Origin of the sequence: Flavobacterium sp. GP15, assembly GCF_014281985.1 — a bacterium.
GTDB lineage: Bacteria > Bacteroidota > Bacteroidia > Flavobacteriales > Flavobacteriaceae > Flavobacterium > Flavobacterium pygoscelis.
The window spans coordinates 346029-403699 of the sequence record NZ_JACFTC010000002.1 but is presented as its reverse complement, the minus strand read 5'-3'; the positions used below and the strand labels follow the sequence as shown (position 1 = coordinate 403699).

General features: G+C 31.4%; 55 protein-coding genes (2 of these 55 cut by a window edge). 35 read left to right on the top strand and 20 right to left on the bottom strand.

Features of this window, described 5'->3' with window-relative positions:
* Together H2650_RS05970 and H2650_RS05965 are read right to left on the bottom strand one after the other, a co-directional pair.
* Positions 1-1002 carry the 5' portion of an RluA family pseudouridine synthase gene (locus H2650_RS05970; protein WP_188049845.1) on the bottom strand. 42 nt of this gene lie to the left of the window's left edge, so 1002 of the gene's 1044 nt are visible here — the first part of the coding sequence; its start codon is at positions 1000-1002; its stop codon lies off the left edge, out of view.
* A 10-nt stretch (positions 1003-1012) separates the two neighbouring features.
* Positions 1013-1615: a PASTA domain-containing protein gene (locus tag H2650_RS05965; protein ID WP_188049844.1), complete on the bottom strand. Its 603-nt coding sequence runs from the start codon at positions 1613-1615 to the stop codon at positions 1013-1015.
* A gap of 194 nt (positions 1616-1809) precedes the next feature.
* Here H2650_RS05965 and H2650_RS05960 point away from each other — a divergent pair, with 194 nt between their 5' ends.
* From H2650_RS05960 to H2650_RS05945, 4 genes are all read left to right on the top strand, one after another.
* Positions 1810-2784 (top strand): D-alanine--D-alanine ligase, encoded by a 975-nt coding sequence (locus H2650_RS05960; protein WP_188049843.1) that lies wholly within the window; start codon positions 1810-1812, stop codon positions 2782-2784.
* Positions 2785-2793: 9 nt separating this feature from the next.
* A complete protein-coding gene (locus tag H2650_RS05955; protein WP_188049842.1) occupies positions 2794-3486 on the top strand; it encodes a DUF421 domain-containing protein in 693 nt (230 codons plus the stop codon).
* A 39-nt stretch (positions 3487-3525) separates the two neighbouring features.
* On the top strand, positions 3526-3981 hold the full coding sequence (coaD, locus tag H2650_RS05950; RefSeq protein WP_188049841.1) for a pantetheine-phosphate adenylyltransferase: 456 nt from the start codon (positions 3526-3528) through the stop codon (positions 3979-3981).
* A 194-nt stretch (positions 3982-4175) separates the two neighbouring features.
* A complete protein-coding gene (locus tag H2650_RS05945; RefSeq protein ID WP_188049840.1) occupies positions 4176-4754 on the top strand; it encodes an alkylphosphonate utilization protein in 579 nt (192 codons plus the stop codon).
* Positions 4755-4987: 233 nt separating this feature from the next.
* On the opposite strand, the gene H2650_RS05940 is transcribed toward H2650_RS05945, so the two are convergent.
* Positions 4988-6334 carry a DEAD/DEAH box helicase gene (locus H2650_RS05940; RefSeq protein ID WP_188049839.1) on the bottom strand — a complete coding sequence of 449 codons (1347 nt, stop codon included), beginning with the start codon at positions 6332-6334 and terminating at the stop codon, positions 4988-4990.
* A gap of 135 nt (positions 6335-6469) precedes the next feature.
* Here H2650_RS05940 and H2650_RS05935 point away from each other — a divergent pair, with 135 nt between their 5' ends.
* A complete protein-coding gene (locus tag H2650_RS05935) occupies positions 6470-8200 on the top strand; it encodes a M14 family metallopeptidase (protein ID WP_188049838.1) in 1731 nt (576 codons plus the stop codon).
* A 116-nt stretch (positions 8201-8316) separates the two neighbouring features.
* Here the strand turns inward: H2650_RS05935 and H2650_RS05930 are convergent, their stop codons facing one another.
* The gene (locus tag H2650_RS05930; RefSeq protein ID WP_188049837.1) at positions 8317-8913 is read right to left on the bottom strand and encodes an NUDIX hydrolase; all 597 of its coding nucleotides are present in this window, start codon (positions 8911-8913) and stop codon (positions 8317-8319) included.
* Positions 8914-8920: 7 nt separating this feature from the next.
* Between H2650_RS05930 and pyrE the strand changes: the two genes are divergently transcribed.
* Together pyrE and H2650_RS05920 are read left to right on the top strand one after the other, a co-directional pair.
* On the top strand, positions 8921-9568 hold the full coding sequence (gene pyrE / locus H2650_RS05925; protein WP_188049836.1) for an orotate phosphoribosyltransferase: 648 nt from the start codon (positions 8921-8923) through the stop codon (positions 9566-9568).
* A gap of 18 nt (positions 9569-9586) precedes the next feature.
* Positions 9587-9979 carry an SRPBCC family protein gene (locus H2650_RS05920; RefSeq protein WP_188049835.1) on the top strand — a complete coding sequence of 131 codons (393 nt, stop codon included), beginning with the start codon at positions 9587-9589 and terminating at the stop codon, positions 9977-9979.
* Positions 9980-10053: 74 nt separating this feature from the next.
* On the opposite strand, the gene H2650_RS05915 is transcribed toward H2650_RS05920, so the two are convergent.
* Positions 10054-10782: a biotin--[acetyl-CoA-carboxylase] ligase gene (locus H2650_RS05915; RefSeq protein ID WP_188049834.1), complete on the bottom strand. Its 729-nt coding sequence runs from the start codon at positions 10780-10782 to the stop codon at positions 10054-10056.
* Between the two features lie 95 nt (positions 10783-10877).
* Between H2650_RS05915 and rsfS the strand changes: the two genes are divergently transcribed.
* From rsfS to hemN, 15 genes are all read left to right on the top strand, one after another.
* On the top strand, positions 10878-11249 hold the full coding sequence (gene rsfS, locus H2650_RS05910) for a ribosome silencing factor (RefSeq protein ID WP_188049833.1): 372 nt from the start codon (positions 10878-10880) through the stop codon (positions 11247-11249).
* Positions 11250-11268: 19 nt separating this feature from the next.
* On the top strand, positions 11269-13194 hold the full coding sequence (gene ftsH, locus H2650_RS05905) for an ATP-dependent zinc metalloprotease FtsH (protein WP_188049832.1): 1926 nt from the start codon (positions 11269-11271) through the stop codon (positions 13192-13194).
* A gap of 115 nt (positions 13195-13309) precedes the next feature.
* Positions 13310-13912, top strand: a complete 603-nt coding sequence (locus H2650_RS05900; protein WP_188049831.1) for an LUD domain-containing protein — start codon at positions 13310-13312, stop codon at positions 13910-13912.
* A 1-nt stretch (position 13913) separates the two neighbouring features.
* Complete coding sequence (locus tag H2650_RS05895) at positions 13914-14804, top strand: phosphatidate cytidylyltransferase (protein ID WP_188049830.1); 891 nt, start codon at positions 13914-13916, stop codon at positions 14802-14804.
* The gene (locus H2650_RS05890) at positions 14794-15447 is read left to right on the top strand and encodes a phosphatidylserine decarboxylase family protein (RefSeq protein ID WP_188049829.1); all 654 of its coding nucleotides are present in this window, start codon (positions 14794-14796) and stop codon (positions 15445-15447) included. The genes H2650_RS05895 and H2650_RS05890 overlap by 11 nt, the downstream gene beginning before the upstream one ends.
* A complete protein-coding gene (locus H2650_RS05885) occupies positions 15447-15716 on the top strand; it encodes an acyl-CoA-binding protein (protein WP_188049828.1) in 270 nt (89 codons plus the stop codon). The genes H2650_RS05890 and H2650_RS05885 overlap by 1 nt, the downstream gene beginning before the upstream one ends.
* Before the next feature lie 7 nt (positions 15717-15723).
* Complete coding sequence (locus H2650_RS05880; protein ID WP_188049827.1) at positions 15724-16497, top strand: superoxide dismutase; 774 nt, start codon at positions 15724-15726, stop codon at positions 16495-16497.
* Positions 16498-16940: 443 nt separating this feature from the next.
* Positions 16941-18596: an OstA-like protein gene (locus H2650_RS05875; protein ID WP_188049826.1), complete on the top strand. Its 1656-nt coding sequence runs from the start codon at positions 16941-16943 to the stop codon at positions 18594-18596.
* Between the two features lie 16 nt (positions 18597-18612).
* On the top strand, positions 18613-19800 hold the full coding sequence (locus tag H2650_RS05870) for an aspartate aminotransferase family protein (protein ID WP_188049825.1): 1188 nt from the start codon (positions 18613-18615) through the stop codon (positions 19798-19800).
* 228 nt (positions 19801-20028) lie between these two features.
* Positions 20029-21426, top strand: coding sequence for a tetratricopeptide repeat protein (locus tag H2650_RS05865; protein ID WP_188049824.1), 1398 nt, complete (start codon positions 20029-20031; stop codon positions 21424-21426).
* On the top strand, positions 21426-22175 hold the full coding sequence (locus H2650_RS05860; protein WP_188049823.1) for a shikimate dehydrogenase: 750 nt from the start codon (positions 21426-21428) through the stop codon (positions 22173-22175). The genes H2650_RS05865 and H2650_RS05860 overlap by 1 nt, the downstream gene beginning before the upstream one ends.
* A gap of 259 nt (positions 22176-22434) precedes the next feature.
* Positions 22435-24441 carry a DUF349 domain-containing protein gene (locus H2650_RS05855; RefSeq protein ID WP_188049822.1) on the top strand — a complete coding sequence of 669 codons (2007 nt, stop codon included), beginning with the start codon at positions 22435-22437 and terminating at the stop codon, positions 24439-24441.
* A gap of 128 nt (positions 24442-24569) precedes the next feature.
* A complete protein-coding gene (locus H2650_RS05850) occupies positions 24570-24917 on the top strand; it encodes a hypothetical protein (RefSeq protein WP_188049821.1) in 348 nt (115 codons plus the stop codon).
* 137 nt (positions 24918-25054) lie between these two features.
* Positions 25055-25531, top strand: coding sequence for a hypothetical protein (locus H2650_RS05845; RefSeq protein ID WP_188049820.1), 477 nt, complete (start codon positions 25055-25057; stop codon positions 25529-25531).
* Between the two features lie 129 nt (positions 25532-25660).
* Positions 25661-27025 carry an oxygen-independent coproporphyrinogen III oxidase gene (gene hemN / locus H2650_RS05840; protein WP_188049819.1) on the top strand — a complete coding sequence of 455 codons (1365 nt, stop codon included), beginning with the start codon at positions 25661-25663 and terminating at the stop codon, positions 27023-27025.
* 66 nt (positions 27026-27091) lie between these two features.
* On the opposite strand, the gene H2650_RS05835 is transcribed toward hemN, so the two are convergent.
* The 8 genes from H2650_RS05835 to H2650_RS05800 all read right to left on the bottom strand — a co-directional run bounded on the left by H2650_RS05835 (position 27092) and on the right by H2650_RS05800 (position 35908).
* A complete protein-coding gene (locus H2650_RS05835) occupies positions 27092-27793 on the bottom strand; it encodes a sulfite exporter TauE/SafE family protein (RefSeq protein ID WP_188049818.1) in 702 nt (233 codons plus the stop codon).
* 72 nt (positions 27794-27865) lie between these two features.
* Positions 27866-28318, bottom strand: coding sequence for a FixH family protein (locus H2650_RS05830; protein ID WP_188049817.1), 453 nt, complete (start codon positions 28316-28318; stop codon positions 27866-27868).
* A 35-nt stretch (positions 28319-28353) separates the two neighbouring features.
* The gene (gene ccoG, locus H2650_RS05825; protein ID WP_188049816.1) at positions 28354-29772 is read right to left on the bottom strand and encodes a cytochrome c oxidase accessory protein CcoG; all 1419 of its coding nucleotides are present in this window, start codon (positions 29770-29772) and stop codon (positions 28354-28356) included.
* Between the two features lie 96 nt (positions 29773-29868).
* Positions 29869-30735 carry a cbb3-type cytochrome c oxidase N-terminal domain-containing protein gene (locus H2650_RS05820; protein WP_188049815.1) on the bottom strand — a complete coding sequence of 289 codons (867 nt, stop codon included), beginning with the start codon at positions 30733-30735 and terminating at the stop codon, positions 29869-29871.
* An 18-nt stretch (positions 30736-30753) separates the two neighbouring features.
* Positions 30754-30933: a CcoQ/FixQ family Cbb3-type cytochrome c oxidase assembly chaperone gene (locus tag H2650_RS05815; protein WP_188049814.1), complete on the bottom strand. Its 180-nt coding sequence runs from the start codon at positions 30931-30933 to the stop codon at positions 30754-30756.
* 18 nt (positions 30934-30951) lie between these two features.
* Complete coding sequence (gene ccoN / locus H2650_RS05810) at positions 30952-33129, bottom strand: cytochrome-c oxidase, cbb3-type subunit I (protein WP_188049813.1); 2178 nt, start codon at positions 33127-33129, stop codon at positions 30952-30954.
* Between the two features lie 53 nt (positions 33130-33182).
* Positions 33183-33386 carry a cbb3-type cytochrome oxidase assembly protein CcoS gene (gene ccoS, locus H2650_RS05805; RefSeq protein WP_188049812.1) on the bottom strand — a complete coding sequence of 68 codons (204 nt, stop codon included), beginning with the start codon at positions 33384-33386 and terminating at the stop codon, positions 33183-33185.
* Between the two features lie 116 nt (positions 33387-33502).
* Entirely contained in the window at positions 33503-35908 is a 2406-nt protein-coding gene (locus H2650_RS05800) for a heavy metal translocating P-type ATPase metal-binding domain-containing protein (RefSeq protein WP_188049811.1), read from the bottom strand.
* Between the two features lie 109 nt (positions 35909-36017).
* Here H2650_RS05800 and H2650_RS05795 point away from each other — a divergent pair, with 109 nt between their 5' ends.
* Positions 36018-36704, top strand: coding sequence for a Crp/Fnr family transcriptional regulator (locus H2650_RS05795; RefSeq protein WP_188049810.1), 687 nt, complete (start codon positions 36018-36020; stop codon positions 36702-36704).
* Position 36705: 1 nt separating this feature from the next.
* Here the strand turns inward: H2650_RS05795 and H2650_RS05790 are convergent, their stop codons facing one another.
* From H2650_RS05790 to def, 4 genes are all read right to left on the bottom strand, one after another.
* Positions 36706-38154: an APC family permease gene (locus H2650_RS05790; RefSeq protein ID WP_188049809.1), complete on the bottom strand. Its 1449-nt coding sequence runs from the start codon at positions 38152-38154 to the stop codon at positions 36706-36708.
* Positions 38155-38548: 394 nt separating this feature from the next.
* Positions 38549-39331, bottom strand: a complete 783-nt coding sequence (gene mazG, locus H2650_RS05785; protein ID WP_188049808.1) for a nucleoside triphosphate pyrophosphohydrolase — start codon at positions 39329-39331, stop codon at positions 38549-38551.
* A gap of 80 nt (positions 39332-39411) precedes the next feature.
* A complete protein-coding gene (locus tag H2650_RS05780) occupies positions 39412-39900 on the bottom strand; it encodes a DUF5606 domain-containing protein (protein WP_188049807.1) in 489 nt (162 codons plus the stop codon).
* Positions 39901-39985: 85 nt separating this feature from the next.
* Positions 39986-40573 carry a peptide deformylase gene (def, locus tag H2650_RS05775; protein WP_188049806.1) on the bottom strand — a complete coding sequence of 196 codons (588 nt, stop codon included), beginning with the start codon at positions 40571-40573 and terminating at the stop codon, positions 39986-39988.
* Between the two features lie 192 nt (positions 40574-40765).
* Between def and H2650_RS05770 the strand changes: the two genes are divergently transcribed.
* On the top strand, positions 40766-42985 hold the full coding sequence (locus H2650_RS05770; RefSeq protein ID WP_188049805.1) for an FUSC family membrane protein: 2220 nt from the start codon (positions 40766-40768) through the stop codon (positions 42983-42985).
* A gap of 71 nt (positions 42986-43056) precedes the next feature.
* Here H2650_RS05770 and H2650_RS05765 read toward each other — a convergent pair whose 3' ends face one another.
* Both H2650_RS05765 and ruvX read right to left on the bottom strand, forming a co-directional pair.
* Complete coding sequence (locus H2650_RS05765) at positions 43057-44556, bottom strand: malate:quinone oxidoreductase (RefSeq protein ID WP_188049804.1); 1500 nt, start codon at positions 44554-44556, stop codon at positions 43057-43059.
* A gap of 116 nt (positions 44557-44672) precedes the next feature.
* Positions 44673-45089 (bottom strand): Holliday junction resolvase RuvX, encoded by a 417-nt coding sequence (gene ruvX, locus H2650_RS05760; protein WP_188049803.1) that lies wholly within the window; start codon positions 45087-45089, stop codon positions 44673-44675.
* 196 nt (positions 45090-45285) lie between these two features.
* Between ruvX and H2650_RS05755 the strand changes: the two genes are divergently transcribed.
* From H2650_RS05755 to H2650_RS05745, 3 genes are read left to right on the top strand one after another with little or no spacing between them, the layout of a single operon-like run.
* Entirely contained in the window at positions 45286-46101 is an 816-nt protein-coding gene (locus tag H2650_RS05755; protein WP_188049802.1) for a 2,3,4,5-tetrahydropyridine-2,6-dicarboxylate N-succinyltransferase, read from the top strand.
* A 31-nt stretch (positions 46102-46132) separates the two neighbouring features.
* Positions 46133-48004, top strand: coding sequence for an LTA synthase family protein (locus H2650_RS05750; protein ID WP_188049801.1), 1872 nt, complete (start codon positions 46133-46135; stop codon positions 48002-48004).
* 4 nt (positions 48005-48008) lie between these two features.
* Positions 48009-49079 (top strand): glycosyltransferase family 9 protein, encoded by a 1071-nt coding sequence (locus tag H2650_RS05745; RefSeq protein ID WP_255462802.1) that lies wholly within the window; start codon positions 48009-48011, stop codon positions 49077-49079.
* A gap of 133 nt (positions 49080-49212) precedes the next feature.
* On the opposite strand, the gene H2650_RS05740 is transcribed toward H2650_RS05745, so the two are convergent.
* Entirely contained in the window at positions 49213-49974 is a 762-nt protein-coding gene (locus tag H2650_RS05740) for a lipopolysaccharide kinase InaA family protein (protein ID WP_188049800.1), read from the bottom strand.
* An 87-nt stretch (positions 49975-50061) separates the two neighbouring features.
* On the opposite strand from H2650_RS05740, the gene H2650_RS05735 reads away from it, so the two are divergent.
* The 8 genes from H2650_RS05735 to H2650_RS05700 form a co-directional block, all read left to right on the top strand.
* On the top strand, positions 50062-51006 hold the full coding sequence (locus tag H2650_RS05735) for a hypothetical protein (protein ID WP_188049799.1): 945 nt from the start codon (positions 50062-50064) through the stop codon (positions 51004-51006).
* A gap of 3 nt (positions 51007-51009) precedes the next feature.
* Positions 51010-51984, top strand: coding sequence for a hypothetical protein (locus H2650_RS05730; protein ID WP_188049798.1), 975 nt, complete (start codon positions 51010-51012; stop codon positions 51982-51984).
* 2 nt (positions 51985-51986) lie between these two features.
* A complete protein-coding gene (locus H2650_RS05725; RefSeq protein ID WP_188049797.1) occupies positions 51987-52808 on the top strand; it encodes a glycosyltransferase in 822 nt (273 codons plus the stop codon).
* 95 nt (positions 52809-52903) lie between these two features.
* Entirely contained in the window at positions 52904-53995 is a 1092-nt protein-coding gene (locus tag H2650_RS05720; protein ID WP_188049796.1) for a DegT/DnrJ/EryC1/StrS aminotransferase family protein, read from the top strand.
* Positions 53989-54627, top strand: a complete 639-nt coding sequence (locus H2650_RS05715; protein WP_188049795.1) for a NeuD/PglB/VioB family sugar acetyltransferase — start codon at positions 53989-53991, stop codon at positions 54625-54627. The genes H2650_RS05720 and H2650_RS05715 overlap by 7 nt, the downstream gene beginning before the upstream one ends.
* Before the next feature lie 7 nt (positions 54628-54634).
* On the top strand, positions 54635-56500 hold the full coding sequence (locus tag H2650_RS05710) for a DUF3413 domain-containing protein (protein WP_188049794.1): 1866 nt from the start codon (positions 54635-54637) through the stop codon (positions 56498-56500).
* Positions 56501-56507: 7 nt separating this feature from the next.
* Positions 56508-57077: an L-threonylcarbamoyladenylate synthase gene (locus tag H2650_RS05705; RefSeq protein ID WP_188049793.1), complete on the top strand. Its 570-nt coding sequence runs from the start codon at positions 56508-56510 to the stop codon at positions 57075-57077.
* A gap of 45 nt (positions 57078-57122) precedes the next feature.
* A protein-coding gene (locus H2650_RS05700; RefSeq protein WP_370566830.1) for a CCA tRNA nucleotidyltransferase crosses the window boundary here: on the top strand, positions 57123-57671 show its 5' portion. The gene runs 879 nt beyond the window's last position; only the first 549 of its 1428 coding nucleotides appear in the window; it begins with the start codon at positions 57123-57125; its stop codon lies beyond the right edge, outside the window.

Sequence of the window (57671 nt, the reverse complement as noted above, 5' to 3'; positions counted from 1 at the left end):
TCTCCATTTCTCAATACAATCTTGTAGATCTTGTGGTAATTCTGTATCAAATCGCATTAATTCACCCGTTGTAGGATGCACAAAACCTAATGTTTTAGCATGTAAGGCTTGTCTTGGTAATGCTTTAAAACAATTGTCTATAAACTGTTTGTATTTGGTAAACGTAGTTCCTTTCAAAATCAAATGACCTCCATAACGCTCGTCATTAAAAAGAGGATGACCAATATGTTTTAAATGCGCGCGAATCTGGTGTGTTCTACCCGTTTCTAGTTGGCATGAAATCAAAGTTACATACCCAAAACGCTCTAAAACTTTATAATGTGTAATGGCAGGCTTTCCTATTTCTGGATCAGAAAAAACAGCCATTTGCATGCGGTCTTTCAAGTGGCGTGCTAAGTTTCCTTCGATCGTTCCATTATCTTCAACCACATTTCCCCAAACCAAAGCTACATATTCTCTTTCAGAAGTTTTCGCTTCAAATTGTTTTGCTAAATGGGTCATAGCAGCTTCTGTTTTGGCAATAACTAGCAAACCAGAAGTGTCTTTATCAATTCGATGTACTAATCCAGGACGCTCACTACTATTCATTGGCAAATTATCAAAATGATACGCCAAAGCATGAACCAGAGTACCTGTATAATTCCCGTGACCAGGATGAACAACCATTCCTGGCAATTTATTTATCAGCAATAAAGTATCGTCTTCATAAACAATATCCAGCGGAATATTCTCTGGAATGATATGGTTTTCGTAAGGAGGATGAGTCAACATCACACGAACTACGTCATTCGCTTTCACCTTATAATTTGATTTTACCGTCGCATCATTTACAAAGATATTCCCTTCGTTTGCGGCAGTTTGTATTTTGTTGCGAGTTGCATTTTGGATCAATCCCATCAAATATTTATCAATTCGTAAAGCCGCTTGGCCTTTAGGAACTTCAAATCTAAAATGTTCATATAACTCGTCTTCTAAATCTATTGTATCTACAGTATTATTCATTAATTGGTATTTATTCTATTGGCGTACTTAGTGTATCCGCTGCATTTTCTTCTTCTTGATAACTCATTTTTCCGTCGCCCAAAACCAAATCAATTTTAGATGATTTTAGAACTCTATCGCCTACTTTTAGATTTCGTCCTTTAAAACGCATTTCCAGCACCATATCTTTTCCTAAATTAGGTACATAAGTAACGGTTCCTTCATCAAGTCCTAAAGCTTTCAATGTTGGCACCGCTTCACGATACGTTTTTTCGATTAAATCAGGAACTTTAACTGATGAAAATCCAGAAGTATTAATTTTTATGTATATTTTTCGACCTACTTTAACCTTAGTACCCGGAGTTGGATCTTGTTCTACCACACTAAACTGAGGGAAATCACTTCTATAATCCACACTATCCAAAAGAACGTAGTCTAAATCCAATTCATCAAGTTTTGTCTGCACTTGTTCCTCAGTCAGTTTTCGCAAATCCGGAACTGCAATTTCATGACCGTGATCGGTTGTAAAAGTCAACCAATGCATAAACAAATAACCCAAAGTAGCCAAAATGGCAAAAGCAACTAGTACTTGTATTACAAAAACACGGCTAGTAAGATACTTACGTAAACTCATAAATTTATTTTTAGATGTCGCAAAGATAAAGCTATTTCGTTTCAAAAAAAATGATAATTTTGTTTAATACTCTCTGGAGCTATTTCCCGCTATTCGTTGCAATCTTTTTATCGGCCAAAAGGCCAATAAAAAGGATTTCCACTGCTATCGGGGCTAAAAAAAGAAAACGTTTTCATAACCTATATCTTTCAAAAATGAAGAACATTGCCATCATCATGGGCGGATATTCTAGCGAATATAAAATCTCACTAATCAGCGGAAACGTTGTTTATCAATTCTTAGACAAAACCCAATACAACGCATTCCGCATCCATATTTTCAAAGAAAAATGGGTTTATGTAGACGCAAGTGATACGGAATTCCCCATCGATAAAAATGACTTTTCCGTAACAGTCGCTGGCACCAAAATCACTTTTGATTGTGTGTTTAATGCCATTCACGGAACACCTGGCGAAGATGGTTTAATGCAAGCGTATTTCGAACTTTTAAACATTCCACAAACCTCTTGCGATTACTACCAAGCCGCCTTAACGTTCAACAAAAGAGATCTATTATCAGTTTTAAAACCATACGGAATCAAAACAGCGACTTCCTATTACTTAAACAAAGGGGATAAAATCAATACGGACGAGATTGTAGCAAAAGTGGGTTTGCCTTGTTTTGTAAAACCAAATAAAGCAGGATCAAGTTTCGGAATTTCTAAAGCAAAAACAGCTGCCGAGTTGCCTATTGCAATTGAAGTGGCTTACAAAGAAGATAACGAAATCATCATAGAAAGTTTCCTAGACGGAACTGAAGTTTCTGTTGGAGTTATCAATTACAAAGGTATCGTAACTGTATTACCCATTACCGAAATAGTCTCTGATAATGATTTCTTTGATTATGAAGCAAAATACTTAGGAAAATCACAAGAAATTACGCCAGCCAGAATTTCTGATGAAATGACGCAAAAATTAAGCGAAATAGCAAAACGCGCATATGAAATCCTAAAAATGAAAGGGTTCTCTAGAAGTGAATTTATTATCGTAGATGGTGAACCGTTCATGCTTGAAATGAATACCATTCCCGGTTTAACAACAGAAAGCTTGATTCCACAACAAGCAAAAGCAGCAGGAATTTCACTAGAAGATTTGTTCACAAACGCAATAGAATTGGCTTTAAACAACTAAATTTCTATTATGAAAGAAATATTTGAATGGAACAGATTACTATTTAATGGTTTACCAGAATCCTTTCTTTTAGAAGTCATTTTTCGATCTACAGTAATGTTTATTGTTTTACTGCTTACCTTAAAAGTAGCAGGAAAACGTGGCGTAAAACAATTGTCTGTTTTTGAAACTGTAATAATAATTGCTTTAGGATCAGCAGCTGGAGACCCAATGTTTTATGAAGATGTGGGTATAATTCCAGCTATTACCGTATTTACTGTCATTATTCTTTTGTATCGATTAGTCACCTGGTTTACCGGAAAAAGCAAGAAATTCGAAGAGTTTATAGAAGGAAAAACAGAGTGTTTGATTCAGGAAGGAAAATTTTCGATTGCATCTTTCAAAAAAGAAAGTTTAGCGCAAGATGAATTTTTCTCGGAACTTAGATTAAAATCTATCGAACACTTAGGACAAATAAAAAGTGCATTTATGGAAACCAGCGGCGAAATAAGTGTTTTTTATTATGAAGATGATAAGGTAAAATCAGGTTTGCCAATTCTGCCCCATTTATTCAATCAAAAAAACAGTGTTATTCCTAATGAAGGGCTTTATTCTTGCACTTTTTGCGGAAATACAATACAGCAAAAAGCGGGAATGGCTACCTGTGATGCTTGTAATAAATCAGAATGGGTAGCTTCATTAAATACCATTCGTAAATCATAATTTAACGTAAATCAGTTTACCAATAGACTATAATACAATATGAGAAAAGCAATATTCCCGGGATCTTTTGACCCAATTACCTTAGGACATGAAGATATAATTAATCGAGCCATTTCCCTTTTTGACGAAATTGTAATTGCTATTGGTGTTAATGCCGAAAAAAAATACATGTTTTCACTCGAAGAAAGAAAGCGATTCATCGAAGAAACATTTAAGGATGAGCCTAAAGTTTCAGTCATTACTTACGAAGGATTAACCATTGATTTGTGTCATAAAGTCAAAGCTAATTTTATTCTTCGTGGCTTGCGCAATCCCGCCGATTTTGAATTTGAAAAAGCTATTGCACACACAAATAGACGTTTGGCAAAAATAGAAACTGTGTTTTTATTAACTGCAGCAAAAACTTCCTACATCAGTTCAAGCATTGTTAGAGACGTTCTTAGAAATGGCGGACAATATGAATTGCTGGTTCCTAGTGCGGTTAGAATGAAATAGTTTTACGGTAATTGATAAAAACTTTAAGTGGTGTATTTGTCACACAGAAAGCGTCTTCTTTTTTCAAACACTATTGATTTAATAATCAGCAGAATAATATTAAGAGTACTTATTAATATATACAATCAAAACTACTATAATTTGCGAAGACAATCTTTAAACAGTAAATTCGCTTAAAATAAAGACATTAAATAATGAGCATAGAAAGAGAATTAAGCAAACGCAGTGGATCTAAATGTGAACTTTGTGGCGCAACCGAAAACCTAAAAGTGTACGAAGTATTGCCAACAAAAAAAGGTGGACTTGATGAAAGCATCATGGCTTGTAGCACTTGTGTTGATCAAATAGAAAACCCTGAAAATGTAGATTTAAACCATTGGAGATGTTTAAACGACAGCATGTGGAGCGAACAAACTCCGGTACAAGTTGTGGCTTGGAGAATGTTAAGCCGTTTGCGTGCTCATGGATGGCCACAAGAATTATTAGATCAAATGTATTTAGATGAAGATACTTTGGCTTGGGCTCAAGCTACAGGTGAAGGAGAAGATGACGAAAACAAAATTATACATCGTGACAGTAATGGCGTAATATTAGAACACGGAGACTCCGTTGTCCTGATCAAAGATTTGAAAGTAAAAGGATCGAGCATGGTTGCTAAACAAGGAACAGCAGTGCGTAACATTCGATTAGACCATGAAAACGCTGAATATATTGAAGGAAAAGTAGATGGACAAACAATTGTAATTATTACTCAATATGTTAAGAAAACATAAATTTTAGTGATTGATAATTAGTAATCAGTTTTGAGTAAAAATAAAAAAAACGTTAGCAGTCTAAATTTAGACTACTAACGTTTTTTTATGCTATTTTAAATCAATAAACGCTACTACAATTGTCTTGCTGGAAGCGTCTCAACAATTTAGAGCAACTTTATAGGGATGCTTCCAGCATGACAAATAATTGAACAAATAATTGGAATGAACACTTTTCAAAACTGATCACTAATCTATTCCTCTTCTTTCTTAATAACTTTTCTTGCTACTTCGATTTTGAATTTTTTACCTTTCATTTTCTCATCTTTTATCGCGTGCAATAGATCTTTCACTTTATTGAATTTAACCGCCGCAAAAGAGATAAAATCTTTGACTTCAATTAATCCTAAATCGCCTTTTTCTAGTTTTCCTTTTTGAGAAAAGAAACCTACTATATCAATTTTATTCAATTTATTTTTCTTTCCACCACTAATGTAAATCGTTTGAAATTGAGGTGGCTTTGGTAATGAAGTTGCATTTTCAACATTAAAAACAGGCATCCCGTAATCAAGATAATCTGCTTTTTTTTCACTTTCGTGCGCAACAATATATGCCGTTCCAGAAGCTAACATACGAGCTGTTCTACCATTTCTATGCGTAAATTCATCTTCCTTAGCAGGTAAATGATAATGAATTACGTGATTCATCTCGGGAATATCAAGTCCACGAGCCGCTAAATCAGTGGTGATTAAATAACTCACACTTCCGTTACGGAACTGAATTAAAGCGCGTTCTCTTTCATCTTGATCCATTCCACCGTGATAATAGGTAGCATAAATTCCTTTTTCGTTCAAGGTATCGCTAATGCGTTCTGCAGCATCACGATGATTACAAAAAACAATGGCAGATTCTGATTTCAAAGAACAAATTAAGTTGAACAAACTTCCTATTTTATCTTTATCCTTAGAAACTACCATTTTCATCGAAAGGTTTGATTCTTGTTCATTTTCGGGAATAAAGTCAAGAATGGTAGGATTTACCACTCTTGTATATCTTGGAATCTCAATATCAGAAGTTGCTGAAACTAGAACACGTTTGTTCAATTTCGTCAATTTTCCAATAATGAATGACATTTGCTCATGGAAACCCAATTGCAATGATTTGTCAAATTCATCTAGAATCAAGGTTTGAATTTTATCTAAGCGGAAAGTTCCTCTATCAATATGATCTGCAATTCTTCCTGGAGTTCCTATTAAAACAGCTGGTGGATTACTTAAATTTTTTATTTCTGTGTCGATAGAATGCCCACCATAACATACATTAACTTTATAATCAGTACCCATTTTTTTCCAGACTTGTTCAATCTGCAATCCTAATTCACGCGAAGGAACTAAAATTAAGCACTGAACTGATAGAATTTCTGGTTGTAACATTTCAAGAATTGGCAACAAAAAAGCCAAGGTTTTCCCAGAGCCCGTTGGCGATAGTAATAATACATTACTATCGTTTAAGATCGCGTCTTGAGCAACTTCTTGCATTTCATTCAGGCTTTCGATGCCTAAATTCAAAAGTATATTGTTGGGATGGTGTTTCGTATTCATTTTTTTTATTTGTGCAAAGGTAATTCTAAATTTTAAATTATCATTTGTTTTAAATAAGGCGTTTAGGAGAATAGCATTGCTTATAAAAACAGTATAAAATTTGCTACATTTGATATTCAATTTAAAAATCAAAGTATGAGATTTTTCACACTCCTTATTTTATTCTTTTCAATTAGTGCAATGGCACAAAAAACAAATAAATACGATACTTTTTTCGAAAAGGGTAACGGAAATCAAACGCCAAGTTATACCGAAACAATCTCCTATTACACTTTATTATCTAATGATTTCCCGTCTATAAAAATGCAAAAAATGGGTTTAACAGATAGTGGAGAACCATTACATATTGTAATTTTTAATCCCGAAAAGCAATTCGACTTTGAAAAAATCAATAAAAACAAAGCCGTAATCTTATTGAATAACGGAATTCATGGCGGAGAACCCGACGGAATTGATGCGAGTATGCAAATGTTTAGAGATTTGGCTTTAGGCAAAATTAAAGCTCCAAAAAACACCGTTATCGTTTGCATTCCAGTATATAATATTGGAGGCGCTCTAAACAGAAATTCGACCACAAGAACGAATCAAGAGGGTCCAGAAATCTATGGTTTTAGAGGAAATGCTAGAAACTATGATTTGAATCGAGATTTCATCAAGTCAGATACTAGAAACACCAAAAGTTTTGTCGAAATATTTCACAAAATCAATCCTGATGTTTTTATTGATAATCATGTTAGCAATCGCGCCGATTATCAATACAAACTGACTTATATAATGACACAGCACAACAAATTAGGGAATGTATTAGGCGATTTTTTGAATAGTGAAATGATGCCGGCTTTGGTAACCGATTTACAAAAAAAGGGAATCGAGACTACTCCATATGTAAATGCCTTTTCTGATACGCCAGACAAAGGTTTTGCTCATTTTTTTGAAAGTCCAAGATATGCAACGGGTTACACATCTTTATTTAACACCATTGGTTTTGTAGTAGAAACACACATGCTAAAAAAATATGCAGACCGTGTAAAAGTAACCTATGAATATATGCGTTCCGCAATTGATTTTACCGATAATAATTATACTAAAATCAAACAAATGAGATTAAAAAATGAAGAACAATATAAACCTGAAAAATTCTATACTATAAAATGGGAAATTGATACTACAAAGGTAATTCCGTTCTCTTTTTTAGGTTATGAAGGCAGCCACAAAAAAAGTGAGGTTACCTCAGGAAATCGATTGTTTTACGATCGTACAAAACCTTACAAAAAAGAAGTACCATTTAGCAAAGAGTATAAATCTGCAAAAGAAATTATCATACCAACATCTTACGTAATTCCCAAAGGATTTTGGGATGTTATTGAATTATTAAAAAGCAATGGAATTGCAGTGCAAGAATTAAAAAAAGACACTGTTATTGAAGTGGAAAGTTACAGAATTGCTGATTTTAAAACGACCAATTCCGCTTATGAAGGACATTATTTACATAGAAATACGACTACCACATCGCAAATTAAAAAAATGGCTTTTACTAAGGGAGATTATTTGATTACAACAACTCAAAAAGGAATAAAATATTTACTAGAAACTCTAGAACCCGAAGCGATTGATTCTTTCTTTAATTGGAATTTTTTCGATACGATATTGCAACAAAAAGAAGGGTATTCTGACTATGTTTTTGAAGATACTGCTGCTAAAATATTAAAAGAAAATCCAAAACTAAAAGACGAATTACAGCAAAAAATGCAAAGCGATACCAACTTTTCAAAGAACCCAGAAGCGCAATTGGATTGGATTTATAAACATTCTATTTACTATGAAGCTGCACATTTACAATATCCAGTCTATCGAATTTTAAAATAAAATTCTATTTTTAATAGATAAAAAAAACGTATTTCATTCATTTTCAAATATTAATTTGCGAAAATGTGTGAAATACGTGTTTAAAACTAATCTGCTTTTTTAAAAATAAAATAGTACTAAATACTCTCTTCCTCAAACAATAATTTTATGTTTTCGTAGGAATTTTTTAATGCTTCTTTTATTTGCTCCGGATTCAACCAAGCGACTTTTTCAATTCCTTCTTCTAATTGGCCTTTTGGAGTCCCTTCAAAATCAGATTGCATTTCGAACCAATGGGTTATTTTTAACTTATACTTCCCATTTCTTCTAAAAACATGATACGTTTTTTGAAGTTTATGCGAAATCGTAAGACCATTTACGCCAGTCTCCTCCTCTACTTCACGCATCGCAGTATCCTCAATTTCTTCTCCTTTTTCTATACCTCCTTTAGGTAAATCCCACTTTCCATTTCTAAAAATGAATAACACTTCCCCCTTTTTATTATATACTAAGCCTCCTCCTGCTTTACAAACAGGAATTTTAGCTTTTAAAGTCTTCATTATCAAGCTTTCATCAGGATGATATAAATAGGCTTTATTAATTTTATTTTGAAATATTTTGACGATAAGTTGCTCTATGTCAATACTCTCTAACAGAAATAATTGAAAATCTGTCTCCTTGGAGATGTGATTTGTCAAAAAAAGTGGCTTGTCGTTAACAAAAACTTTATACATTTGTACTATGATTTTTAATAAAGAAACCGCCGAAAAAACAGCCGAATTCCTTTTGCAAATAAATGCAATTAAATTGAATCCAAGAAATCCTTTTACATGGGCTTCTGGATGGAAATCGCCAATTTATTGTGATAACCGATTAATTCTCTCATTTCCAGCAGTAAGAAATTATGTTAGAGATGAATTTTCGAAAAACATTGAGAAACAATTTGGAAAACCAGATGTTATTGCTGGAGTTGCCACTGGAGCAATAGGTATTGGTATTCTAGTTGCAGAAAGCATGGGATTACCATTCGTTTATGTACGTCCAGAAGCTAAAAAACACGGTAGACAAAATCAAGTAGAAGGTTTTTTACAAAAAGGACAAAATGTTGTTGTAGTAGAGGATTTGATTAGTACGGGAAATAGTAGTTTACTTGCAGTAGAGGCTTTGCGTGAAGCAGGTGCCAACGTAAAAGGTATGGCTGCAATATTCACTTACGGATTTAATGTTGCAGAAGAAAATTTTAAATCCGCAAATATTGATTTATTTACTTTAAGTAATTACCAAAATCTATTGAATTTGGCAGTTGCAAAAAGATACATTACAGAAGAAGAGGAACAAACCTTGAGAGAATGGAATGTAAGTCCATCTACTTGGAATATTGAAATATAATAATCAAAATATAAAATGATGAACTTAGAAAGCCCTAAAGTTAGCGTTCAAAAATCAGCTCAAGAATTATTTGACTTATTAACGGATGTAAAAAATTTCGGAACGTTAATGCCAGAAAACATCGCTAAATTTGAAGTAATTGGTGAAGATGCTTTTATTTTTGGATTAAAAGGAATGCCAGAAATTAAACTAAAAATGAAGGAAAAAGTCGCGCCAAACAAAGTGGTTTTAGGAGCGGCAAGTGATAAACTTCCTTTTACTTTAGTTGCAAACATAGAAAGTGTATCAGATTCATCAAGTGAAGTAAAGCTTGATTTTGAAGGAGATTTCAACCCAATGATGGCAATGATGATCAAAGGACCAATTAGTAAGTTTATCGAAACTTTAGCAAGCAATATGCATAAATTATAAGTTTCAAAACATTATAACAATAACTAAAAGGAGAAAAAAATTTCACGAAAGTGTCTATTTTTTCTCCTTTTTTATTAATACAACATTTGGATTTCTTTAATATCAAATTCAGAAACAGTATCATCTTCTAAGATAACTTCTAACTTACCAATTTGAGAAACTCCTTGAATAATTCCCATAAAGTAATTTTTCTTTTGATCTGAAAAAGGCATCGGAATTCCTTTTTTAAATAATTTATTACTATAACTTTCCCACAAGAAATCTTTTTTATTTGTACATCCCTTTATTTTATTTTCCAAACAGTCAACAATAGAAAAAAGTAGCTTTTCTTTATTAAAATCTTTATTACAAATAACCGCTAAAGAAGATGCTTTTGGTAAGTTTTCAAAATTAGTTTGATTTACATTGAGTCCTAAACCGACAATTGAAACAATTTTTCCGTCACTTTTTATACTATTTTCAATCAAAATGCCACCAATCTTTTTGTTATATGACATAATGTCGTTAGGCCATTTAATACTAAGATTAGGAATGTTTAAAGTTTCTAGAACTTCAATTACAGCAAGAGAAATGGCAATATTGAGATTGAAAATTTGATTAATATCAGATAAAAAATCCTTAACCAAAATACTCATTATTAAGTTTTTACTCGTTTCAGAAGCCCATATAGAACCCATCTGTCCTTTTCCTTTCGTTTGATTCTCAGCTGTTATGACAGTAAAATTCTCCAGCTCTTGTTTGTTCGATAAAGCCTTTAAGAACTCATTTGTTGAATCTATGGCATCGAGTTTGATTAGTTTCATTATACCTTTTTTGATCAACAGAATTTAATATTCTGTTAAGGTTCAAAAATAATCACAAAAAATGGTAACTTTACAAACTTATATAAAAATAATTCATGGCGAAAAAGACGATAAATAATGACATCCTATTAGCGAATATCATTAACGGAATAGAAGAAGTAAAAGGAAATGATATTACTGTACTTGATTTAAGAGAAATAGACACAGCAGTTTGTGATTATTTTGTCATTTGCAATGGTAACTCTAATACACAAGTAAATGCCATTGTCAACTCAATCCAAAAAATAGTTTCAAAAGAAATGAAAGACAAGCCTTGGCATGTTGAAGGAACAGACAATGCCGAATGGGTACTAATGGATTACGTAAATATTGTTGTACATGTGTTCCAAAAGCACATCAGAGAATATTACAACATCGAAAGTTTATGGGGCGATGCAAAAATAACAACCATTGAAAACAAATACTAAAGACACATAATCCGTAGTAATGGCTAAAGAAAATAATCCAAATCCAAATAAGTTCAAGGTAAGTCCGTGGTTAATTTATACTGCAATACTGTTAATTTTCTTATTTATAAGTTTCATAACTGGAGGTTCTAACATTAATGAACCGGGACAATTGACATCTTCTAAGTTTAACGACTATTTAGAAAAAGGTCAAATAGAAAAAGTAACTGTTTACAACAAAACAGAAGCAGAAGTATATCTGAATGCTGCTGCATTAAAAGAGGCTGAACATAAAAAAGTTTCTAAAGATGTTTTTGACAGACCTAATAAAGGACCTCATTACACTTTTGATATTGGTAATGATCAAATTTTTCAAACAAAATTAGAAAAAGCAGTTGCTGAAGGAAAGTTGAAAGATTTCAATTTTTTACCTAAAAACAATTGGTCAGATATTTTAATGAGCTTGTTACCAATAATTATCATAGTTGCCGTATGGATCTTTATCATGAGAAAAATGTCTGGCGGCGGTGGCGGTGGCGGTGGTCAGATTTTCAATATTGGAAAATCAAAAGCAAAACTATTTGATGAAAAAACAGATATCAAAACCACCTTTAAAGATGTAGCTGGTTTAGAAGGAGCAAAAGAAGAAATACAAGAAATTGTAGAGTTCTTAAAAAACCCTGAAAAATATACTAATCTGGGAGGTAAAATACCAAAAGGCGCCTTGCTCGTTGGTCCTCCAGGAACTGGTAAAACCTTATTAGCGAAAGCTGTTGCGGGTGAAGCACAAGTACCTTTTTTCTCTTTATCAGGTTCTGATTTTGTAGAAATGTTTGTAGGTGTAGGTGCGTCACGAGTTCGTGATTTGTTTAAACAAGCTAAAGAAAAATCTCCCGCTATTATCTTCATTGACGAAATAGATGCTGTTGGTAGAGCTAGAGGAAAAAGCAATATGTCTGGTGGGAATGATGAACGTGAGAACACACTAAATCAATTACTTACAGAAATGGATGGTTTTGGAACTAATTCTAATGTTATTGTTTTGGCAGCAACCAATAGAGCTGATGTTCTTGACAAAGCCTTAATGAGAGCAGGTCGATTTGACAGACAAATATTTGTTGATTTGCCAGACATTAGAGAAAGAGCCGAAATTTTTCAAGTTCACTTAGCTCCTATCAAAAAAGTAGAAGGTCTAGATTTAGATTTCTTAGCCAAACAAACTCCAGGTTTCTCTGGTGCTGACATCGCAAATGTATGTAATGAAGCAGCTCTTATAGCAGCTCGTCATAACAAAACAGCAGTAGATAGACAAGATTTTCTTGATGCAGTTGATAGAATTATTGGTGGTTTGGAAAAGAAAAATAAAATTATCACTCCTGAAGAAAAAAGAGCAATCGCTATTCATGAAGCTGGACATGCAACCGTAAGTTGGATGCTAGAACATGCAGCACCGTTAATTAAAGTGACTATTGTTCCTCGTGGACAAAGTTTAGGAGCAGCTTGGTACCTTCCAGAAGAAAGACAAATTGTAAGAACAGATCAAATGTTAGATGAAATGTGTGCTACAATGGGAGGAAGAGCAGCTGAAAAAGTTACTTTTGATAGAATTTCTACAGGTGCATTGAGTGATTTAGAGAAAGTAACACGTCAAGCTCGTGCGATGGTTACTATTTACGGATTGAATGAAAAAATAGGAAACGTTACTTATTACGATTCAACTGGACAAAGTGAATATAACTTCTCTAAACCTTATTCTGATGAGACTGCAAAAATAATTGATGCTGAAATATCAGAGTTAATTGAAGGTCAGTACAAAAGAGCCATTCAAATATTAGAAGAAAACAAAGACAAGTTGAATCAACTTGCCGATATTTTAATTGAAAAAGAAGTTATTTTTAAGGATGATTTAGAAGCAATCTTCGGAAAAAGAAATTGGGATAAAAATCTAGAAGAAGTAGTTTCATAAAAATAACATCAATATTTACATTATTTACAAAATCTTAATTCAAAAGCTTCTTTTGAATTAAGATTTTTTTATCTTTGGACGTTTTCAAATAACAAATAAAGCAGTTTAAAACTATATGAGTCTTTTTAGCAAATTTTTTGGTTCTAGCAATCTAGCTTCTGATGAAGAAAAAGAAAGTGAATTTAGTGAGTCCTTTACTAAAAACACTACCTCTATAGACGAGACATTTATCTTTAATTTCAAAAAAAATGGAGGTAAATTTTTATACTGCGAAAATGCTGATGAAGTAAAAGAGCAATTTGAAAATATTTTAGAAGAAAACGATTGGTTTGAAAGTGAAGTACTTTGTTATGAACCTGCTCTATATACTATGCTTGATGATAACAAGCTTGTTTATGAAAAACCTTTGAATCCAAAATTTATTTTTGCTAGTTGTGAAAATTTAATTGCAGATGAAGGCTCTATCCTATTTTCATCAAAACAAATCAAACAAAATAAGCCAAACGAATTACCAGTCAACATCATTATTTTAGCTAAAACAAGTCAAATCATTGGAGCTAAAAGTGATGGCCTAAGTGCTATCAAAAAAAAATATGAGAGAGACTACCCAACCAACATCACTACTATAAAATATTTTGAAAAAGTCAAAGAAGAAGACTTTACACAATATGGAAGTTCTGCAAAGAACCTTTATTTATTGCTTTTAGAAGACCTATAAGATGAATGAAACTTTAAAACGGGGTATATCAGGAGCTGTATATATCGTATTATTATTGGTTTCTATTTTATATTCAACCGAAACCTTTTTTATATTATTTGGAATCTTTCTGATAATTGCAATTTATGAATTTTGCAATTTGGTTCAAATACATAAAGTATTTCCAATTCTTTTTGGGACTATCTTATATGCTACTGTGACTTTATTTAGCCATTACAATAAAAGCACTACAGAAAATCTAAATCATATATTTAATTCAAAGTTTGCTTATACAATCAATATTGAGACTTTAAATATTATTTTACTTGTAATATGTTTAGTGGTTTCTCTTAAATGTATTCTTTTCTTATTTTATGACAACATTCAAAAAATAAGTAACTCTTCTAAATATCTTTATTTACTAGGTTACATCATACTTCCTTTTATCTTTATAACTAAAATTTCATTTGGAGTAAAAGATTACAACCCTAAAATAATAATAGGATTATTTATATTGGTTTGGACCAACGATACTTTTGCTTATATAGTAGGAAAATCTATTGGTAAAACGAAGTTATTAGAGAAAATATCTCCTAAAAAAACAGTAGAAGGATTCCTTGGCGGAATTATTTTTGCAGTTTTAGCAGGTTATTTGATATCAAAATATTATATTAAAGCCAGTCCTGAACACAGCGACAGATCAATTCTTATATGGACTTCTATTGCTGTAATAGTAGGAATAGCGGGTACAATAGGAGATTTGATCGAATCTAAATTCAAGCGTATTGCTGGTGTAAAAGATAGCGGAAGCATAATGCCAGGACACGGAGGCATATTAGATCGTTTAGATAGTGTTATATTTGTAGCACCAATTATTTTTTTGTTTTACCAAATTTTAAACTATGTTTCATAAAGAAGGAACCCAATCTATTTTATTAGGCACTATTTTTACTGCTGTTGTACTTTTATTGTCTGATAATTTCATTGACACCAATTGGCTTAAAATGGTCATACAGATAGCTGCATTATTAGTGCTCATTATCATTTTACAATTTTTTAGAAATCCTAAAAGAAATGTTATCATCAACGATAGTCAAATACTTGCACCAGTAGATGGTAAAGTTGTGGTTATTGAGGAAGTATACGAAGGTGAGTATTTCAAAGATAAAAGATTACAAATTTCTATCTTTATGTCACCAATAAATGTACATGTAACACGTTATGGACTTAGCGGTTTAGTGAAATTTAGCAAATATCATCCTGGAAAGTTCTTAGTCGCTTGGCATCCAAAAGCTAGTGAGGAAAATGAAAGAACGACAATTGTTATAGAAAATAATACTTTTGGAGAAGTATTATACCGTCAAATTGCTGGAGCTTTAGCTCGCAGAATTGTAAATTATGCAGAAGAAGGTACAACTGTAGTTCAAGGTACAGATGCAGGATTTATAAAATTTGGCTCAAGAGTTGATATTTTTTTACCATTAGGAACACCAATAAATGTTATTTTAAATGAAGTTGCAGTAGGTGGAAAAACAGTTATAGCTACAAAACAGTAATGACTCAGAAAGATTTAGATACTCAATTCTTAGAAGCTGTTGAAATAGCTTCTAAAATGACTCAGGCATCTTTACCACAAGATGTTCAATTGCGCCTATATGCTTCATACAAACAAGCTACGTTAGGAACTGTGGATCTAAAACAAAATTCTTCCTATCATTTGAGAGATGCTTTTAAGACGAACGCTTGGATGCAGATCAGTCATCTTAGTTTAGATGAGGCCAAGCAACAATATATTGAAATGATTCATTCGTTATTTAAAAAATAATCTATTTATGAAAAAATTATATTTTTGGATTCCGTTAGTCTCTTTTTTGGGTGTTTTAAATTCTTGTAATGAAAAAAAATTAATTGAAGTTGTTGAAGTTCCATTACCTACTACGGTAGAAAAAAAAGTAGTAATGGGGTCACCTGATGATGTAAGAGCAGATGAGGGATCTTTTCAAATGGACAGATTACCTTATCCTTATGATGCCCTAAAACCGGACATATCAGCGACTGCATTAGAAATTCATTATTCAAAACATTATTTGACTTACACTAATAACTTAAACAAAGCACTATTAGGAACTCCTTTAGAAAACCTAACAATTGAAGAAGTAGTATCTAAATTAGACCCTAATGACGAAGCACTTCGGAACAATGCTGGTGGTTATTACAACCATTCTCTGTATTGGAAATGTATGGCTCCTAATACAGGAGGTGAGCCAAATGGAACTTTAGGAGAAGCGATTATTAAAGATTTTGGTTCGTTTGGTACCTTTAGTACTTCTTTCAAAAATCAAGCAACAAAACACTTTGGGTCTGGATGGGCTTGGCTAATAGTTGATAAAACAGGCAAACTACAAGTTACCAGCACTTCTAATCAAGACAATCCTCTTATGAGAAATGCAGCTGTTCCTGGAACTCCAATATTAGCCTTAGATGTTTGGGAACACGCTTACTATTTAGACTACCAATACAAAAGAGCTAATTATGTAGATGACTTTTTTAACAATATTAATTGGAAAAAAGTAGAAGAATTTTATGAAGCTGCATTAAAAAAATAATTCTCTTTTTTGAACATATAAAATACTGTTATGGAAACGTAACAGTATTTTTTTTTTATAATCGTTACTTACAATTTTAAAAAAACAATACTAGTAGTAAGAATAATTTTGTTCCATTTTTTTATTACCAATTATTTTCAAAAATTCTACAAAAGCATTCTTAATATAGCATAATTTTAATGCTCTGTACTGTGTGAGTGTTTTAATTTAAAATAAAAACACAAACCTCTGTTGTTCTATTTTTTTTAAACAATTCATCGATTGAATTATTAGAAAATGAAGTTCTTAATTTATGTAACGCAGTTCTAATTTAGGTTTTAATTAAACACAAACTTTAGTATATAATTAAACTACTTAACATCGGGTATTTACCTGTTATAAATAAATCTTAATATAGATTAGGATTGTATCCTTTTTCATAAATTTGACAAAAATTAAATCCTTTGAAAAAATCACTGTTTTTCGTTCGTTATTGTTTCGTACTACTAATCACAAATGTAGTTTTGGCACAAGCCCCGAAAAAAATTATTATTGAAAATTCTGATTTTGCCGATGTAAATCAAACAGAAACTCCAGATGCTTTACTGCTTGTTGGAAATGTTCGCGTGAATCACGATGGAATTGTTATGACTTGCAATAAAGCTTACTATTTTCAAAAGGAAAATTACATTAAAGCATTTGGTAATGTACAAATGGTGCAAGGTGACACTTTATTCTTAAATAGTAAATATGCTGAGTATAATGGGAATGCAAAAAAAGCATATGCTACCGGAGATGCAGTAATGAGCTCACCAGACGCTACATTAGTTACAGAGACAATCAATTTTGATCGTAACACTCAGGAAGCTTTTTATGAAACTCCTGGCACGATAACCAATAAAGACAATACCTTGCAAAGTAACGCCGGCAGATACTATGTTAATCAAAAGAAATTTCAGTTTCTAACTGCTGTAACTATAACAAATCCGACCTACGTAATTAAATCGAATCACCTTGATTATTTTAGTAATTCAGGACACTCCTATCTCTTTGGGCCTTCAACAATTACCAGTAAATCCAATTATATTTACACTGAAAAAGGATTTTACGATACTAAAAAAAACTTAGCCCATTTTTTGAATAAATCCTATATTAAATACGATGATAGAGTGATTAAAGGCGATAGTTTATACTATGATCGAAATCGAGAATTTGCATCGGCAACGAGAAATGTAAAAATTACTGATTCAATCAACCGCGGAATCATTAAAGGACATTATGCTGAAATGTATAAAAAAAAGGATTCGGTTTTTGTAACCAAAAGAGCTGTTGCAGTAAACTTTGTCGAAAATGATTCGGTTTATATTCATGGAAAAAAACTAATGGTTACTGGAAAAGAAGGAAATCGCATCATCCGAGCCTTTAATAATGTACGTTTTTATAAAACGGATATGAGCGGAAAATGTGATTCAATTCATTCTGATTCTAAAATTGCATTGACAAAAATGATTGGTAATCCAATACTTTGGAATGGTGAAAGTCAGATTACGGGAGACATTATGCACCTAATAGGAAATAATACAACCCAAAAATTAGACTCACTCAAAGTACTTAACAATACATTTTTGGTTTCAAAAGATACTTTAGGAACTGGTTATAACCAAGTTAAAGGTCAAAATCTCTACGGTAAATTTTTTGAAGGTAAACTACGCGATGTTGATATTATCAAAAATGCAGAAGTCATCTATTACATGCGAAATGATGCCAAAGATCTTATTGGGATCAACAAAAATGTAAGTAGCAAAATAAATCTTCTTTTAGAAAAAAATGAGATAGAAACAATTACTTTTTTCAATCAAGTAGATGGTGATATTTATCCAGAAAAAGATCTCCCAGAAAATGCACGGAAACTAAGAGGACTAGTTTGGCGAGGAGAAGAAAGAATAAAATCTAAAGATGATATTTTCCCACCAGAAGAAGATGAAGACAATGAGCTGCTAGCTAAGGCAAAAAAATCTGAAAAAGCCTTAGAGAATGTTCCTATGAAGATAAGGAAAGAGACTTTAAATTATGATAAAAAGAAAAGTCCACAGAATCCAAAAAAAGGAAAAGTAAAATAATTTAATACAAAACGTTTTGAACACTGATTTTATAAAGTATCAAGCACAAACTTCTCCCTATCCTTTAGGAATGGAAGTTTCTCATGCCATAGGCTCTTATATTTACGACATCAATAATAAAAAATACTTAGATTTTGTAGCAGGAGTTTCTGCTTGCCCGCTTGGACATCAACATCCAAGAGTAAATCAAGCGATCAAAGACCAACTCGACAAATATTCACACGTAATGGTTTATGGAGAATATTCACAAAGTCCAGCGGTTGAATATTGCAAATTACTGGCATCACTCCTACCATCTTCATTAGACAAAACCTATTTAGTAAATTCTGGAACAGAAGCTATTGAAGGAGCTTTAAAACTAGCAAGACGAACCACGGGAAGAAGCCAATTGATCTCATGTCACAATGCGTATCATGGCAATACGATGGGTTCGATGAGTGTTATGGGCTTTGAAGAACGAAAACAAGTTTTTCGTCCTTTAATACCTGATGTTGATTTTATCACATTCAATAACGAAGCTGATTTACAAAAAATAACAACCAAAACTGCCGGAATTATTTTGGAAACTATTCAGGGAGGTGCTGGATTTATTCAACCACATAATGATTTTTTAAAAAAAGTACGCCAACGATGTGATGAAGTTGGTGCCATGATGATTTTAGATGAGATTCAACCCGGTTTTGGACGAACAGGAAAACTTTTTGGATTTCAAAATTACGATGTCGTTCCCGATATTCTCGTTATAGGAAAAGGAATGGGTGGCGGAATGCCGGTTGGTGCTTTTACAGCTTCAGCCGAACGTATGGATTTATTAAGTGAAAATCCAAAACTAGGACATATCACTACTTTTGGTGGACATCCTGTCATAGCGTCAGCCTGTTTGGCCACTTTGAAAGAAATTACCGAGACCAATCTAATGGCAGAAGCCCTAGAGAAAGAAAAACTATACAGATCTCTTTTGGTACATCCTTTGATAGAGGAAGTACGAGGAAAAGGTTTAATGTTGGCCGCTATGACAAAAAACGCCGATATCACAAATGAAGTAATTCTGAAATGTCAAGACAAAGGGCTTATTTTATTTTGGCTACTTTTTGAAGGTACAGCAATACGAATTACGCCACCGCTTAACATTTCTAATGAAGAAATTAAAGAAGGTTGCGCAATTATTCTAGAGGTTATGGACGAGATTTTCAATAGAGAATAATTATTTTTAGGAGCTATTCCTGCTATCCGTTACAATCTTTTATGGCGAAACCCGCCATAAAAGGATTTTCACTTCTATCAGGGCTAGAATCTAAGGTTTTTAAGGAATTTATTTTAGAAACTGAAATTTATTTTTTGTTAATTAAATTGTTCAAAACAATTACCACTTCTCCTCACATTAACAGTAAGGATGCCTAACTTTATTTAGGCTATATTAAAAAAACACAGTATGCAATTAAGCAACGAAGAAGAAGACCATAACTTATCCCTATCTAAATTTGAGTCTATGTTGAAAACCAACAAAGTGCTCTTTTTTGACTCGGAGGAATTTGAAGAAATTATTCTTCACTATCTCGATATGGGTAAGGCCGCTTTGGCAAAAAAAGCATTAAAATTAGCACTAGACCAGCACCCTAAATCAACCGGACTAAAATTAGTTCAAGTGGAGATGTTAGTCTATGATGACAAATTAGAATTAGCAGAAAAACTATTGAATGAATTATATGCAATCGAACCAACAAACGAAGAAATATACATTCAAAAAGCAAATATTTACTCCAAAAGAGATCAGCATGATAAAGCAGTTGAGTTATTAAAAATTGCTTTAAAATACACAGATGATTATGCCGATGTCTATAACTTAATAGGTATGGAATACTTATTTATGGACAATTTTGAGCTAGCAAAAGAAAATTTTATTAAATGTCTAGAAGAGGATTTAGAAGATCAATCTGCATTATATAACGTGGTCTATTGTTTTGAATTTTTAGATCAAAATCAAGAAGCTATAATTTTCTTAAATCAATATATTGAAAAAAATCCGTACAGCGAAATTGCTTGGCATCAAGTAGGACGTTTGCATTACGGTGTAAAAGAATATGAAAGTGCTATTCGTGCCTTTGATTATGCCACATTAATTGATGATGAATTCCTAGGAGCGTTTATGGAAAAAGCGAAAGCTTTTGAACGTTTAAAAAAATACAAAGAAGCAATTGAAAGTTACGAAAGAACCATCGAATTAGAAGATGCGACCTCTTATGCATTGTTAAGAATAGGAAAATGTTATGAAAAAATAGGAAAGAAAGCTTTAGCATTAAAATATTTTAATGAGACTGTACATGAAGATCCACTTTTAGACAAAGGTTGGATTGCAATTACTGATTTTTATATTAGACAAAAAAACTATCAAAAAGCACTTTTCTTTGTCAATAAAGCACTAGCAATTGACAATCAAAATCGTTTATATTGGAAACGTTATGCCTCGATAAACAAACAAATGAACTTCTTTGAAGAAGCAGAATTTGGCTATAGAAAAGCGGTAGAATTTGGAGATCACTCTCTAGAAACATGGTTGTTTTGGGTAGATATTCTTCAGTTTTTAGGAGAATTTCAAAGTGCTGTTCAAACTTTATTACAAGCTTCTGAATATTTTCCAGAAGAAAATGAGGTAGAATATCGTTTGGCCGGATTATACTACATGTTATCAGAAGCTACAAAAGCAAAGTTTCACTTAAGCAATGCTTTACGATTGAATTTAGCCAACCAAACTCTTTTAGAAGATTTATTTCCTGTAGTTTGGGCAAAAAAGATAGTACAAAATTTTATTGCAAAACATAATAAAATATAATGATAGACATTGTACAAAAACGTTTTGGTTTAGTAGGAAGAAATATAAGCTACTCCTTCTCTAAAGCTTATTTTACTAAAAAATTCAGTAATGAAAACTTTGAAGGATGTAGTTATGTAAACTTTGACATTCAGAAAATAGACACTTTCTCTGACATTATAACTAATACTCCAAACCTAAAAGGTTTAAATGTTACCATTCCTTATAAAGAAACTGTTATTCCTTTTTTAGATAAATTGTCAAAAAAAGCAGCTCTAATAGGGGCTGTAAATACAATTAGAGTAACTAAGAAAGGAAAATTAAAAGGGTATAACACCGATTATTATGGTTTCAAAAAATCATTAAAACCCTTATTATTGTCTCATCATAAAAAAGCCTTAATTTTAGGAACAGGTGGAGCTTCAAAAGGAGTTGCATATGCCTTAGACGAACTTAATATTCCGTATACTTTTGTTTCAAGAGAAGCTAAAGAAAATGCTATCAGTTATGATCGCATCAATGCTACTACGTTTGATAACTATCAAATCATAATTAATACGACTCCTGTAGGAACAAGTCCTAACATGGAGGCTTATCCCAATATTCCGTATGACTATTTTACGAATAACCATATTGCGTTTGACCTGATTTATAACCCTGAAGAAACACAATTCTTAAAAAAAGCAAAACAGAAAGGAGCACAAATTACAAACGGTTTAGACATGCTTATATTTCAAGCGGAGAAAGCATGGAAAATTTGGAATAAGTAATTTGTAAAACACATTAACAAAATTTGAATAAAAACCACAACTATAAAATGTTGTGGTTTTTTTTTACTCTTAATTCAATTTATTTTGATAAAAAGCATCCAGTTAAGTGGGAATTAAATTGGACAATATAATTTATAATGGATTTAAATCTGATAATTTCAGCGAAAAAAAGTGATAATGAGCAGATTAATTTTGTATTTTCATACTGCTTTAGTACCTTTCGCAATAGATACAATTACAAACCTTACACATTGAAAAAATGTTAGAAGAAAAGAATGATAACCTGTCTCGCCATGAGAGCGAAACAGATGGAAATATTGAAAACAATTCAGTTGAGTCAACTACAACTGTGACTGAGTCTAAAGAAAATAATATTTCTAAAGAAACAACTGCTTTTGCTGCAGAAGAAAATGAAATACAACCTTCTGAGAATAAAATTGTAGAAACTCAAAATCAGAATGCACTTGATGCTATTTCAGATACTAATGCAGAAGAAAGTGAAGACGAAACCCTAAAAGAGCGTCATGATATTCCCATGCAAGATTATGATACCTTATCATTAGAAGAGTTAGTAGAAGAACTAAAAAACCTGGTTTCTAATGAAAAATTAGTATCAGCAAAAGATCATATAGAAGAAATAAAGAAATCGTTCTTGGCGAAATACAATCACCTTTTAGAAGAGAAAAAAGAAGAATTTGCTGCGGAAAACCAAGATCCAAATGAAGAATTTCAATATCATTCTCCTTTAAAGAGCAATTTTGACAAATATTACTCCATTTTTAGAGATGCAAAAAATGCGCATTTCAAAAACTTACAAACAAATCTAAAAACTAATTTAGAAAACCGTTTGGCTATCGTAGAAGAATTAAAGGAGCTTATTAATCCTCAAGCAAATATAAAGGATACTTTAAAACATTTTAATGATTTAAGAGAGCGTTGGAAAAATGCTGGACCAATTCCAAAAGACAAATACAATCACGTTTGGAATAATTTCCATTTTCATGTAGAAAATTTCTATGATTATCTGCACTTAGACAGAGAAGCTAGAGATCTTGATTTTAAACATAATTTAGAGCAAAAACAAAAAATTGTTGCCCGTGTTGAAGAATTAGTAAACGAGGCAGATATTAATAAAGCTTTTAGAGAACTACAAGATTTACATAGAATCTGGAAAGAAGATATTGGTCCTGTTTCGCGTGAACACCGCGATGAAATCTGGAACAAGTTTAGTGACTTAACTAAGCAAATGCATGATAAAAGAGAGGTTTTATTTGAAAATCAAAGAGGAACTGAACTTGAAAATTTAGCAAAGAAAAAAGATATTATTGCTCAAATTGAAGTGTTAGCTACTGAAAAAGTAAATGCACATTCACAATGGCTTGCTCAAATTGAAAAAGTAGAAGCTTTACGAACTGCTTTTTTCTCTTCTGGAAAAGTACCTTCAGATGTTAATGAAGAAACTTGGTCTGCATTTAAAACTGCTGTTAGAAATTTTAATTCTTTCAAAAACTCATTTTACAAAGATATTAAGAAAGACCAAAATGACAATTTAAGCAAAAAAACAGCTCTTGTTGCAAAAGCTAAAGCTTTACAAGAAAGTACAGACTTTGCTGCCACTACTCCAATTATGAAGCAAATTCAAGAGGAATGGAAACAAATAGGTCACGTTCCCCGAAAATACTCTGATAAAATTTGGAAAGAATTTAAAGATGCTTGTAATCACTATTTTGAAAAACTAAAAGAACAAAAAAGCGAAGAAAACACAGAAGAAGTTGCTGCTTTTGATAATAAAAAAGCCTATTTAGAAACGCTGAGAGAATTTCAATTGGTAGGAGAACACAAAGCAGATCTAGATGCAATTAAACTGCATATTGAAACCTGGAAAAACTTTGGTAAAGTTCCTTTTCCAAGAAGACATATTGAAGGTAAATTTAATAAAATTCTAGATGCTCTTTTTGAAAAATTAAATTTGAGTAAAAAGGATACTGAAATGATGCGTTTTGCAAACCGAGTGGATCATTTAACTGAAAGTAATGATTCCCGTAAGTTAGATAATGAAAAGATCTTTATCATGCGTAAAATTGAAGAAGTACAGAATGAGATCTTTCAATTAGAAAATAACATTCAGTTTTTTACCAATACACGTAATGCAAAAAAAGAAAATTCTATCGTATTAGAAGTTCGAAAAAATATTGAAATTCACAAAGAAACACTTGGTGTCTGGAAGGAAAAGTTAAAACAATTGAGAAATATAAATATCGAATAAAGTATTATTAAATATTAAAACCTTGAACTAAATGTTCAAGGTTTTTTTTATAAAAATAGATTTTAGTTTTAACTTTCATTTATAACAAAAATCACTTTATATTCAATAGCAAAGTATATATTTACAAAATGAATTGGATTCGGAAAACCATATTTATTATTGGGCTTTCATTTGTCTTTTTATTTGTGTTTACTACAAATCAATCTCGGGGTGAAACACTCGAAGTAGAACAAAACAAAACTTCCTTTGCAGCTGACAACGTTCACACCTCCGTTTTTATTCAGCCTCAAGTTGCTTCTTCATTTCTACCACATTACAAAAATCCTAGCTGCTCGTTTATAAAATACTTGATCAGTTATTCTTCTGTAATACCCGATTTTAAAATCAAAACACTTTTTATTCGTTTTGATTATCAAGATATTGACCGATGCGAAAAGGTTTCTCTACTACTCTTCCCTTATCATTCTTTTTGGTAGTAATAACTATAAAATAGTATTGAAGTATTTTTAATCTTTAGTACTTCTAGGACATTGCTTTGTCCTAATATTGATTGATGTCTTTAGATATTCAATACAAATTATCTTGTTATATAAATCACTAAAAAATAAAAAAAATGGATACTTCTATAGCCATAATTGGTCTTGTCCTTACAATTTTAATTGCACTTCCTATATTTTATTCTATAAGAGCAAACTCTATGAATAAATCAAAAATTGAAAAAATAAAAGCAGAATTTAGCCAAAACAATCGTTTTAAATTTGAAACTGCAGAAACATTAAACAAAAAAGTACTGGCTTTAGACGAAAAAAATAAAGGTTTTCTTTTAATGGATTTTAATTTAAAATCAGAAAAGAACTCGTTTGTCGATTTGAAGGATATTCAAACTAGTAAATTGGTAGTTACAAAGGACAATAGCGGTGAAACAATTGCACAAATAGACTTAGAGTTTCATTACAAAGAAAATAAAAAAATAAAATCTGTGCCATTTTATAAAATTGAAAATGATCAAATGGGGCAACTTTGCTTGTATGAAGATCATCAACTTGCAAAAAAATATAAGCAAATAATAGACAATTGCATTTCTATTTAACGCTTATTAAAATAATAAAAAAAGAGACTTTTAAAAGTCTCTTTTTTTATAACTATGCTTAATATGATAATTATCATTTTAAATATTTAGTCATAATGTTACTTTTGATTATTACTAAATTTATTTTTTATGAAAAACTCTTTAATTCAAAAATATAATGTTCCAGGACCTAGATATACTAGTTATCCTACGGTTCCCTATTGGGATGAATCTGATTTTTCGTATGAAATTTGGACTGAAACCTTAAAAAAATCATTTGTAGAAAGTAACGGTCCAGAAGGAATAAGTCTTTATATTCACTTGCCGTTTTGTGAAAGTTTATGCACTTTTTGTGGATGTAACAAGCGCATCACAAAAAATCATAGTGTAGAGAATCCCTATATTGATGCGGTTCTAAAAGAGTGGTCTATCTATTGTAAAATATTAGGAGAAAAACCAACTATCAAGGAAATACATTTAGGAGGAGGAACACCAACGTTTTTTTCGCCAAAGAATTTAGAAGATTTAATAAACGGAATCTTTACTAGCGCTGTAAAAGCTACTAATTATGAATTTAGTTTTGAAGGACATCCTAACAATACGTCTCACGAACATCTACAGAAATTGTATGATTTAGGATTTAGAAGAGTTAGTTTTGGCGTACAAGATTATTCTGCTAAAGTTCAAAAAGCAATACATAGAGAACAACCCTTTCATAATGTGGCAAAAGTTACTTTTTGGGCCAGAGAGATTGGTTATACATCTATCGGTCATGATATTATTTTTGGTTTACCCTTTCAGGAAATTGAAGATGTAATAGATACTATTGAAAAAACTAAATCATTACAACCCGACCGATTGGCATTTTATAGTTATGCTCACGTACCTTGGATTAAAGGAAATGGTCAACGTGGTTTTAAAGATGAAGACATTCCTAAAGATGATAAAAAAAGAATGCTTTATGAGACTGGTAAAAAATTACTCTTTGAAAATGGCTATCATGAAATAGGAATGGATCATTTTGCCTTAGAAACTGATAGTTTACATGATGCTTTTGAAAACGGAAAACTACACCGCAATTTCATGGGATATAGCTCTTCTAAAACCCAATTAATGATTGGCCTAGGCGTTTCATCGATTAGTGATAGTTGGTACAGTTTTGCTCAAAATGTAAAAAACTTAGAAGATTATTATCAAATATTAGAATGGGATAAACTACCGGTTTATCGTGGACATGTTTTAAATAACGAAGATTTAAAAATTAGAAAACACATTTTAAATTTGATGTGTCAATTTGAAACATCATGGGAAAATAAAGAAACTTATTTTGAAGAGATTCCAGAGGTTCTTGTTCAATTAAAGGAAATGGAAAACGACGGATTGCTGATTATTAATAAAAACAGCATTCAAGTTACCGATGCTGGTAAACCATATGTTCGTAATATCTGTATGGCATTTGATTTACGTTTGAAAAGAAAAGCACCAGAAACACAATTATTCTCTATGACAATCTAAAATTAAAATTAAATAAAAAAAATACGCCTTGAGCGTATTTTTTTATGACATTTAGTAATGCTAAAATTAGTGACAATTAGGATCTCCTTGAACAAATAAGCTCATATTGGATGGAGAAATATAAGGAATTCCTAAACCCAAACCTCTCAAAATAAACAAACAACCTATAATAACAGCTACATAGGGAATTACTTTTTGAATTCTATTACGGATCGGAATGGTTAAAAACGAATTAATATACACTACACTACTCATCATAGGAACGGTTCCCAAACCGAATAAAATCATATATAAGACTCCCAATCCTTCGCTTTGCATCGCTATTGCTCCAAATAGAGCTACATAGACCATTCCGCAAGGCAAAAAGCCATTTAATAAACCAATAGTAAACAAAGACTTATAACTCTTATTTTTAAATTGACTTCCTAAAGCAGTTTTAATTTTAGATATCAACTTAAAAACAGGTTTAGAGAAATTATATTTAGCAAAAATCTTATCAGGAACTAAGACTATTAAAATCATAGCGATGCCTATGAAAATGGATAAATTTTGTTGAATACCTGCTAGAAAAAAACCTTTTCCAAGAAGTCCAAATATAAAACCAATCGAAGCATAAGCTGTTAACCTGCCTATATGATAAGTAATAATTTGAGTTACTTTTTTAGCTTGATTATTACGATCTACAGGCAACATCATCGCAATAGGTCCACACATACCAATGCAATGAAAACTACTTATTAAACCGAAGATAAAGGCAGAGTAAAGCATTATTGTTAATTCTATTGTTATAAAATTGAAAGCCACAAAGTCAAAAATAAGACTTGGTGGCTTTTAATTTTATTAATTGATATAAATTATTTCTTTAGACAAATAGGACTTTCCATCATATTGCCATTCCATATTAATGTCCCATCGACCGCCTGCCAAACTTTTTTTAGGTATGAGCAAAGTAGTAGCATCAGAAAGAGAAATTGGAATTTCAAAATCTAATTTTTTGTTAGACGGTCTATAAAGGGACACAATTCCTTTTATATTTTTGGGTTTAAATGAACTTGGAAATACGATAGTAACTCCATCTTCAACTGCAGTAATTACAGGTTTTGAAACTAAATCTTCTGCATTTTGCACTCTTTTCATTTCTGCACCAAAATTAGCATCATGCTTGTAATACTCTTCTACAACTAAATCATTATCGTATTTTGAATCTGATTGCACTTTAAAAACAAAATATAATATGAAGGTTATAAACAAACCAAAAGCAATTACGATTGCAGTTCCCCAATTAATTTTCATGTTATTTTTATTTATAAATTTTACAGTTTTGTAAATTAGTCAAAACTTCTAGGACTTAAAAAGCTTGTGGTACTCGTTTCAATTTTTTTACCACCATCATAAACTTCGATCTTTAATTTGGTCTTATCGCTATCCAATAAATTCTTATTTATCTCAATAAACAATGTCCCGCCACTCATTCCTTGCTTTGGCACTTGCAAGACTTGTTTACCTACAACATTTAATGTTCCTTTTATACCAACTAATTTAAAATGAACATCATTAAAATTATTATTGGTTTTATTTATAATTTTAAACGTATAGATATTACTGATATTTTCTCCTTTATGCTGAAACAATTGTCCTGGCAAACGCAATATTGTAGCCTCGACGTCCGTACGTAAAAACAAAAGCCCAATTAATATTCCTGTCAAAATAAATAATATCGCTGAATAACCTTTCATTCTAGGAGTAAATTTAAACTTTACGTTTTTCTCAATTTCTTCCTCAGAGGCGTAACGGATTAATCCTCTCGGTAATCCAATATTATCCATAATGACATCACATTCATCAATACATGCCGTACAATTGACGCATTCCATTTGCGTTCCGTTGCGGATATCAATACCCGTTGGACAAACATTTACACATTGTTTACAATCGATACAATCTCCTTTTCCTGAAGCTGCTCTGTCTTCTTGTTTATTGTATTTAGCTCTACCAGTTTCTTTTTCACCACGAACAAAATCGTAAGCAACATTAATCGACTTATCATCTAACAAAACGCCTTGTAATCTTCCGTAAGGACAAGCTATAATACATACTTGTTCTCTAAACCAAGCAAAAACGAAATAAAAAATTCCTGTAAAAATCAAAAGCGATATTAATGTACTGATGTGATCTTTAGGTCCTTCTTCGATCATCAAAAATAATTTATCACTCCCAATAAGATAAGCAAGAAATACATTAGCAATAAAAAAAGAAATAATTAAAAATACAGACCATTTAAGTGCTTTTTTTCTAATTTTCTCTGCATTCCATTCTTGCTTTTCTAAACGTATTTGTGCTCCTCTATCGCCTTCAATCCAGTATTCAAATCTACGGAAAACCATTTCTAAAAATATAGTCTGCGGACAAATCCATCCACAAAAGATCCTTCCAAAAATAACTGTAAATAGAATTACGAATACAACTCCTACCAGTAAAAAAAGAACGAAAATATAAAAATCTTGTGGCCAAAATGGAAATCCAAAAATATTGAATCGCCTTTCCAGAATATTAAACATCATAAATTGGTTGTCATTGATCTTTATAAAAGGACAAACAACAAATATGATCAATAAAAAATAACTGAGCCATTTCCTATAATCATAAAACTTCCCTGAAGGTTTTTTTGGAAAAATAAATTTTCTATTTCCTTCAGTATCTATTGTACCAATAGTGTCTCTAAAAGCTTCATCTGGTAATTTTGACATTTTTTTTTATTTAAAACACAATTTTAAAATAATTCTTAAAATCCTAAAGCTAAATAAAAACGTGTGTTTTTAATTATTATTTAACTGTAATAAATATTACTCCTCAACCCAAACTTCACCTTCTGGAGCTTTGGGATCAGTTGGATTACTTCCTTTTAAAGATATAATATAACTTGCCACTTTTTGCATTTCTTTGGGTTTTAAAGTTCCTTTCCATGCAATCATTCCTTTACCATCACGACCTCCATTTACTAAGGTGTGGAAAATATTTTTAATACCTCCGCCTAAGATCCATTGATCATCTGTCAAGTTTGGTCCAATTTGACCTCCAGCATCTGCTCTGTGACAAGCAGCACAATTAGTAGTAAATATCTCTTTTCCTACTGCTAAATCTGCTGGATCAGTTAATAAAGTAACTGTTTTTTCGTCCATCATATCCGGTGCAGTTTTCATATACTCAACCACTTCAATTTTAGCTTGAGCTATTTCTTTCTTAAGTTCCATCTCTTGATCATCAGCTCCTAATATTTCAAAACGAACCATATAGATCACTCCAAATACAATTGATGCATAGAATAAATAAACCCACCATGACGGTAAATTGTTATCTAGTTCTTTTATACCGTCGTAATCATGCTCTAATAATAACTGGTCTTCACTAACCGTTTCATCAGCACTAACTAATTTTTTATACCATTTTTTTTCTGTTATATTCCAATTAGTATTTTGATTTAATTCGGTTTTTTGCTCGTCAGTTAGTAAATGATAGGTGACATTATCTACTGCTCTCATAGTAATTGCAATGGCAACCAAAACAAAAAGGAACACCAATAAAAATACAGAAACCATTGGGTACTTTATAAAGGCAGGTTTATCTCCTGAGTCAATGAAATACTCCATTGCTCCAAAAGCAGCAAAGAATATTACAAGAACGCTAACGTATGCTGGAATTAATTTTTTCATTCTCTAAATTTTAAAAAATTATACTATTTTATTGTCATTCAATGGCATCTGACTTAGCTCATCGATTCTTTCTTTTTTATATGAAAACACCCAAATACCAAGTCCTACAAAAAATAAGAAAAAAATCAATAAGGATAAGATAGGAAATATGGAAACTCCATCGATGGTCTCCAAATTATGTTTTACTTGTTCAAACATGATTTACTAATTTTAGTATTATTTCTTTACTTTAATATCTGTTCCAAGTCTTTGCATATAAGCAATCATAGCTACAATTTCTCTTTCGTTCATAGGAACAAATTTTTCTCCTCTAGCTTCTGCTTTTTTCTTACTTTCATCATAACTTTTCACAAAGTCAGGATCATTTTTCAAACTTTCTTCAATAGCAAGAGCTTGTTTTCTTAAATCATCCAAACCACTCGCTACTTGAGCTTCTGTGTAAGGTACACCAAGTGTAACCATAGCTTTCATTTTCTTTTGAGTTAATGAAATATCCATTGGTTTGTTGTCAAATAACCATTTGTATCCAGGCATAATTGAACCTGCAGAAATACTTTGTGGACTCCAGAAGTGGTTAAAATGCCAGTTATCATTGTATTTCCCACCTACTCTTAATAAATCAGGACCTGTACGTTTTGATCCCCATAAAAATGGATGATCGTACACGAACTCTCCTGCTTTTGCTTGGGGTCCATAACGCTCTACTTCACTACGGAAAGGACGAACAGACTGAGAGTGACAACCCACACAACCTTCACGAATATACAAATCACGTCCTTCTAATTCTAAAGGAGAGTAAGGTTTTACACTTGTAATTGTAGGAATATTTGATTTTACCATAATGGTTGGAACAATCTGAATAACACCACCAATCAAAATAGCCACAGTTGCTAAAATTGTCAATTGAATAGGTTTTCTTTCTAACCAAGGGTGAAATTTTTCTCCTTTTACTCTTCCAGAACTTATTCTAACTAAAGCTGGAGCTTCTGCTAATTCATCTTCAATAGTTGCACCTGCTCTTAATGTTTGAACAATGTTATATACTAAAACAAGCATTCCAGTTAAATAAAGACATCCACCAATTGCTCTCATCCAATACATTGGCATGATTTGAGTAACTGTTTCTAAAAAGTTACCATAAGTTAACGTTCCGTCTGGATTAAACTGTTTCCACATTGAAGCTTGTAAGAAACCAGCAACATACATTGGAATTGTATATAAAATAACACCTAATGTACCAATCCAAAAGTGAAAGTTAGCTAATTTTAAAGAGTACAAACTGGTTTTTGCCATTCTAGGAACTAACCAATAAATCATACCAAAAGCCATAAATCCGTTCCAAGCTAATGCACCTACGTGAACGTGAGCAATAATCCAATCCGTATAGTGAGCAATAGCATTTACGTTTTTAAGAGATAGCATTGGTCCTTCAAAAGTGGCCATACCGTAACCTGTAATCGCTACAACGAAGAATTTCAAAACAGGATCTACACGTACTTTATCCCAAACACCTCTTAAAGTCAAAAGTCCGTTTATCATACCTCCCCAAGATGGAGCAAGTAACATTATTGAGAAAGCAACTCCTAAATTCTGAGCCCAGTTAGGTAATGCAGAATATAATAAGTGGTGAGGTCCAGCCCAGATATATATAAAAATCAAAGACCAAAAGTGAACGATTGATAATCTATATGAATATACAGGACGATTAGCCGCTTTAGGAACAAAATAATACATTAAACCTAAGAAAGGAGTAGTCAAGAAAAATGCAACCGCGTTATGACCGTACCACCATTGTACTAATGCATCTTGAACTCCTGCATAAACAGAATAACTTTTGAATGCAGATACTGGTAATTCTAAATTATTAAAAATATGTAAAACCGCTACAGTAACAAAAGTTGCTAAATAAAACCAAATAGCAACATATAAATGGCGCTCTCTACGTTTTATCATCGTACCAATCATATTGATACCCATTACAACCCAAATAAGAGTAATAGCAATATCAATAGGCCACTCTAGCTCAGCATATTCCTTTGACGAACTAAAACCTAATGGCAAAGTAATCGCTGCAGCAACAATGATTAGTTGCCAACCCCAAAAGTGAATATTACTCAAGAAATCACTGTACATCCTTGCTTTAAGCAATCGTTGCATAGAATAATACATTCCAGCAAAAAAAGCATTTCCTACGAAAGCAAAAATAACAGCATTTGTGTGTAGTGGTCTTAATCGACCGTAACTTAACCATGAAATTCCATCGGTCATGTTTGGGAAAAGAAACATAAAGGCCAATGTAAGCCCTACTACCATTCCTACCACACCAAAAGCGATGGTGGCATAAATGAATTTCTTTACAATTTTGTTGTCATAATAAAACTGCTGCATTTCCATAAATAAATTTGTTTTTAACTTAATTTAAACATTTTGAAGTCAATACTATAGATTTAGACATCTAATTTATTTTCTTCTTTTTTTTCAACTTTAATTTCCTTTTTTGTTGGTTTCAATAGCTCATCATCAAAAAGCATCCTGACAGATGGAGTATAATCATCATCGTATTGACCTGTTTTCACTGCTGTTATAAAAGCAATAAAAAAACCAATAGCAATTATTATACTGATGGTTATTAATAAATAAATGACACTCATACCTAAGTTTATGTTACAAAATTACTGTGATTATTTAGAGCAAAATATGACAATTGTCATACATCTTAACAAATGTTAAATAAATGTGAAGATAAACAAATATTTTAAATTTACGCTTACTTCTTTCTCGAGTAGTAGTTACTCATTACCGTTACAAAACTCACAATAGTTATAGTACTGAGCGGCATTATAATAGCTGCAACTAGAGGCAATAAGTTTCCTGTAACAGCAAACGTTAGCCCAACCACATTGTACAATAAAGACAAAGTAAAACTCATCTTAATGGTGGTTATAGAATTTTTTGAAAATTTCAGAAAATAATTTAATTTTTGAAATTCATTCGCATCTAAAATCGCATCACAAGCAGGAGAAAAAACATTTACATTCTCAGAAATAGAAATACCAATATCACTTTGCGCTAAAGCTCCAGCATCATTTAGACCGTCACCTACCATCATAACGTTATTCCCTTTTTCTTGTAAATTTTTTATAAACTCTAATTTTTGTTCCGGTTTTTGATTAAAAATCAACTCCGTTCCTTTAGGCAATAATCGTTCTAGAACAGAACGCTCGCCTTCATTATCTCCAGACAGAACTTTAATTTTATATTGTTTACTCAAAGTCTGAAATAGCTCTTCTAAACCTTCTCTGTATTGATTATTGAAAATAAATTTTCCGAAATAAATCCCATCAATTTTTATATGTACAGCTGTTTGTTGAATAGAAGAATCCTCTAGTTTTTCGACAAAACTCGCAGAACCAATTAAGATCGTATACCCAAAAATTTGAGACTTAATTCCTTTTCCAGTAATCTCCTCAAAATGCTCTACTTTCATTTTTTTAGTAAGTGTAGCAGATTTATTTTCTAAAATAGGAAGCGGCAAATAATCATATAACATTCTGCTTAACGGATGATTTGAAGCTCTAAGAACATTTTTTATTAGCAGCAATTGTTCATCTGAAAGAGTCGTTCCTTCATACGAAATATTCGATTTTTTATTTGTTGTAATTGTCCCTGTTTTATCAAAAACTATGGTATCTACTTTAGCTAATTGCTCAATAACTAAAGCATTTTTTAAATAAAATTTTTGCTTGCCAAGGATTCTTAATACGTTTCCAAAAGTAAATGGAGCCGTCAATGCCAATGCACAAGGACAAGCAACGATAAGCACTGCGGTAAAGACATTGAATGCTGTAGTAGCATCGATAAAAATCCAATAAGTAAAGGAAACAAAAGCAATCAATAATAATATTGGTGTAAAATAATGCGAAATATTATCAGTAATCGTTTTGTGTTTTTGCTCTACATTTTTTTGAAAAACATCATTGCTCCACAACTGCGTCAGATAACTTTGGGAAACTGAATGAAGTACTTCCATTTCGATCACTTTTCCTATTTGTTTTCCTCCAGCAAATACTTTGTCACCTGATTTTTTAGTAATAGCTACGGCTTCCCCTGTGACAAAACTGTAGTCAATTTCAGCTTGCTCAGAAATCAAAATTCCATCAACAGGAATTAGTTCTTGATTCCTAATTAGCAATCGATCACCTTTTAAAACTTCGTAAATCGGCACACTTTCTTCTGAAGTATCTACATTAATTTTAGTAATTGCAATTGGAAAATAAGACTTGAAATCACGCTCAAAACTTAAAAAACTATACGTTTTAATTTGAAACATTTTTCCTAAAAGCATAAAGAAGATCAGCCCCGTTAGACTATCAAAGAAACCAGGTCCATAGTCCATAATGATATCAAAAGCACTGCGAATAAACATCACTACAATTCCTAAAGCAATAGGAATATCAATGTTAAGCATTTTTGTTTTAATACTTTTATAGGCAGAAACATAATAACCGCTGGCAGAATAAATAAAACTTGGCATAGCCAAAGCAAAAATTAACCATCTAAAAAAACCACGATAGTGATCGAGCCAAAATTCTTTTACTTCAAAATATTCCGGAAATGATAGTAACATTATATTACCAAAACAAAAGAAAGCAACACCTAACTTGTAAGTTAAACTTCTGTCGACATTATTAGCCCCTGTTTCGTAATTTTCTAAGCTAATATAAGGTTCATATCCTATGGAACTCAATAAATAAACAATGTTTTTGATCGAAACCAACTCAGGATTATAGGTTATTCTAACCTTCTTTTCTGGAAAATTAACCTGAGAAGTGCTTATGCCTTTTTGAAGACGTTGTAGATTTTCCAAAATCCAAATACACGAGCTACAATGTATATGTGGAATGTTAAGTGAAATAATAGCGGTCGAATTCTCTTGAAATTCCAAAAGTTTGGATACAATGCTCTCATTATCTAAAAAATCATATTTGCCGCTAATATCTTGCGGAGTTGCTCCAGGTGATTTTTCGAAATCATAATAACACGTCATATCATTGAGACTAAAGATTTCATAAACAGTTTTACAACCGTTACAACAGAAATTTTTAGCATCAAAAATAATTTCGTCTTCTTTTACAATATCTAAACCACAATGGAAACAGTTTTGTGTGTCCATAACTTTGCTCATTTTACCTGCCACAAAGGTTACGAAATTGATTCCGTTAAAAAATGATATTTGTCATATAAATGTCTAAATTTGCGCTGTTAAACACCCCAGTTATACTATGAGTAAATGTGAACAATGTATCGTTAGAGAATTTAGCTCCTTAAAGGCACTTACCAAAGACGAATTACTTAAAATTTCGGATTGCAAGACTACCCATGTTATAAAGAAAGGGGACGTTATATTTGAAGAAGGAGAAAATGTAAATGGTATTTATTGCATTAAAGATGGTATTTGCAAACTAACAAAACTTAGTGCAAATGGAAAAGATCATATTGTAAAATTAGTAAGTAAAGGAGAGTTATTGGGTCAACGCTCTATGATTAGTGAAGAACCGGTAAATCTAAGTGCTGTTGCCTTAGAAGATATGCATGTTTGTTTTATTCCAAAAACAGAAGTAATGGGTTTCTTTGACAAAAACAATCAGTTTTCTATGAATGTTATGAAATCAATTTGTGGCGATTTGAAAGACGCAGATGATCACATGGTAAACATAGCTCAAAAAACAGTCAAAGAAAGATTAGCAGAAGTACTGCTTTACCTTCATGATACTTTTGGTAAAAATGAAGATAATTCTTTAAAAGTTCAACTTTCTAGAGACGAATTAGCTAGTATGATTGGTACGGCAACTGAAAGCTGTATTCGCTTACTATCTGATTTTAATAAATTAGAGCTTATAGAATTAACAGGTAAAAAAATAGTCTTAAAAGATATTAACAAATTAAAAAAAATAAGTAGAACCGTTTAATTTACTCTTTTCTATCCATAGTGAAATAATAAACTGGAATTCCTAGTGCAACTATAAATAATCCAAGTCCGGTATTAAAAGTATCATAAATCAATAAAGTCATACATATTCCTATTGTTACTACTATATAAAGTGCTGGAATTACAGGATAGCCAAATGCTTTGTACGGTCTAGGTGTATTTGGTTCTTTTTTTCTAAGAATGAAAACACCTAGAATTGTTAAAATATAAAATAACAAGGAAGCAAAAGTAGCGTAAGTTAATAAATCACCAAACTTACCTGAAATACATAATACACAAGCCCAAATACATTGTACCCATAAAGCTTTTGCAGGAACTTGATTTTTATTAAGTTGGGTAGCTTGCTTAAAAAAAAGCCCATCTTTTGCCATTGCAAAAAACAATCTTCCGCCTGAAAGGATTAATCCGCTATTGCAACCAAAAGTTGAAACCATAATTAATCCTGCCATTACAAAAACACCTATATTACCCATAATCATACTTGCAGCAGCTGCACCAACTCTATCATTACTAGCAAACATAATTCCGCTACTGCTTATATTGGCAACACCGGGAGCTCCTTGCATCGGCAATAAAGCCAAATAAGCTAGATTGGCCAAAACATAAATAACGGTAACTATTAAAGTTCCTAAAAATAAACTTCTAGGAATATTTTTTTTAGGTTCTTTAATTTCTCCTGCAATAAATGTCACATTATTCCATGCATCACTAGAAAAAAGAGAATTAATTATTGTAGCTCCAGCAGCTCCTAACAGCGCCATTCCTGCAAGTTTGGTTACCGTAATAGTTCCATCTCCATTAACAACTGTTTTACTAGCCTCCCACATATTGGTAAAGTTATCCGATAAAACAGATGTTTGTAAACCTACATACAAACCTAAAAGTATTAAGGCAAACAGAGCAATTAATTTTGCAGAAGTAAAAACCAATTGAACTCTTTTACCACTTTCTACTCCTTTTGTATTAATAAATGTTAAGAGTACAATACTAAAAACCGCTAAAATTTTTTGGTAGGAAATAATAAAATTGCCTCCTATAGTAAAAAGAGTTTTATCTAAAATAGGAAAGAAAATTGCTGCATAATTAGCAAAGGTCACAGCAATAGCCGCAATTACTCCTGTTTGAATTACTGTAAAAACAGTCCATCCGTAAAGAAAAGAAACGAGTCTTCCGTAAGCACGCTGAATGTAGACAAATTGTCCTCCTGCATTTGGCATCATTCCTGCTAATTCGCCATAACTCAGCGCCGCAGCAACTGTTATTAATCCGGTCACTATCCAAATTACTAATAACCAAGCAGCAGATCCAATATCTCTGGCCATCGCTGAAGTAACAATAAAAATCCCAGAACCTATCATTGATCCTGCAACTAAACTCGTGGCATCTATTAATCCTAAAGAACGTTTTAATTCAGTTTTATTTTCTGGCATTGATATGTTTAATTATGAATAGTATAATGGTTTAATTTGCTCCGTTAAATTCTGAAAAATATAAATTATTTGCTTCTTTCCTAAATTTGAATATTTGAAAATCACAAATTTTCAATTCCTATTTTTTAGGAAGACGCTTTGCTTATTCCCAAAATTTGAATATTTGAAAATCACAGATTTTCAAATCCTATTTTTTAGGAAGACGCTTTGCTTCTTTCCAAAATTTGAATATTTGAAAATCACAGATTTTCAATTCCTATTTTTTAGGAAGACGCTTTGCTTCTTCCTAAAGTTTGAATATTTGAAAATCATAGATTTTCAATTCCTATTTTTTAGGAAGTCGCTTTGCTTCTTCCCAAAATTTGAATATTTGAAAATCATAGATTTTCAATTCCTATTTTTTAGGAAGTCGCTTTGCTTCTTCCCAAAAAACATCCATTTCAGCCAAAGTCATGTCCATTAGTGGTTTTCCTAGTTCGTCTGCTTTACTTTCTAAGTACTGAAATCTTTTTATAAACTTTTTATTAGTGCGCTCTAATGCATCTTCTGGATTTACTTTAAGAAATCTAGCGTAATTAATCATCGAAAATAAAACATCTCCAAATTCTGCTTCAATTTTATCTTGATCACCAGCATCAACCTCAACTTGTAATTCAGCTAATTCTTCTTGCACTTTATCCCAAACCTGATGTGATTCTTCCCAATCAAAGCCTACTCCTTTCACTTTATCTTGAATCCTACTTGCTTTAACTAATGCAGGTAAACTTTTAGGAACACCTTCTAAAACTGATTTTTTACCTTCTTTTAGCTTTAGTTTTTCCCAATTTTGTTTTACTTCTTCTTCATCTTTCACAACCACATCGCTGTAAATGTGCGGATGACGATGAATTAATTTCTCACAGATTTCATTACATACATCCGCTATATCAAAGTCGTTTGTTTCACTTCCAATTTTAGAATAAAAAACCAAATGCAGCAAGACATCTCCTAACTCTTTCTTTACTTCGTTTAAATCATTATCTAAAATCGCATCACCTAATTCGTAAGTTTCTTCAATGGTAAGATGACGTAAGCTTTGCATAGTTTGCTTTTTATCCCACGGACATTTTGCACGCAAATCATCCATAATGTCTAATAATCTTCCGAAAGCTTCTAATTTAGTTTGTCTTGAATTCATGAGAAATGTTTTTGGTAAAAATAAAAAAATCCTGTTCAGAAATAGAACTGAACAGGATTAAATATCATTTTAAAGTAAAATTATTCTTTTGTAGCTTTTTGTTTCTTTGGCGAAACTTTAGCCTCTGCAACTAGAGCTTCCTCTAATTCAGCAACTGCTTCTTCAGCAACTGCAGGAACTACTACTGTATCAACAATTAATCCTTTTGCTTGAAGCATGTTGTACCAGTTCAAAACTTTTTTAATATCTGATGGATACACTCTTTCTTCATCATAATCAGGCAAAATTTCTTTAAAGTAAGTCGTTAAAGTTGTATTGTCCTCTTTATGAGAAATCGCTTGTCCTTTATTTTCTTTATCCGCAATTTTTTGCATAATTTCAGATAATGGCTTTTCACCTTCGTAAGTGTAAATAGAAATTTCAGATAATAAACTTACATTACTTTTCAAATTCACAGTGATTTTTTTTCCATCCACTAATGATTCTGCTACAAACCCAGTACGAGTTTGAACTTGCAATACATATAAACCTGGTTTCCCAGAAATTGCTAATATTTTTTCTAAATTCATTTTTTTTGTAATTATTATTAAGAATTTGACTTATTATTTTTTTGTTTATAACCAAGAATCGTACCAATAGAAGCTTACTCTTTTTTTACCTTCCTTTTTTACCAAAAAATTTCATTCGGTAATCTTGAAATGTTTTTCCTTCCAAAATATTTTTTAATTTCTTTTGAATCAAACGTTTTTTTAATGTAGAGATTTTATCTGTAAACAAAATTCCTTCGATATGATCGTATTCGTGTTGAATTACTCTAGCAATTAAACCATCAAATACTTCGGTTTTCATAACAAAATCCTCTTCACAATATTCAATCGTAATAGTTGGATTTCTATAAACATCTTCTCTTACATCAGGAATGCTTAAACATCCTTCATTAAAACTCCATTCTACACCTTCTTCTTTAATCATTTTTGCATTGATAAAAGTTTTCTTAAAGCCTTGAAGTTTTTTTTGTGCCGCATCATCTAGTTCTTCATCATCACTAAAAGGAGTTGTGTCTATTACAAATAAACGAAGTGCTAAACCGATCTGAGGTGCTGCAAGTCCAACACCATAAGCATTGTACATCGTCTCGTACATATTAGCTATAATCTCTTTTAAATTTGGATGTTCTGGTGTAACTATTTCTCCTGTTTTTCTTAAAACTGGATCACCATATCCTATAATCGGTACAATCATTCGTGTTGTATTAAATATTATCTGACAAAATAAGCGAATATGCTTTTTATTCAGTTTGCAAAAATAGCAAAAAAATAGACAATGAATAATCATCTATTAATTATTACCTAATATTAACAATTTGAGACAAAAGAATTGGGTTAATCCTTTGTATAATTCATACAAATCTTACCTTTGTTATAACACGATGCTATGTTATACAAAATTCAAAAATTTACAGACAGTACCTATTTTACAAATGCTATGAAAGTAACAATAGCTGCTGTAATTCCTGTGATAGTATTCACTTATTTAGGAAAATTCGGAATGGGCTTTGCAATGGCAATTGGTGCTTTTTTTACTTATCCTAGCGACATTCCTAGTAGCTTAAAACATAAAATGAAAGGTATTGTTTTTACTGCTTTTTTAGTAGCTAGCATTAATTTGATTATCAATATTGTACATCCTTACCCTTGGATTTTTTATCCTTTTTTAACTTTACTCATTTTCTTGTTGTCGATGATTTCTGTTTATGGGCAAAGAGGTACGATGGTTTCGTTTTCTGGTCTAGTTAGCGTATCCTTAGCGTTCTCAAATATTTCAACTGGTTGGGCAATGATAGAACATGCTGGTCTAATTTTAGCTGGTGGTTTGTTTTACCTGATAGTTTCTCTTGTATTTCATTATATCAGACCCCACCGCTATATTGAATTACAAATTGCAGAATGTATCAAATTATCTTCTAAATATTTAAAACTTCGCGGTGATTTGTGGAATACAAATACAGATAAAAAATTGATAATAGAAAAACAATTACACCTTCAGGTTGAATTGAATACTATTCATCAAAACATAAGAGAATTTATCATCAGCAACTCTACCGTAAATGGATCGTCCAATCAAAACCGCAAAATGTTACTGGTTTTTATATCTTTGGTAGAAATTCTTGAACTATCCTTATCTACATCATTTGACCACGAAAAATTACATCAAAAGTTTGATGATCAGCCTGAACTCTTACTTACCTATCAAAAATTAGCCTATAATCTTGCGGCTAGTTTAAAAAAACTATCAAAAAGTGTCAAGAAAAGAAAAGTATATGTTTCTAAATATAACTTATTGAAGGATCTGAATGCGCTACAACACGCAATCACAATCTATGAGAAAGATTTAGGAAAAATAGCAGCTTCAGAAGGCGTTTTAATGCTAACTACGATGCTACAATATGCAGAAAAACAAGTCGAAAAAATAAAAATTATCGAAAGAGCTTTTTCTCTCACCTCAAACAAACTTGATTTTAAAGGAATTGACAAGGATTTAGAAAAATTCTTAACTCCACAATATTATCCACTGAGTACTTTGACCCAAAACCTAAGCTTCTCCTCTACTATTTTTAGACATTCCTTACGGCTTACTATTACCTTAATGTTTGGATTTATTTTGGGTATATTTTTACCGTTTCAAAATGTATATTGGATTTTATTGACGATAATTGTAATTTTAAGACCAAGTTATGGTTTAACAAAAGAACGCTCTTTTCAACGATTAATAGGTACAATTCTTGGCGGATTAATTGCATTTGGCATCCTGTATATTGTCAAAGAAAATTTCGTAATCAGCATACTAGCTATAATTTGTATTCTTTTGGGTTTTAGTTTTACTCAAATAAATTATAGGGTTAGCGCCACTTTTGTGACTATGTATGTAGTATTTGTATATGGTATCCTAACCCCAAACATTAGCGACTTGGTGCAGTATAGAATACTTGATACTCTTGTAGGTGCGGCATTAGCTTTCTTAGCTAATCACTTTTTATGGCCATCATGGGAATTTTTAAACATCCCAAACCATTTAGAAAAAGCGATAAAAGCAAATCAACAATACCTTAAACAAATTGCTATTTTCTATAACGAAAAAGGAAGTCTTTCTACCGCCTACCGATTAGCTCGAAAAAATGCCTTTATAGAAGTGGGGAATTTAATGGCGTCTTTTCAAAGAATGTCACAGGAACCAAAATCAAAACAAAAACAATTACCGCAAGTTTACAAATTAGCAGTACTAAATCATTCCTTATTATCATCGTTAGCATCGATGGGAACTTACATACAGTCTCATAAGACCACTACTGCCTCTAAAACTTTTAACATCGTTATAGATACAGTTTCTAAAAGTCTAGAATACGCCATTTCTATTTTAAAAGAAAATAATTTAGACAGTTCAGAAAATATTCCGCAGGAAGAATTAGCAATGCATTTTATGGAATTAAAGAAAATTCAAGAAAATGAAATGAAAAAAGGAATTCCAAATGATGATGAAGAAGAAGATTTTCAGTTAAAAATGCAAGAAGCACAATTAGTTATTGAACAGCTCGTCTGGCTCAATAATTTATCTGAAAACATTGTAAAAACAATAAAAATTCTAAAAACTAGTTAAATAAAAAAAGGCATTAAAATTTAGATATAGTAAGATCTAATTTTAATGCCTTTTTAAATGTTTTTTAAACCCTACTCATTTTTTAATTTCAAAACAGAAGCGGTTTCTTTTCTAATTTCCAATAGTAATTCCGGATTATCGTTTAATTTTTGTCCAAAAGAGGGAATCATCGTTTTTAACTTTTCTTGCCATTCTGGAGTTTGAAATTGGTCTTTAAAACATCTTCCAATCAAATCAATCATTATTGATACCGCTGTAGAAGCGCCAGGCGAAGCCCCTAGTAATACGGATAAAGAGCCATCATCTGTAGTGATAACTTCTGTACCAAACTCAAGGATACCGCCTTCTTTTTCATCTTTCTTTATTACTTGTACTCTTTGTCCAGCTCTTTCTAAAACCCAATCTTTAGATTTCGCAGTAGGAACATATTCTTTCAAAGCATCAATTCTATCCTTAGGCGATTGTCGAACTTGTTCTATCAAATATCGAGTAAGCGGAATGTTTTTGATCCCAGCAGCGATCATAGGAATGATATTATCTGTCTTTATGGATAAAGGCAAATCGGAGTAGGAACCATTTTTTAAAAATCGAGTAGAAAAACCTGCAAAAGGACCAAATAACAAAGCTTTTTCACCATTTATCATACGAGAATCAATGTGAGGAACAGACATTGGTGGTGCACCAACACTTGCTTTTCCATAAACTTTTGCTTGATGTTTAGCGATTACTTCAGGATTAATACATTTTAGCCATTGTCCACTTACAGGAAAACCACCATACCCTTTTCCTTCAGGAACATCTGCTTTTTCTAATAAAGGTAAAGATCCGCCGCCTGCACCAATAAAAACAAACTTAGAAAAGACTTTTTGTTTTTGTCCCGTCGCTAAATCAGTAATTTTTATTCTCCAAACCTTATCTTCAAGTTGTTTCAGCTTTTTAACTTCATGGTGAAAGTGAATAGTTACACCTTCTAATTTAGTTAAATAGCCAAAAATATTTCTAGTTAATTCTCCAAAATTCACATCAGTACCCAAAGACATCGATGTAGCAGCTACTTTCTCAGAATTTTTTCGACCTTCCATTACTAAAGGCATCCATTCTTTTAATTGAGAAAAGTCCGTACTGAATACCATATCTTTAAAAAGTGGATTCGGCTTTAAAGCTTCAAATCTTTTTTGCAAATATTCGACATTTTTATCGCCCCAAACGAAACTCATGTGAGGAATACTTTTTATAAAATTTTCGGGTGATGAAACTTTATTTTCTTGAACTAAATAAGCCCAAAACTGTCGCGAAATTTCAAAAGATTCAGCTATACTGATTGCTTTCTTGGCACTAATACTTTTGTCTTCGTTTTCTGGCGTGTAATTTAACTCGCAAAAAGCAGAATGACCTGTACCAGCATTATTCCAAGCATCTGAACTTTCAGCAGCCGCAATATCCAATCGCTCGTAAATTTCAATTTTTAAATCGGGTTGTAATTCTTTTAGGATCAATCCTAATGTTGCACTCATAATCCCCGCCCCTATAAGAACTACGTCACTATTTGTGCTTATGGTTTTATCTGACATAACAAAAATTTAAAGTGCAAAGATACTTTATATATGTAAAAATAAAGTAACAATTTAATGTTAAAAAGTAAAAAAATGCTGGATAAATTTAGAACCTAAAAAAATAAAGTAACTTATTAAAATCTTTTTTGAGTCAAATAATCTTGAAGCATTATTGTAGCCGAAATTTCATCTATCAATGCTTTATTTTGGCGTTGTTTTTTTTTCATTCCATTATCAATCATCGATTGAAAAGCCATTTTAGAGGTAAATCGTTCATCTACTCTAACCACTTTCATATCGGGAAAATGATTGGTAAAATGTGTTACAAATCCTTTAATCATAGAGGCGCTTTCAGAAGGCATACCGTTCATTTGCTTAGGCTCTCCAATAAGCACAGCCTCAACTTTTTCTTTAGAAAAATACTCTTTTAAAAAGGCAATAGCTGTAGCACTAGGAATTGTTGTTAATCCAGAAGCAATAATCTGCATTTCGTCAGTAACCGCGATTCCAGTTCGTTTTTGTCCGTAATCTATAGAAAGAATTCTAGCCATTTGCTATTTGTTTATTGGCAAAGATAAGTAAAGCTTTCAGATTTATTAATAACTACCTACAAGTGCAAGCATTACTAGGGATTTCACTTCAAACGTAATTCTGTTTATCTAACAAAAACATTTAATATGTTACTATTGCAAAAAGCATCAAGTTTTCTAAAAAATCCATTTATATTTGTACAAAAATTTCAAAAAAATGAATCCATTACAAACAATCATAGAACAAGCTTGGGAAAACCGTGCTTTGTTACAAGAAAAAGAAACAACTGATGCAATTAGATCAGTTATTGAGCTACTAGATACTGGAAAGTTGCGTGTTGCTGAACCTGTTGCTGAAGGATGGCAAGTAAACGAATGGGTAAAAAAAGCGGTAGTAATGTATTTTCCTATTCAAAAAATGGAAACTTGGGAATCTGGTATTTTTGAGTACCATGATAAAATGTTACTAAAAAGAGGTTACGCTGAAAAAGGAATTCGTGTTGTACCAAATGCTGTTGCTCGTTATGGCGCTTATATCTCTAGCGGTGTTATTTTAATGCCAAGCTACGTAAATATTGGTGCTTATGTTGACGAAGGAACTATGGTAGATACCTGGGCTACAGTAGGAAGTTGTGCGCAAATTGGAAAAAACGTACACTTAAGTGGTGGTGTAGGAATTGGTGGTGTTCTTGAGCCCTTACAAGCTGCTCCAGTTATTATTGAAGATGGCGCTTTTATTGGATCTCGTTGTATCGTTGTCGAAGGTGTTCATGTTGGTAAAGAGGCAGTTCTTGGCGCTAATGTTTGCCTTACAGCATCTACAAAAATAATTGATGTAACTGGTGAAGAACCTATTGAAATGAAAGGTTTTGTCCCTGCTCGTTCAGTAGTTATTCCTGGAAGTTATACAAAAAAATTTGCTGCTGGAGAGTTTCAAGTACCATGTGCCTTAATTATTGGAACTCGTAAACCTTCTACTGATTTAAAAACATCATTAAATAATGCGTTGCGCGAATATGACGTTGCAGTATAATAATTTCTAATAAAAATCTACAAATTTACCAATGCAAAATTATCTTCAAAGTGTAAAACTTTTTTTCAAACGTTTTTTAGTAGTACTTTTTGTTTATCAAATTTGTAGGTTTTTATTTTACTTCTTTAATCGCAATGCTTTTGAAAGGATCTCTTTTAAAGGATTTTTAGGCGGCATTCATTTTGACTTATCGGCAATTGCTTACATCAATCTGATCTTTGCCGTATTGCACCTGTTACCTGGGAGTTTTAAATATAGACCTAATTATCAAAAGGGATTAAAAATCGCCTTTTTTACTGTAAACTTAATTTTCATATTAACCAATTTTGTTGATTTCGAATATTATAAATTTACAGGAAGACGCAGTACATTTGGAATGATTACAGCAACTGGAATGGAAAATGAGATTGGTGGATTACTCTTTTCATTTTTAGTTGAATTCTGGTATTTGCCTTTATTAGCAATTGTTTTGGCCTTACTTTTTTGGAAAGCAATTCCTAATTTAAAAATGGTTACTGAAACAAGTTCAAGCAAAATTCAATCGTTAAAACAAAGTGGATTATTCCTTTTATTCTTAGCCACTGTATTTGTAATAGGACGTGGTGGTTTTCAAAAAAAACCATTAAAAATCGTTGATGCTGTTAATTACGGCTCTATCAATCAGTCCGCAATTGTACTGAATACGCCTTTTTGTATCTTAAAAACAATCGGTAAAAAGGAAACATTAGAATCTCCTAAGTTCTATTCCGAAAAAGAATTAAATACTATATTCAATCCGATTACAGTAACTAAAACTTCGGGGAAACCAACTAAAAAAAATGTTGTCATTTTAATCTTAGAAAGCTTTGGTAGAGAAAATTTACAATGCGGACAAACACCTTTTTTAGATTCCTTAATAGAAAAATCAATGTTTTTTGAAAACGGTTTTGCCAATGGTAAACTTTCTATAGATGCTGTTCCTTCTACGTTATCAAGCGTTCCTAGTTTGATGAATAATTCGCTGATTACTTCAAGTTATGCCATTAATGAAGTATATGGTTTGCCAAAAATAATGAAGGATAACGGTTATCAAACCTCCTTTTTTCATGGTGCATTTAATGGAAGCCAAAATTTTGACCAATACTGTAAAGTAGCTGGTTTTGATGCTTATTATGGAAAAGATCAATATGAAGGACCTGAATCTTTTGATGGAAGATGGGGAATTTTTGACGAGGAGTTTTTACAATATTTTTCTAGAAAATTATCACAATTCAAACAACCATTTTTCACCACTTTATTTACAATTTCATCACATAATCCTTATATAATTCCAGAAAAATATAAAGGAAAATTCCCAAAAGGAAATACAAAAATTCAGGAAAGTATAGCTTATTCTGATTTTGCTTTAAAGCGCTTTTTTGAAACTGCTTCCAAACAAGATTGGTATAATAACACTTTATTTGTAATAGTAGCCGATCATACTTCTTCAGAACCCAAACAAGCAAAATTTAAAACTAATGTTGGGAAATTTAGAATCCCTATTTTATTTTTTGATCCTTCCAATCCTAATTTAGTTGGAAAAAACAGTAAAAATTTGCAGCAAATAGATGTAATGCCTTCCATATTAGAATATCTAAATATCGATGCTAAGATGGTTACTTTTGGAAAATCATATCAATCTGATAAAGATTTTGTGGTTTATTATTTGGACAATATCTATCACTATATTTCAGGAGATTTCTACTTGGCTTTTGATGGAAAAAAATCATTGGGACTTTACAATTTCAAAAATGATGAATTATTAAAAAATAATTTATTAAAAACCAATCCAGCAAAAGCAGCGGAAATGGAACGATTTATCAAAGCGTATGTTCAGAGTTTTAACGAACGTATAATAAAAAATGAACTTACATTAAAAAAATAAATCAATGATGAGAATTTTAGTAATTCAACACAAAATGATTGGTGACGTTTTAGTAAGTAGCATTATCTGTAATAATTTACGAAAAGCCTATCCTAATGCTCAGATTGATTATTTGGTAAACGACAATACCGTTGCAGTTCTAAAAGGAAATCCCAACATTAGCAACCTTATTATTTTTGATAAAAAAGCGCAAAATAGTTTTTTTGAATTGATCAAATTTGCTTTTCAAATCCGAAAAAACAAATATGACCTTGTTATTGATGCTTATTCAAAATTACAAAGCTGGATTATTACATTGCTCTCTGGTGCTAAACAAAAAATATCTTATCAAAAAACGGGAAGGACATTTTTATACGATTATAACATTACGCTGGCAAAAAATCCATCATCCAATTTTGGCTTAGCCATTGAACGGAGATTATCATTACTTTCTCCGTTGAATTTAACTATATCTATTGATCCTTTTCCAAAAGTATTTCTTGACCAGGAGGAAATAAAGTTCGCTACTGCTCTTTTTGAGCAACATAAAATAGATGAATCTCGAAAAACCGTAATGGTGAGTTTGCTAGGGAGCGAAAAACTTAAGACTTATCCGCCGCAGTATATGGCTGCTATTCTAGATTCTGTAAGTGACTCGTTCCAGATAAATATTGTATTTAATTATTTTCCTAGCCAAATTGAGGAAGCCAGAATTATATATAATTACTGCGCTACAAAAACTCAAAAAAACATTTATTTCGATCTTTTAGGAGCTGACTTAAGACAATATATAGCTATAATGAGTAAATGTGATGTTATTATAGGAAACGACGGTGGTGCAATAAATCTAGCCAAAGCGTTAGGAAAACCTTCCTTTATTATTTTTTCTCCCTGGATTGAAAAGAAGATTTGGGCAACATTTGAAGACGGTATTCATCATACTTCAATTCATCTTAAAGACATTTTGCCAGCGCTTTTTTCTGAAAAAACAGAAAAAGAATTAAAAGAGAATGCTATTTCTTTATATGAGAATTTGAAACCTGAGTTTGTAATAAAAAAAATGATTCCTTTTTTAAAGCAGCATCTTTTACCTTAATCACGAATTGAGCATTAAATAATAATTTATGATACTTTTTTTTTGACACTAAAGTAAAATTTCATTATTTTAAAAAAAACTTCAAATTAGTGAGTAAAATAATTTCTACAGAAAAAATAGTTTTAAATTAAAATCATTTTTTCCAAAACTGGAATTGTTTTTTCAATCTTTTTTTTCTCGAAAACTTTTCTTGAAAATCGCTTGTCATTGCCCAAAGTGTTTCAAAAACAGATTTTTCCGATTCTCCAGATACTTTTGCATATTCATTACTCATAATGACAATCATATCCTTGCGAGGCGTAAGACGTCTTAGATTATTCATGCGCATTTCAAAAGACATTGATTCATGAAACTTCATTCTATTTAGGTCAACTAAATAAAAGAAATATTTGCCGTCTCCATTATTTTTAATTAAGGTATTTCCTGGCGAATGATCCATAAACTCAATTCCATTTTGATGTAAATCATAAGAAAAACGAGTAAATTGTCTTAAAATATTTTCTGCATCAGGATAATCCGTTTCGACTAATTCTCTGTAGGTCAAATCACAATCTAAATGTTCGGAAACATAATAACTTTCGTTTAATCCTAAGGCATCAAAATTCTCGAAATAAGCAATTGGACTTGGAGTTCCTATTCCTTTTTCTAATAAAATAGTAGCATATTCAAAAGAGCGTTTCGCTTTGGATTTTCTAAAATATTTATAGGCGATTTTATTAATTAAATTGGGCTTTTTAAAAGATTTTATGTTTAAAATTAAATCTTCTACTTTAAAAAGTTTGATGTTATTTCTATTCCCAACAACAAAATTTTCTCCTGAAGTTTCAAAATATTTAATGCAATTGTCAATTAAATTATCAAATTTTAAAAAATTTTTGTGGTATTTAGAATGCATAAATAAATATTTTAATTCAAAAGTATATATTATCTTTTACTAATCAAATTTAATAGTTAATTTCGCAAAAATATATTTCAATTTAACATGAAAATTACAGTGATATCCTTTGATAATTGGGGTTTTAACCAAAAGATTGTTGACCACATATCGGAGGAAGGACACGAGGTTCACCATATTGATTTTAGTAAATTTAAATATAAATATCCCAATGTCTTATTTAAAGCCTACAATTTTATTTTAAAGTCGTTTTTTAAGCAAAATTTAAAAACGAAATTTTATGGCAAACAGATTTTAAACGAATTAGACCAAAATCCGAATAAACAAGATTTAATACTTACTATCAAAGGAGATTTTATTGCTCCAGAGTTTGCGAGTAAGATAAAAAAATACACTAAAAAATCGACTGCTTTTTTTAATGATAACATCAAAAGATGTCCTAAAATTATTGGCGTTTTAGATTGTTTTGATACTGTCTATTCTTTTGAAAAAGAAGATTGCGAAAAATACAATTTAAAGCATAAAACAAACTTTATTTATAACTTTCAAGAGAAAAAAGAAACTGAAATTACAAAATCGGTTTTTAATATATCCTCTTATGGAAGAAGTTTAGACCTTATCACAAAAATTGCCACTGAATTGAGGAAAATAAACATTCCTTATAAAATCATTATTTTTGATAAAAAAAGAAAACTTAAAAATAACACTTTAATTACCTCTGTTCAAGAAACAATTCCGCTTGAAGAAGTTAATAATCAGATTAAAAAGGTAAGTTGCTTATTAGATTTACAAAGAATAAATCAGTCGGGATTATCCTTTAGAGTTTTCGAAAGTTTGGGATGGCACAAAAAACTAATAACAACCAACGGCTCTATTCGCAACTACGATTTTTATAACGAGAATAATATTTTAATAATTGATCCAAAAAATCCAATCATAACTTCTGACTTTTTTGAAAAACCTTTTGTAGAAATTCCACAAGAAATAATAGAAAAGTATAAACTGTCCGGATGGTTTAATGAATTTATTTAAAACATGAAAAGTATATATATATTATGTCCTCCAAACAAAGCAACAGGAGGTCCAGAAGCTTTGCATCAATTAGGTCATTTATTAAAAAAAGATGATTATAATGTTACGATGCTCTATTCTAAACGAAAATCAAATCCTGTACATCCTTTTTATAAAGACTATCAAATTCCATATACCTATAAGGTAAAAGATAGTGCCGATAATGTAATGATCATTCCTGAATCTATGACCAACTGGATGGCAAGATTTCCATTGGCTGAGAAGAAAGTTTGGTGGTTGAGTCTTACTTTCTATGAAATGGCAATGAATAGTAGAGAAGCAAAGAAGAATTTTTTAAGAAAAATATTTGTACCTTACAAACATACCGAATATCGCTTTGAGAAAAACAAAACGATCACACATTGGTATCAATCACAACGTACAAAAGAGTATTTAGATACAAAAGAATTATGTAATCCGGCACAGTATTTATGTGATTATGTTGCTGATGTATTTTTTGAAAATTTACCTGAAATAGAGGATTTTGATAAAAAAGATATTATTACTTACAATCCTAAAAAAGGATTTGATAAAATTGAACCAATTATAAATCTTTTGCCCCAATACCAATGGGTACCGCTATCTGGAATGACTAGAATAGAGATGCGTGATTTATTGAGAAAAGCTAAATTGCATGTGGATTTTGGGTATTTTCCTGGAAGAGATAAAATTCCGCGTGAAGCTCTAATTTCAGGTTGTTGTCTATTAACAGGAAGGGAAGGAACTTCTGGTTTTAAAGAAGATTTAGGCATTCCAGAAATTTATAAATTACATGAAAATGAAATTACTCCAGAAATTGTAATAGAAAAAATACGTCACATAATGACTAATTACGATTCTGTTAAAAATGATTTTACATCATTTAGAGCATTTGTTTTATCGGAAAAACAAAGAATGTTAGATGATATTAGAGGTCTTTTCACTAAAAACAATTCTTAAAGATGATGCTAAGTGTAATAATGATTGTTTACAACCATTCAAAATATATTGAAGAGGCAATCCAAGGCGTTTTAAAACAAGAAACTAACTTTGATTTCGAATTTATAATATCCAATGATTGTTCTACGGACAATTCTGACAGTCTTATTCGTTCTATAAAAAATGAAAATACAAGATGTAAAATTACGTATTATGATCAGAAGGTGAATTTAGGAATGATGCCAAATTTTATGTTCGCCTTAAATGCTGCGAATGGAAAATATATTGCTTTGTGCGAAGGTGATGATTATTGGACAGATGCTTCTAAACTTCAAAAACAAGTAGATTTTTTAGAACAAAATAATGAATTTAGTATTTGTTTTCACAACGTAAATCTTGAAATTAACAACACTCTTAAAGAAGACAATCTCAAAAAAAGGATTCCATCTGTATTCGGAATTGAAGAATTAGCCTTAAAAAATGTAATTCATACACCAAGTGTTGTTTATAGAAATCGATTATTTCCTGAATTTCCTGATTATTTTAAAAATGCTCCAATAGGTGATTATTTTTTACATTTATTGAATGCGCAATACGGAAAGATCAAATATATTGACGAAGTAATGGCGGTTTACCGCATTCACGGAACCTCTTATTGGTCTTCTAAAAGTAATGCAGAGCAAGATCAAATACTAATTACTTTTTTGAATTCAATAAAAATAAATTTTGAAGGACAAATTCAGAAAATTATAGATCTTCAAATTGATAAAATTGCAATGAAACATGCTGGTTTTTGGGATAAAAAGATAAAAAAAATAAAACGTTTTTTTGATCCCAAAAAATAAATTTAGAATTATACTAAAAAGAAAACATCTTGTTATTAAAAACTTTATAAATCAAGTATTTATAAAATAATTTAATCGAATTTTACAAAAAAAATATGTCTTTATCTCATCCCATATATGTTACCAAATCTTTTTTTCCTCCGCTCAAAGAGTACAATCATTATTTAGAACGGATTTGGAAAAATGAATGGCTTACTAATAGAGGTGAACTAACTTTAGAATTAGAAAAAAAATTAAAAGAGAAATTAGCTGTTGATACTATTCTTATTACCAACAACGGAACGATACCGCTGCAAATTGCGCTAAAAATTTTAGGAAACTACGGAGAAATAATAACAACACCTTTCTCTTACATAGCTACTACATCTGCTATAATATGGGAAAATTGCACTCCTGTTTTTGTAGATATTGATCCCGATTATCTTACGATTGATGAATTAAAAATTGAAGCTGCTATTACCGATAAAACAACAGCAATTTTAGCAACACATGTTTTTGGGAATCCTTGTCATGTAGAACGGATTGAAGAAATTGCTAAAAAACACAATTTATATGTAATTTATGACGCTGCGCATTGTTTTGGTGTCAATTACAAAGGACAATCCATATTTAATTATGGTACTGTAAGCACTTGCAGTTTTCACGCTACCAAAATATTTCACACCGGAGAAGGTGGTGCTATTTTTTGTAAGGATCAAAAACTGTATGAAAAAATATTTTACTCTCATAATTTTGGACACAGTGGTCCTGAAGATTTTCATGGTTTGGGTATTAATGCTAAAATATCAGAATTACAATCTGCTATGGGATTAACCGTTTTGAATCACTTTGACTCCATATTTGAAAACAGAAAACGTGTGGTAGATTTTTACACTAAAAATCTAAAATTCGAAAGAATATCTAAAATTAAAATTAGAGAAAATACAGAATGGAATTATAGTTATTATCCTGTAATTTTCGAATCGGAAGAAATGCTTCTAACCGTCTTAAAAACGCTCAACGATAATAAAATTTACCCAAGAAGGTATTTTTATCCTTCTTTGAATAAAGTAAATTATGTACATGGTGCCAATATGCCCATTTCTGAATCAGTTGCTTCCAGAGTTTTATGTTTACCCTTATATAAAGACTTAACCGATGAAGAAGTGTTAGTAATAGTTAATTTAATAAATCCTTTAACATGTTAATAGTTGGCGCAAAAGGTTTTACAAAAGAAGTTCTTGAAGTTTTACACATTAACGATCAATTACAACATATTTCATTTTATGATGATGTTAACGTACTGACAGCAAAAACACTTTATAATAAATTTGAAATTATTACCGATTTAGAAACTGCTTCGGAATACTTTAAAAACAAATCGAAATTATTTACTATTGGAATAGGAAATCCTATTTTGAGAAAGCAACTTTTTGATAAGTTTACTGCAATTGATGGAATTTACTCTTCGGTAATTAGTACAAATGCAAAAATTGGACACTACAATACAATAATAGAAACTGGCAGCAACATTATGTGTGGTGTAGTAATAACTAACGACGTACATATTGAAACAGGAGTATTAATAAATTTGAATTGTACCATAGGTCACGATACAAAAATTGGCAAATTTGTCGAAATATCACCGGGTTCAAATATATCTGGAAATTGCAAAATTGGAGATTATTCTACCATTGGAACCAATGTTACTGTATTACCCAACATCACAATTGGCACAAATGTAATTGTAGCCGCAGGAGCTGTGGTTACAAAAGATGTTCCCGATAATTGTATGGTAGCTGGAGTACCAGCAATAATCAAAAAATATTTCAATCAATAAATAGAATATGTTTCAAAATACTGAAGTAAAATCCATAAACAAGGGATTTTTAAAACAACTTTATATACAATCTTTATTCAATTTTTTTTTAGTGTTGTTGATCGCTCTTCCCTATTTAAGTTATATAGAAAGTGGGAATGAAATAAAAGCAAAAATTTATTTTTTAGCAACAACAATAAGTCACTTCTTTTTACTGACAGCTATTCCACTATTATTGAGCATAGTGATTTATTTTATTACAAAATCTACACGATTGAGTAGCATAATATTTATAATATTGATGCTCTTAGTGTTGCTCATTCTTAAAGTGGATGCTAATATTTTCAATCAATTTAGATACCATTTATCGCCTATCGTATTTAGTTTGTTATTTGGAAAAAGAGCCAGCGACATCTTCCAATTTTCTACTTCAAATGTCATTACTTCAATTTTATTTGTTGTTGGTTTAGTTCTAATGCAGCTCTTATTTTTCTGGATTGCAAAAAGAATAATTGATAAAACAAATCAATTTCACATTAGAAAAACACTTGCGTTTATTGTCATATGCTTGCTTTATAGTCATTCGATATTTGCTTGGGCTGATGTCAATTTTTACAGGCCAGTTTTACAATATAAAAATATTTATCCTGCTTTTTTTCCTTTAACAGCTGAAGGTTTAATGACAAAACTAGGACTTGTAGATGAAGCATTGATTATGCGAAATAAAGAAATTAGTAAAAATCAGACTCAAAACTCCATCCAATATCCATTAGAACCAATTAGTTCGATACCGTTAGAAAATAAAAAAGATATTGTATTTATCGTAATAGATTCATGGCGTTTTGATTGCATTTCAAAAGAAATAACTCCTAACATCGCACAGTTTTCTGAGAAATCACAAGTATTTCAAAATCACAATAGTGGATCGAACATGACAACAGGAGGAATCTTTTCGTTGTTTTATGGAATACCTGCTACCTATTTCGACTCGTTTACAGGAGTTGAAAAATCACCTGTTTTTATAGATGAGTTACAAAAGCAAAACTATCAAATTGGTATTTTTAGTAGTGCTACTCTAGAAAATCCACCTTTTGATAGGAATGTATTTTCCAGAATAAAAAATATTCGTTTATTCTCTGATGGTGATTCTCCTGATGAGAGAGATCAAGATGTAACCAAAGATTGGTTGGAATATTACAAAAAAAGAAATACAAAAAATCCTAGCTTTAGTTTTGTCTTTTATGATGCAGCCCACGGATTTGATTATCCAGATTCCTATGCGATTCCTTTTAAACCGGCTTGTAAAGAAGTTGATTTTTTAGCTTTGAGTGACAACTACGATGCAAAACCACTAATAAACAGATACAAAAATGCGCTTCATTTTATTGATAATGAAATAGGAAAAGTAATTTCACATCTTAAGGAAAATAATAAATTACAAAATACTATAATAGTCATTACCGGAGATCACGGTCAGGAATTTAATGACAATAAAAAAGGGTATTGGCAACACGGAGGAAATTTTTCTAAATTTCAGATTCAAGTACCTATGTTAATTTATGATGCTTCTAAAAGTCCAAAACAATATGATTACTTAACTTTGCATTATGATATTGTTCCTACCCTAATGAAGCATTATTTAGGAACAACCAATAAAGCTGCAGAATACAGTGCAGGAAGAGATATATACGAAAACAAAAAAAGAGATTGGTTTGTATGCGGATACAATCAAAAGTATTCTGTAATTGAGCAAAACCAAATTACAAACATTTATGCTTCTGGCTTATTTGAAATTACAGACCAAAAACTGAACACCTTAAGCAAAGATATTAATTACGACGTTATTGAAAATGCTTTTAAGGAAACAAATAAATTTTATATAAAAAACAAATAAATTTTTTATGGAAAATAGTAATCAAGAAATTCAAAACGCATACGATATAATTAAGGAAGGTGGAATTATACTCTATCCAACGGATACCGTTTGGGGAATTGGCTGTGATGCCACCAATCCTGAAGCTGTAGCTAAAATATACAAGCTTAAGAAAAGAGCAGAAACACAAAGCATGATTGTACTCATGAATGGAGAACGCATGATGTACAATGTGTTTAAAGATATACCCGAAGTAGCATGGCAAATCATGGATCTTTCAGAAAATCCTACCACACTGGTATTAGACAAACCTAGAAACGTGGCGGCAAATCTAATTGCTGCAGATCAAACATTAGGAATTAGAATCGTAAAGGAACCTTTTTGCTTTAAGTTGTTAGAAAAAATGAAAAAGCCACTTGTTTCTACATCGGCAAATATATCAGGCCAACCTACTCCAAAAAGTTTTAAAGAAATTAGTCCTGAAATTATAAAAGGCGTAGACTATGTTGTAAATTTGCACCGCGATAAAATAGCAGGAAAACCGTCAACAATAATTAAATTAACGAGTGATTCTCAAGTTAAAGTAATTCGTAAATAAATACTCACTTCTATATAGAGGAATCAATTTAGACCGAAAAAAATTATTTTGAAAAACTACAAACAAGCCCTACATAACAAAATATTTGAAGTCATAACTCAAGCTTCCGAAGAACTTAACATTGATAGTTATGTGATTGGTGGTTTCGTAAGAGATTTGATTTTAAAAAGAGAATTCAAAAAAGATATTGATATTGTTGCCGTAGGTAGCGGAATTGAATTGGCTCTAAAAGTGTCTGAATTACTTCCAAAAAAACCTAAAGTACAAGTTTTTAAAACCTATGGAACCGCCATGTTGCGTTTTGAAGATACTGAGATTGAATTTGTAGGTGCTCGAAAAGAATCGTATCATTTTGAAAGCAGAAATCCTGTGGTGGAAAATGGTACTCTTGAAGATGACCAAAACAGACGTGACTTTACGATCAACGCGTTGGCTTTATCTTTAAATAAAGAAAATTTTGGAGATTTATCAGATCCTTTTAATGGCTTAGTTGATTTAGAAAATAAAACAATAAAAACGCCTCTGGATCCTGACATCACTTTTTCTGATGATCCCTTAAGAATGTTAAGAGGAATTCGATTTGCCAATCAGTTG

What these genes read in the sequence shown, in the direction of transcription:
- mazG (WP_188049808.1), bottom strand. Translation starts at nt 39,331, where the DNA reads ATGAATTCAAGACAAACTAAATTAGAAGCTTTCGGAAGATTATTAGAC.
- ruvX (WP_188049803.1), bottom strand. Translation starts at nt 45,089, where the DNA reads ATGGCTAGAATTCTTTCTATAGATTACGGACAAAAACGAACTGGAATC.
- H2650_RS05835 (WP_188049818.1), bottom strand. Translation starts at nt 27,793, where the DNA reads ATGCTTTACTCTGCCTTTATCTTCGGTTTAATAAGTAGTTTTCATTGC.
- H2650_RS05755 (WP_188049802.1), top strand. Translation starts at nt 45,286, where the DNA reads ATGAATCCATTACAAACAATCATAGAACAAGCTTGGGAAAACCGTGCT.
- H2650_RS05880 (WP_188049827.1), top strand. Translation starts at nt 15,724, where the DNA reads ATGAAAAAATTATATTTTTGGATTCCGTTAGTCTCTTTTTTGGGTGTT.
- H2650_RS05865 (WP_188049824.1), top strand. Translation starts at nt 20,029, where the DNA reads ATGCAATTAAGCAACGAAGAAGAAGACCATAACTTATCCCTATCTAAA.
- ccoG (WP_188049816.1), bottom strand. Translation starts at nt 29,772, where the DNA reads ATGTCAAAATTACCAGATGAAGCTTTTAGAGACACTATTGGTACAATA.
- H2650_RS05715 (WP_188049795.1), top strand. Translation starts at nt 53,989, where the DNA reads ATGTTAATAGTTGGCGCAAAAGGTTTTACAAAAGAAGTTCTTGAAGTT.
- H2650_RS05740 (WP_188049800.1), bottom strand. Translation starts at nt 49,974, where the DNA reads ATGCATTCTAAATACCACAAAAATTTTTTAAAATTTGATAATTTAATT.
- coaD (WP_188049841.1), top strand. Translation starts at nt 3,526, where the DNA reads ATGAGAAAAGCAATATTCCCGGGATCTTTTGACCCAATTACCTTAGGA.
- H2650_RS05920 (WP_188049835.1), top strand. Translation starts at nt 9,587, where the DNA reads ATGAACTTAGAAAGCCCTAAAGTTAGCGTTCAAAAATCAGCTCAAGAA.
- ccoS (WP_188049812.1), bottom strand. Translation starts at nt 33,386, where the DNA reads ATGAGTGTCATTTATTTATTAATAACCATCAGTATAATAATTGCTATT.
- H2650_RS05820 (WP_188049815.1), bottom strand. Translation starts at nt 30,735, where the DNA reads ATGAAAAAATTAATTCCAGCATACGTTAGCGTTCTTGTAATATTCTTT.
- H2650_RS05955 (WP_188049842.1), top strand. Translation starts at nt 2,794, where the DNA reads ATGAAAGAAATATTTGAATGGAACAGATTACTATTTAATGGTTTACCA.
- H2650_RS05765 (WP_188049804.1), bottom strand. Translation starts at nt 44,556, where the DNA reads ATGTCAGATAAAACCATAAGCACAAATAGTGACGTAGTTCTTATAGGG.
- H2650_RS05720 (WP_188049796.1), top strand. Translation starts at nt 52,904, where the DNA reads ATGTCTTTATCTCATCCCATATATGTTACCAAATCTTTTTTTCCTCCG.
- H2650_RS05780 (WP_188049807.1), bottom strand. Translation starts at nt 39,900, where the DNA reads ATGAATTTAGAAAAAATATTAGCAATTTCTGGGAAACCAGGTTTATAT.
- H2650_RS05730 (WP_188049798.1), top strand. Translation starts at nt 51,010, where the DNA reads ATGAAAAGTATATATATATTATGTCCTCCAAACAAAGCAACAGGAGGT.
- H2650_RS05750 (WP_188049801.1), top strand. Translation starts at nt 46,133, where the DNA reads ATGCAAAATTATCTTCAAAGTGTAAAACTTTTTTTCAAACGTTTTTTA.
- H2650_RS05735 (WP_188049799.1), top strand. Translation starts at nt 50,062, where the DNA reads ATGAAAATTACAGTGATATCCTTTGATAATTGGGGTTTTAACCAAAAG.
- pyrE (WP_188049836.1), top strand. Translation starts at nt 8,921, where the DNA reads ATGATTTTTAATAAAGAAACCGCCGAAAAAACAGCCGAATTCCTTTTG.
- ftsH (WP_188049832.1), top strand. Translation starts at nt 11,269, where the DNA reads ATGGCTAAAGAAAATAATCCAAATCCAAATAAGTTCAAGGTAAGTCCG.
- H2650_RS05815 (WP_188049814.1), bottom strand. Translation starts at nt 30,933, where the DNA reads ATGTTTGAACAAGTAAAACATAATTTGGAGACCATCGATGGAGTTTCC.
- H2650_RS05800 (WP_188049811.1), bottom strand. Translation starts at nt 35,908, where the DNA reads ATGGACACACAAAACTGTTTCCATTGTGGTTTAGATATTGTAAAAGAA.
- hemN (WP_188049819.1), top strand. Translation starts at nt 25,661, where the DNA reads ATGAAAAACTCTTTAATTCAAAAATATAATGTTCCAGGACCTAGATAT.
- H2650_RS05745 (WP_255462802.1), top strand. Translation starts at nt 48,009, where the DNA reads ATGATGAGAATTTTAGTAATTCAACACAAAATGATTGGTGACGTTTTA.
- H2650_RS05725 (WP_188049797.1), top strand. Translation starts at nt 51,987, where the DNA reads ATGATGCTAAGTGTAATAATGATTGTTTACAACCATTCAAAATATATT.
- H2650_RS05795 (WP_188049810.1), top strand. Translation starts at nt 36,018, where the DNA reads ATGAGTAAATGTGAACAATGTATCGTTAGAGAATTTAGCTCCTTAAAG.
- H2650_RS05895 (WP_188049830.1), top strand. Translation starts at nt 13,914, where the DNA reads ATGAATGAAACTTTAAAACGGGGTATATCAGGAGCTGTATATATCGTA.
- H2650_RS05890 (WP_188049829.1), top strand. Translation starts at nt 14,794, where the DNA reads ATGTTTCATAAAGAAGGAACCCAATCTATTTTATTAGGCACTATTTTT.
- H2650_RS05915 (WP_188049834.1), bottom strand. Translation starts at nt 10,782, where the DNA reads ATGAAACTAATCAAACTCGATGCCATAGATTCAACAAATGAGTTCTTA.
- H2650_RS05845 (WP_188049820.1), top strand. Translation starts at nt 25,055, where the DNA reads ATGGATACTTCTATAGCCATAATTGGTCTTGTCCTTACAATTTTAATT.
- H2650_RS05860 (WP_188049823.1), top strand. Translation starts at nt 21,426, where the DNA reads ATGATAGACATTGTACAAAAACGTTTTGGTTTAGTAGGAAGAAATATA.
- H2650_RS05830 (WP_188049817.1), bottom strand. Translation starts at nt 28,318, where the DNA reads ATGAAAATTAATTGGGGAACTGCAATCGTAATTGCTTTTGGTTTGTTT.
- H2650_RS05965 (WP_188049844.1), bottom strand. Translation starts at nt 1,615, where the DNA reads ATGAGTTTACGTAAGTATCTTACTAGCCGTGTTTTTGTAATACAAGTA.
- H2650_RS05705 (WP_188049793.1), top strand. Translation starts at nt 56,508, where the DNA reads ATGGAAAATAGTAATCAAGAAATTCAAAACGCATACGATATAATTAAG.
- H2650_RS05945 (WP_188049840.1), top strand. Translation starts at nt 4,176, where the DNA reads ATGAGCATAGAAAGAGAATTAAGCAAACGCAGTGGATCTAAATGTGAA.
- H2650_RS05900 (WP_188049831.1), top strand. Translation starts at nt 13,310, where the DNA reads ATGAGTCTTTTTAGCAAATTTTTTGGTTCTAGCAATCTAGCTTCTGAT.
- H2650_RS05790 (WP_188049809.1), bottom strand. Translation starts at nt 38,154, where the DNA reads ATGCCAGAAAATAAAACTGAATTAAAACGTTCTTTAGGATTAATAGAT.
- rsfS (WP_188049833.1), top strand. Translation starts at nt 10,878, where the DNA reads ATGGCGAAAAAGACGATAAATAATGACATCCTATTAGCGAATATCATT.
- ccoN (WP_188049813.1), bottom strand. Translation starts at nt 33,129, where the DNA reads ATGGAAATGCAGCAGTTTTATTATGACAACAAAATTGTAAAGAAATTC.
- H2650_RS05930 (WP_188049837.1), bottom strand. Translation starts at nt 8,913, where the DNA reads ATGTATAAAGTTTTTGTTAACGACAAGCCACTTTTTTTGACAAATCAC.
- H2650_RS05935 (WP_188049838.1), top strand. Translation starts at nt 6,470, where the DNA reads ATGAGATTTTTCACACTCCTTATTTTATTCTTTTCAATTAGTGCAATG.
- H2650_RS05960 (WP_188049843.1), top strand. Translation starts at nt 1,810, where the DNA reads ATGAAGAACATTGCCATCATCATGGGCGGATATTCTAGCGAATATAAA.
- H2650_RS05940 (WP_188049839.1), bottom strand. Translation starts at nt 6,334, where the DNA reads ATGAATACGAAACACCATCCCAACAATATACTTTTGAATTTAGGCATC.
- H2650_RS05770 (WP_188049805.1), top strand. Translation starts at nt 40,766, where the DNA reads ATGTTATACAAAATTCAAAAATTTACAGACAGTACCTATTTTACAAAT.
- def (WP_188049806.1), bottom strand. Translation starts at nt 40,573, where the DNA reads ATGATTGTACCGATTATAGGATATGGTGATCCAGTTTTAAGAAAAACA.
- H2650_RS05710 (WP_188049794.1), top strand. Translation starts at nt 54,635, where the DNA reads ATGTTTCAAAATACTGAAGTAAAATCCATAAACAAGGGATTTTTAAAA.
- H2650_RS05850 (WP_188049821.1), top strand. Translation starts at nt 24,570, where the DNA reads ATGAATTGGATTCGGAAAACCATATTTATTATTGGGCTTTCATTTGTC.
- H2650_RS05855 (WP_188049822.1), top strand. Translation starts at nt 22,435, where the DNA reads ATGTTAGAAGAAAAGAATGATAACCTGTCTCGCCATGAGAGCGAAACA.
- H2650_RS05885 (WP_188049828.1), top strand. Translation starts at nt 15,447, where the DNA reads ATGACTCAGAAAGATTTAGATACTCAATTCTTAGAAGCTGTTGAAATA.